We start from the raw sequence: 55610 nt of genomic DNA on the forward strand, positions 1-55610 counted from the left end.
AATGGTGCCGCCGAGTTCCATCTCCCAGGGATGCAGCACGGATTGCTGTCGCCCGTCGCCCAGCACCGATTCGGCGGCGGCGAGCTCGAACAGGTCGATGCCGTCCAGCGTCCAGCCATGCGACCCGGCGACCTCCGCCAGCTCGTCCGCCGTTTCGGAAAGGGTGATGTACAGGCAACGCTCACCCTGCCTGACGCCTTCCCTGAGATATTGCAGGGCCAGCGTGGTCTTGCCCGACCCGGGCTGTCCTTCGAGCAGGTAGAGCCTGTTGAGGGGCAGGCCCCCCTTCAGGATCACGTCCAGGCCGGGGATGCCGGTCCTGCTGCGCGACGGTGGCGCCATGACCGGTGCCTTCGTCTGTACGGCGGGCTGCCGCCCGAGTGGCGTGAATGGATTCAAGGCGCGCTCGTTTTGCGGGCAGCGGTTCGCCGCCTCAGGGAAAGACGGCGGCAACGCCGACGGCTAGCGGGCAACGATACGGACGCCGGATGAAGCAGATGTGGAGGCCGGGCTTCAGAGCCGGAAGAGCGGCTGCAGCGTGCGTGCGACCCAGCCGGAGAACCGCAGGGGCGCATCCGTCGCCGCCACGCAGACGCACGGCACACCCGGTGCGGTGACCGGCTGATGCTCCACGTCGCTGTCGAGATCCGCCACGTCGCCCGGCGCGAAATGCCCGAGCGAATCGTCGTAGGCGCCGCGCAGGACCATGGTCAGCTCGCTGCCGCCGTGGGTGTGCATCGGAAGGCATCGCCCGGGGGCGACCCGCAACAGCATCAGGTGATCTTCGTCGACCCCGGCGCCGCGGATGTAGTGCACGCCGGGCCCCAGCCAACGCCAGCGCAGGGCGCGGTAGGACGGGCCGAAATGCGGCCAGAGCGCCGGCGGCAGCACGTCGGGATCGTGACGCGACGGCGGCTGCACGGGCGTGGTGTCGCGTTCCGCCTCGGGAAGGCGGGCGAGCATCCGCGCGAGCGAGGTGTCGTCGAGCGGCACGCCAGCCTGCAGCCGCATCAGGTGCCCGCCGATGTCCTCGGCCTGCGCCAGCGTCTCGCGACACGCGTCGCAGACCGCGAGATGCGCGGCGACGACCACGGCGAACGCTTCGGAAAGCGCGCCCGCGGCGTAACTGACCAGCGTGGCCTCGTCGATATGGTGGTGCGGCTTCATCGGGAACCTCCCATCGCCGCCTTGAGCTTCGCGAACGAGCGCCGGATCGAGGATTTGACCGAGCCGAGTGGCATCGACAGTTCCTCCGCGATCTGCGCATGGGTCTTGGCCTCGAAGTACGCCATGCGCAGCATCCGGGCTTGTGGCGGCGGCAGCGCCTGGAGCGCGCGCTCGAGGCGTGCGACGTCGAGCAACTGCTCCGCGCCGTCCACCTCGTCGTCGGCCTCGATGAGATCCAGCGCGTCCTGCCGCGCCTGCGCATGGCGCTGGCCGCGCACCCGGTCGAGGTACAGATTGCGTGCGATGCGGAACAACCAGGTCGTGACGCTTGCGCGCGCCGGGTCGAACAGCTCGGCCCGCCGCCACAGCTTCAGCATCGTATCCTGCACCAGTTCGTCGGCCTGTGCGTCGTCGGCGTTCAGGCCGATCAGATAGCGCTTCAGGCGGGGCCCGAAATGCGAGAACACCAGGATGAACGCGTCCACGTCGTGAGCCGCCGCCACCGCGCGCACCTTCCCCGACCAGTAGGCCGGATCGTCGGTAGCCTGGTTTGGGGACTGCGGCATGCGGCGAGCCATCAGGGGAATGACGTGGGTTGGCCGAGCATCCAGGCGCATGATGCCCACCTTACCTGCCCGAGCGCTCGGGCCAGGCCTGCGGCACCTTGCGAAGGCGGCTCAGATCGTAGCCCATGTCCGCCACCCGCGCGGTGAGCGCAGCGTAGTCCTTGTCGTCGATCGTCGGGGTCCGCGCCATGATCCAGACGTAATCGCGCTTGTCGCGAGCGACGACCACACGCTGGTACGACGGATCGAGCCACGAGATCACGTACTGCGCCTTGACCGGCCAGATGAACTGCATGCCCCACACCGCGTTGTTCGTATCCGGACGAACGAATCCGACGGCGTGGATCTCCTTCACCTTCGCCGATACGTCGCCGTCGCGATACCGGAAATGCGTCTTGATCGACCCATCGGGGGCCAGCGTATAGGTCTCCACCGCGTTGACGGCGTTGCGTTCGAGTCGCGTCGGGATCACGGCGATCACGTACCAGGGGCCCATGAACCGCGCTACTTCCACATGGGCGGCGCGCGGCACGGGGGGTTGCGTGCTGCATCCGGCGATGGGTGCGAGCAGCAGGAAAGCGTTTCGGACATGAGCGAGCCATCGGGTCATCGCACGTTACTCCCGGGTACGTGGGGTGAGGGCGTAGTGGGCGACCACCCACTCCTGGCCCTGCGCGTAGCCGAAGAGCTCGGCGCAGGCCATCCAGAACATCCTCCAGCGGTGGAACCACAGCTGCGCCTGGTCGCGCGACCCATAGGCCTGCTCGAGGATGCGCATCACCGCGTCGCGATCGCGATCCTGGTTGGCCAGCCAGGCGTTGGCCGTGCGCTCGTAGTGGGTACCGTCCATCAGCCAACGGTCGGTCAGGCGCATGTCGTCCTGCATCCAGAGCAGCGTGTCGGCGCTGGGCATCATGCCGCCGGTGAAGAAATGCCGGCCCATCCAGTTGGCCTGTCCTTCGGTCTCGAAGAGGTACGCGGTGGTGCGGTGGGCGAAGATATGCACGAACAGGCGACCGTCCGCACGCAACCAGCCTGCGATGCGACGGAGCAGCATCGTGTGGTTCCGCACGTGCTCGAACATCTCCACCGAGACGCAGCGATCGAACTGGTGGGCGGGCAGGGCCAGCACGTTCACGTCGCAGGTCACAACCTTGATGTTGCCGAGCCCCATGCGGCGGGCCTCGGCATCGATGTGGGCACGCTGCGAATGGGAGTTCGACACGGCGGTGATCCGCGCGTTGGGATAGCGCTGCGCCATCCACAACGTGAGCGAGCCCCAGCCGCATCCGAGCTCCAGGATGTCCTGGCCGTCGGCCAGCTGCGCGCGCTGCGCATAGAGCGCGAGCATCGCTTCCTCGGCCTCGTCGAGCGTCGTCGAGGCATGCTCGAAGTAACACGACGAGTACTTCAGGCGCTTGCCGAGGCAATGCTGGAAGAACGCGGTAGGCACTTCGTAGTGCTGGCTGTTGGCCTTGTCGCCATGGATCGCCACCGGTGCCGCGTGCAGGGCACGGATCAGTTCCCGGTGCCGCTTCTCGCCGTCTTCCATCGAGGCCCCGCGTGTCTCGACGAGCCGCTCCCGGCAGAGGCGGCGGATGCCGAAACGGACCAGCGCATCGGGCAACACGCCGCGTTCGGCGAGGCCGAGCAGCCCGTCCGCCGCGCGCTCGATCGCGGGTGCGCGCATTTCACTTTCAGTCGTGCTCATGAGCCACCTCGTCCGTGTGCTTCGGAAACCATGGAAAGAACATGTTGGTCGTGCGCTGGTAGCGACGGTAATCGTCGCCCCGGCTGCGGAGTGCCTGCGCCTCGGTGAAGGGAACACCGCTGAGGTAGCGCAGGAAGAGATACATCAGTACCGGACCGGTCCAGGCGAGCCACGCATTCGCGGCACCGCCGGCGAGCACGACGTACGCGAACCAGTGCACCCATTCAAAGAAGTAGTTGGGATGCCGGCTGAAACGCCACAGACCGCCGCGGAAGGTCGTGTGCGTCGACGTGCCGCCCGAGGCGCGATGCCGGCGCAGCTGGCGATCCGCGATCGCTTCGCCACCCACGCTGACCAGCCAGATCGCGATGGCGAGGCATCGCGTCGCGGGCGTGGTGGCCGGGTTGCTCGCCGCGCCGTAGAAGGGGAGCGCGAAGAGAAGCACCACGACGGCCTGGCCCATGAAGAAGGCGAAGAACTTCGCCTGGTTGCCCTGCCAGTGCTCGCGCAGATACCGGTAACGGCCGTCCTCTTTCTCGCCGACACGGCCCGCGAGGTGCGTCGCGAGCCTCACGGCCCAGAGCACGCCCAGGGTCGCCGTAAGGGCGCGGGCCCACGTATCCCCGTCGGCCACCCATGCCATCGTGGCCGCCGCGAAACCGACGCCCGCCGCCCAGATCGCGTCGACGATGTTCGCGTTCGCCTTCGCGCGCTGCCACCACCAGCCGAGCGCCATGGCGATCGCCATCACGGCGAAGACGAAGGCGAGCGCGGTGCTCATGCGGCGACTCCGGTGGCGCGCACCCATTGCCCGCTTTCGGGCCGGGCATCCGGCCGCGCGAACAGCAGGTGCGACACGCCGATCGAGCGTTCGAGGAATCCGCCTTCGCAATAGGCCAGGTAGAACTGCCAGAGGCGGATGAACGACGCATCGAAGCCCATCGCCTGCACGGCGTCGCGCTCGTGCATGAAGCGCTCCGCCCAGGCGTGCAGCGTGCGCGCGTACGAGATCCCGAAGTCCTGCTGGTAGACCAGGGCCAGGTCGCTCGCGCGGGTCTTCGCTTCCAGCATCGCCTGGAGCGACGGAATGAAGCTGCCGGGGAAAACGTGGCGCTTGATGAAGTCCACGGAAGCGAGCGCCTGCGCGTACCGGTGATCCTCGATGGTGATGGCCTGAACGAGCGCCATGCCATCCGGTCGGAGCAGGTCGCCGATCTTGCGGAAATAGGTTTCCATCTGCGCCGCGCCGATGGCCTCGATCATCTCGATGGAAACGAGGCGATCGAACTGGCCCGAGAGATCGCGGTAGTCGGAGGCGAGGACCTCGATCTGGCCGGACAGGCCGGCGGCGCGCACCTTCTCGACCGCGAGCGCATGTTGCTCGGCGGAGATGGTTGTGGTCGTGACGTGGCAGCCATAGTGGCGCGCCGCATGGAGCGCGAAGCCGCCCCAACCGGTACCGATCTCCACCACGCGCAGGCCCGGCCGCAGGCCCAGCGCCTCGCAGACGCGATCGAGTTTCCTGGTCGACGCCTCTTCGAGGGTGGTCGTGTCCGTGTCCCACCACGCCGACGAATACATCATGTCGGTCGAGAGGAAGCGCTCGAAGAAGGCGTTGCCCAGGTCGTAATGGGCGGCGATGTTCTTCCGGCTGCCGTCCCGCGTGTTCGGGCGCAGTGCGTGCCAGGCGCGCATGGCGACGCGGCCCAGGACGGCCATGCCGCCCTCCATCGCGTCGAGCCGGTCGCGGTTGCGGACGAGCAGTCGCACGAGCTCCACGAGCTCGGCGCACTCCCATGCGCCGTCGATCCAGGCCTCGGCGGCCCCGACGCTGCCTCGCAGCGCGAGCGCCCGATAGAACCGCACATCCTTCACGCGACAGGTCACGACCGGCAGGGCGGATTTCGCCTCGCTGGCCTCGTTGCCGAGGAGGTGTTCGCCCCAGGGGTCGATCAGGTGCACGCGTCCGCCCTTGAGCGCCGCCATCTGCGCGAGGAAGCGGCGGCGCACGGCACGGTCGAAGACGCTCAGTGGCGCAACGGCGTAGCCGGCAAGGGAAACGTCGAGAGGAGCGGTCATGGGCGATCTCCGTCGCTCGCTGGGTGGGTGTAGACGGGCACGCGCTTCAGCCACAGGCGCAGTGCTTCGAGATGGATGGCCGCGATGACCTTCGCGGTCATCAACGGGTAGCGCCACAGCACGCGCGCCAGATTGCGCGGCGTGATCGGCCGCCGGCGCAGCTGCAGGGTCGCGTCGAACTCGTGATGCGACGGGCCGTCGACGCGCATGTGGACGCGCAGCAGGTCGCCCGGCACGCCCATCGTCCAGCGGTAGTGCCGGTCGAGCGGCATGAAGGGGGACACGTGGAAGGTCTTCGCGAAATCCCAGCACATGCCGCCCGCCCGCGGCTGGCTGGCATCCACTGCCAGCGCGTACGCGTGGCGCTCGCGCCACGGCGTATTGGTGATCTCCGCCACCACCGCGAGCAGCGTCGTGCCGTCCGCCGCGAAGCAGTAATAAAACGTCACGGGATTGAAGACGTAGCCGAAGTAGCGCAGGTGGGCGAGCATCCGCACCGGTCCGGTGACCGTCACGCCGGTCTGCTTCAGCACCAGGACCCGGACCGCGTCCGCCAGCGACGGAACGTCCGGGGCCATGAAGTCCCGGCGTCGCCACTGGGCGATGTTCGCGCGGTCGATCGACCATAGCCAGCGGCCGGCGAACACGGTCGGCAGTTCGTCGAGGTCGAGGTAGAGCTGCGCCATGCGATAGGCGAAGCGATGGCGCCGCGGCGCGTGCCGGCAGTGCACGACCGTGCCTTCGTAGATCGCACTCGCCAGCGCGGTCACGCGGGTTCTCCCACGCCGCCACGCGCGGCCGCCTGGAACCGGGGCGCGCCGAGCGAGCGGGCGACCTCTACGGCGCTGCGCATCCCGTCCTCGTGAAAGCCCCAGCCCCAGTACGCGCCGGCATACCACGTGCGCCGCTGGCCCTGGATCTCGGCCTTGCGCCCACGCGCCGTCACCGACGCGATGTCGTAGACCGGGTGCGCGTAGACCATGCGGCGAAGCACTTTCGCCGGGTCGATGGCGGCGTCCTGATTGAGACTGACCAGCAACGGCTCCGGCGACGACAGCCCCTGCAGGAGATTCATGCAGTAGGTCACGTTGCACGCGTGCGACGCGGTCGGCCCGACCCGGACGTTCCACGCGGCCCATGCCTTCGGATGCCGCGGCATCAACGAGGCGTCGGTGTGCAGGGTCGTGACGTTGTTCTCGAACCGTATGGCGCCGAGGATGTCGGTCTCGCGGTCCGACGGGTCGCTCAACAGGCGCAGGGCCTGATCCGCATGGCATGCGAGCACGACCTGGTCGAATGCGGCGTCGCGGCCATCCGAGGTGACCGTCACGCGATCGGCCTCGCGCTTCACCGCGGTCACGGCCGAGCCGATGCGCTCCGCGACCCGCCAGTCGCGACGCATGGCCTGCACGTACGTATTCGATCCGCCGCGCACGACGTACCATTGCGGACGGCCGGCGGTCTGCAGCATCTGATGATTGGCGAGGAAGTACACGAGGTACTGCATGGGAAACGAGAGGATCGTTGCCGGGGGTGCCGACCACAGCGCGGACGCCATCGGCACCAGGTGCTCGTCGCGAAACGCGTCGCCGTAACCGTGTTGCGCGAGGTAGTCGCCGAGCGTGGGGCCCGGCGCCGGCAGATCCATCACGGCGGGCGCCTCCCGATAGAAGCGCAGCAGGTCCCGCACCATCCGCAGGAATCGCGGCGAGACAAGGTTGCGCCGCTGGCAGAACAGGCTATCGAGCGTCGTCGCGTTGTACTCGAGACCACTGGCGGGGTTGTGCACCGAAAAGCTCATGGTCGTCGGCTGCGAGGCGACGCCGAGCTCGTCGAACAGGCGGTGAAGCAGCGGATAGTGCACGGGGTTGTGCACGATGAATCCCGTATCCACCCGATACGACGATCCGCCGATGTCGATCTCGTGGGTATGCGTGTGTCCGCCGAGGTAGTCGGCCGACTCGAAGATCGTCACGTCATGCGACTTCTGCAGATACCACGCGGTCGCCAGTCCGGCGATGCCCGATCCCACCACGGCGATGCGCATGGCTCAGGCCCTCGCCTTGGTCATGACCCACGCGGGCACCGTCTTCAGGTCCCAGATGAGGCCCACGGACTGCATGAGCTTCAGGCCGTACCAGGTGAGGTCGACCTCCCACCAGCGGAACCCCTGCCGGGCGGAGCCCGGGAAGAAATGGTGGTTGTTGTGCCACCCTTCGCCGAATGTCAGCAAGGCGAGCCAGCCATTGTTCCGGCTGTCGTCGCGGGTGTCGAAGCGCCGGCGTCCGAAGCGGTGGGCAAGGGAGTTGATGCTCACCGTGACGTGAAACAACACGATCGTCGACACGAAGAAGCCCCAGACGAGCATCTGGGAGCCGCTGGTATGCGCCTGCGGAACCCACCGCTCCAGCGCGGCGCCGAGGGCGTAGAGAAAGCCGGCCAACGCCACCGGTACCGCGAGGTCGAAGCGATCGAGCCAGCGCAGCTCGGGGAAACGGCACAGATCGGGCACGCGTTCGCTGCGGGTGGCGAAGGCCCCGTCGGTGAGGAACCAGCCGGCGTGGCTCCACCAGAAGCCATGCACGCGCGGCGAGTGGAGGTCGGCCGCGGTGTCGGCATGACGGTGATGGTCGCGATGATGCGCCGCCCACCACAGGGGACCGCGCTGCACGCACGCCGCACCGATCACGGCGAAGACGAACTGCACCACGCGCCCCGTACGAAAGGCGCGATGCGAGAAGTAACGATGGTAGAAGCCCGTGATCGCGAACATGCGGACGGCATACAGGCCGATGGCCACGCCCACCGCCACGGGCGACACGCCGACCCAGAGAACGGCGAAGCAGGCCAGGTGCATGGCGAGGAAGGGAAGCGCCCGTACCCAGTCGATCGCGTCGCCCGCGCCACGCCCCGCGACGGCGCTACTGTCGAACCAACGTCCGAGGCTGGCGCGCAGCGCGCCCACGTCGGGACGGCGTGTACGCGTTCGCGGGGGTGGGGCAGTCATGGCGTGATCCTTGGCCGGTGTCTTCCATGCATACGGCGCAGGGCACGGTTTGGATGCATCCCCTGCCCACCTTCGGGCTAGGCCGTCCGACCAGCTGGCGGCGCCGGGCTCGCATGCGATTCACTGCACTCAGGGCGGCAGTCTGGGCTGCGCTCGGGAGAACATGATGCAGACCACCGGATCCGGCAGGGTACCGGCCATCGTGATGGGCCGGGGGCCGACCGCACTCGGCATCCTGCGCAGCCTCGCGCAGGCCGACATTCCGGCGTACGTCGCCTGTCCCGGCGACGACCTCGTGACCCGTTCGCGCTGGTACCGGCCGGTGCCCGGCCTGCCGTGGGATGGCCGCCCCGGCGACCAGGCGATGCAGGCGTTGCGGACCATGCCGATCGACCGCGCGGTGATCGTTGCCGGCGCGGACGATGCCGCCATGTGGCTGGCGGACCTGCCGGCGACCGACGTCGGGCGGCGTTTCGCGGTATCGACCTCCAGTCGCGCCACGCAGGAACTCCTGCAGGACAAGGCGGCCTTCGCGCGTCACGTCGCCACCGCCGGCATACCGCATCCACGAACTTTTCCTCTGGCGTCCCTGGCCGATGTGGAGGCGGTGCCAATCGGCGAGCTGGACCGCGTCTTCGTGAAACCCGTCAACTCGCAGAAGTTCAGCGACGTGGTGGGTGCCAAGGGCGTGTGGATCGACTCCGCTGCGGGGCTCGCGGAAGCGTGGGCCCGGTTCCACGCGCAGGGATTCGCGGTCATGGCGCAGGAGTACGTGCCCGGCGGCGCGCGCGATCATTTCTTCGTCGAAGGGTTCCGCGACGCCCGTGGCGGGTACCCGGGACTGTTCGCCCGCCGTCGGATGCGCATGTCGCCACCCGACTTCGGCAACAGCTCGTGTTCGACATCCATACCGCTCGCCGACGTCGCGGCGGCCGTGGGTCATGTGCGCCGCCTGCTCGACGGCCTGCACTATCGCGGGATCTTCAGCGCCGAATTCAAGCGCGACCCGCGCGACGGACAGTTCCGCATCCTCGAAGTGAACACGCGCGCGTGGACGTATGTCGAGTTCGCCGCGAGGCAGGGCATCAACGTGTGCGACATGGCGTGGCGCGACGCGCTGGGCGCCTACATTCCACGCGCGACGGAAAATTATCCCACGGGTCGTCTGTGCATCGACCTCCATCACGACCTCGCCTGCGTGCGCCGCGGTCGCGACGATCGCAGCGAATCGATGGTGTCCATCGTCTCCCAGTGGATGCACGCCGACCTGCACGTGTTCCGGGCGGACGATCCGTCGCCGGCCTTGCATGGTCTTGGCGGCCTGCTGCGAAAACGGCTCGGTATGCTGTCGCGCATGGGACCGCTGAAGCGACGGGCGCGGGTCTGATGCCGCGCGCGTGATGACACGCATGCGACGGCTCGCTTTCAGTCGGCATCTTCGCCTGATGCCGCCGGTCCTCGCGTGCCCACCGCCAGGAGCAGGGGCAGTGCGATGGCCCAGCACGTCGCCCACCACGCGATCATCCCGGCGAGCCCCGGCGATGCCTGCGGAAACACGATGACGTCGAAGGTTCGGGCGGCGCCGGCATAGGCGAGCGGACCGCCGATCGCGCCGAGTAGGGCCGCGATCCACCAGTGACGTCTTACCAGATGCTCCCACGCATCGAGCGTCACCGCGAACGCGGCCCAGATGGCGAGCAGCCAGACGGGCGCACCGCCAACCGGAACCGCCAGCTCGGGACTCGCGTATGCGCACCAGCTCAGGAAGGCGGGCACGCCTTCGATGACGATACCCAATAGCACCGCCGCGATCGCACGCGCGGCGCGCTGGCGGCGACGCCGGGTCGCGACGAGGCGTGCCACGACCAACACCGCCGCACCGACCAGCGGTATCGCGGTGTGTCCACGCGACGCGCCGATGACCAGCGCGAACCAGAGCGCCTGGTAGAGCAAACCGATGAGCAGGGCGTTCATGGGCGGCGCGTGCCGCCATCGCATGACGACGCCAACGGCAGGGACCGCACCCGGGCGATCTCGTCGCGGAAGTCCGCCGGCAGGCGATTGGGTGCCTCGAACCGGATCCGCACCTTCTGCGACCGTCCGCGCTCGTCGCGAATGTCGCTGATGCCCGCGAATTCGCTCAGACGTCGGTCGGCCACCGTGTAGGACAGCTCGATCGCCGGTGCCACGAGGCCGAGCCAGCCATCCAGCCGGAGACGAAAGTGCCGCACGCGGTCGCCGGGGCTGGCGGGGCCGGACGGCTTCACCGAGACGTCGAAGGCCTTTTGCCTGTCCGCCATGACGAAGCGCACCCGTACGCCCTCGGCCCGGTTCACCGCGTCCCAGTGCTCGCGGATGTAATCGTCGAAACCCGCGTCGACGACGGTGTCGGGTGTCGCATCGAGCAGCACGGTGCGATCTTCCTCTACGGAGCCGCGGCGCACGGCGACGCGCAGGCGCGTGCCCGTCATGCTCACGCTATGCCGATAACCGTCGCGCGCGTCCTCGAAGGCGAGGCCCGGGGCCCACGGTGCGCCGTCGAAGCGCAGTTCCTTCCGTGCGAACGGCGCGCCGCCCGGGCAACGATAGAGCACCAGCCGGCGGCGGACGGCCCCTTCGTCGAACAGCCAGTGTTCCTCGCGGTAGCTCACCCGGTCGCCTTCGGCCTCGTAAGCCACGCCGATGTCATGCGATGGCACGACTGCGCTCGCGGGCGCAGAAAACGCGAAAAGGGCGGCGGCAAGCCGCCCTCTCTGGACCAGTGGGCGGCTTCGCTCGCGCGGCGACATGGGCATGACGTTACGTCCCTCCGTTGATGTCCGACCAGCCACCGGGCCACGCGTGTGGTCTTCAGTGCCTGGTATACGCACGGCGGGGAGGTATGGATGCAGGCCCGGTTACGTGTATCCGTGCTCGAGCGCGGAGGCCGAGGGTACGAAGAACAGGTTGCCGGTCACCGCCACGCTGAAGTCGAGCAGGCGGTCGTAGTTGCCGGGTGGGTTCCCGATGAACATGTTCGCCAGCATGCGCTCGATGCGTGACGGGTGCCGGGCATAGCCGATGAAATACGTGCCGAATTCGCCCTTGCCGACCTCGCCGAAGGGCATGTTGTCGCGAACGATCTTCAGTTCCACCCCATCGTCGTCGATGGTCGTCAGCGCGTTGTGCGCGTACGACGGCTTGACGCCATCCTCCAGTTCCACGTCCGAGAGCTTGCGCCGTCCGATGATGGACTCCTGCCGTTCGACCGGCAGCGCGTTCCAGGCGGCCATGTCGTGCAGGTACTTCTGCACGATCACGTAGCTGCCGCCGGCGAATGCCGCGTCCTCGTCGCCGACCACGGTCGCGGCGATGGCTTCGTCGCCGAGCGGGTTCTCGGTGCCATCGACGAAGCCGAGAAGGTCGCGCTCGTCGAAGTACTTGAAGCCGTGCACCTCGTCGGCCGTCGTGACGTGCTTTCCGATGCGCTCCATGATCTGTGCCGCCATCTCGAAGCAGAGGTCCATGTGGGTGGCGCGGATATGAAAGAGAACGTCGCCCGGCGTCGACGGCGCGACGTGCGCGCCCTTCAAGGCACGGAAGGGATGCAGCCCGGCCGGCCTCGCGCCACCGAATAAACGGTCCCAGGCGGCCGAGCCCACGCCGACCACGCACGACAGCCGCCGCTCCGGCTGCCGGAAACCGATGGCGCGGACGAGGCCCGCGACGTCGCCGCACAGGGAGCGGACGGCGACGGCCGCGTCGTCGCCGTCGTTCATGACGACCACGAGGAAAAGGGCGGCCTGGGTCAGCCGGGCGGTCACCGCCTGACTCTTCACGGGATTGATCATCGGTCCGTCCGCGTCACGGCTGCCAGTCGACCATCCAGGCTTCGAAGAGAGCGATCCTGTCGTCGCTCCACGTCGCGCCACCCGGCGGCATGCGAGGCATCTCGGTGCCCTTCAGGCGTCCGAGCACATGGCGCGCGTTGGCGTGATCGGCATACGTGGCGTCGCCGGCGGGGTCGCCCATGTAGGCGAACTCGCGCAGCATGACGCCCATGCCGCCCATGCAGCGCGCGTCGCCATCGGTGAACAACGGTGCGATATCTTTCTCGAACGATCGGGGCATGACGTTTGCTGGCCTCTGTATGTCAGGGAGGGAAATGGGGCGGGTGACGGTCAGTGCGCGCGGCGGTTGACGGTGTAGGTCGCCGGCACGAAGACGTACCCCTTGCCGTCGGCGGCACGGGCCACGTGTCCGAGCCCGGGGAACGGAAGATGCGCGCCGCCCACGAGGTAACCTTTCCGCGCCGCGTCGGCGAACACGTTTTCGCGCGCGCCCTGCGCGCCGCTACCGTCGCTGTCCCAGGCGATGAACACCTTCGGATTCGCGAACTGCACCGCCGCGGCGTGTACCACGTCGCCCCAGACGAGCAGCTTCTCGCCCTTGCTCTCCACCGCGTAGTACGTGTGGCCCGCGGTGTGGCCCGGCGCGGGCAGGGCACGGACGCCCGGGACGATCTCCGTTTCGCCTTCGAACGGTTTCAGCCTGCCGGACGCGGCATAGGGAGCGAGTGCCTTCCGGGCCACGTCGAAGCTCACGCGCACACCTTCCGGCGCTTTCGGTTCGTTGGTGGGATCCATCCAGAAACCGACGTCGGCTTTCGCGATGCGCAACACCGCGTTGGGGAACACGGCCTTTCCATCGTGCACGAGGCCACCGGTATGGTCCGCGTGCATGTGCGTGATGACCACTTCGTCGACCTGCTCGGGCGTGTATCCCGCCGCGCGAAGGTTCGCCACGGTATGGCCGAGCGTCGGACCGAAGAACGTCCCTGCACCCGCATCGACGAGCACCAGCCTGCTGCCGGTGTTGACCAGGAACTGGTTCATCGACGACTCGGCCGGGAGCTTCTGGAACGCGGCGGCGAAGGCCGCGCGGATCGTCGCAGGCGATTCGCCAAGGAGCAACGTATCCATCGGAAAATCGATCGTGCCGTCACTGAGCGCGGTCACCTCGATGTCGCCGACCATGATGCGGTAGTAGCCGGGCGCCTGGGCTCCAGCCAGTGGTGCGCTCGCGCCGACGGGCTGGTTGAACGACATCAGGGCGCCGAAGGCGATCGTGGCAAGCATTCGTGTGCGCATGACTACTTCCTCCGTGTGCGCAACGACTGCGCCACTTGCCTCGAAAAGGCTAAGCATTACGAAGGGTGGTCGGTAGCCGTGACCGCAGCATCACGGTGATGCGCGCGTTTCACCAATGGCGGGCGATCGTTGCAAGCACTGGTCGCTTGCTTCAAGGCGTATCGGTGGATGCCTTGCAGGCGTCACGACGTCGTCGGCGCAGGAGGATCGGCGCGACGGAGTACTTCATCGTCGTGGCATCGCCGGATGCGACGCTGGCGTGCGTCCGGCGATGTGTCGGTGTCAGTGATGCATGCCTTGCGCCGGCGGCTGTTGCTGCGGGTGCTGTTGCTGCGACGCGACCTGCTGTCGGGGCTGCTCGGCCTGCTGGCTTGCGGCATGGTACGCGGCGCTGCTCTGGTCCAGCGGCGTCGTCACCGCTTGCCGGACGTCCACGTCGGCCACCTGTTTGAAAGGCGAGTTCAGCTCGCCCTGTACGGCGTACGCGCGCGCCCGGTCGTCGGCCATCACGACATGGTCGATGCGATCGAGGCCCTGGGCCCTCGCGGCGGCGGTCAGCGAGCCGGCGAAGTTGTCGGTCATGTGATCCGGCGTGCGGCCATACTGCGCGTCGATCGCACGCACGCCCTCCAGTGCCTGCCGGTACATCGCGTTGCCGGGGCTGGCGGCGTCGGTCAGGCTCGGGTGGGCAGGTGTGGTGGCCGGTGCCGCGACGGCAGGCTGCGCGGCCTTGTTCAGCGCGTCGAGGGTCTTCGGGCCGACGATGCCGTCTTCCTTCATCCCGTGGTCGTGCTGGAACTTCTCCACGGCCGCTTTCGTGCCGGCACCGAAATGCGAATCCGGCGTCAGCGGACGATCGTGGCCGTCGGTATAGCCGAGCTTGATGAGCTTTTCCTGGATGGCGGTGACGCTGGCACCGTGCGCACCTTCGCGCAGCGTGCCGCCGTGCCGCGCATGCGAGGCGCCGCCCTGACCGATGGCCTTGAGAGCGTCCTTGATGTCGGCGTCGTTGGCCGACTGCTTCGGATTGAAGTCGGGACTGCCGACCTTGTCGTGCGCGCGGTCGAGCGCGGCGGCCTTCGCGGGATCCTTGTAGGCGTCCTTGTACCGCTCCGCGATCTCGGCGGCCTTCGGGCCGTCGTAATACGGGTAGGTGCGCTTGATCTGCTCGGCTTTCGCCAGCACGTCGTCGTAGTTGCCGCCGTCCTTCAGCACCTTCTCGAACTTGGCGACCTGCGAGGGAATCTGGTTTTCGGTCTTCGCGAGGATCGCGATGGTCTCGAGGCGACGGTCTTCGGGAATGTTCTTGCCGAATTTGTCGACCGTGTCCATCGCCGACTGCGTCGCGTTGCGGATTTGCGGGTAGTCGATGTTCTTGTGGATCCACTTCTGTCCTTCTTCCGAACCCGCCCACGCGTTGATGCCGTCGCGGGTGTCCTTGTCGATGAAGGAGAGGGTGGTGCGGCCGTCCTTGCCGTTGCCGTGCGAGAGGAGGTCCTTGCGCAGCTGCGCGGTGTCGCCGGTGAACTTCAGGTCGTGGTCTTTCGCGTATTTCGCCGCCTGATCGATGACGCCGTCGACGTAGGTGGTCTCGCCCGGCTTCAGTGCCGCGCCATCCGTCGCGCCGAGCGCCCACGTGCCGCGCTTGCCGAGGTCGACCTGGATGGTGCCGAGCGTGTAACCGCTGTCCGCCACGATCCTGCCCGGGGTGCCCCAGTGGGGATCGGACGTGCCGACCGTCACGCCCGTAATGGAGAGGTGATAGGAGGACGGACCGCCCTCGGTGCCGCGGCCCACCACGAAATACGTGGCACCGGCCGCGGAATCGATGTCGTGCGTATCGGGACCAGCCATGTCGGTTACTCCATGTAAACGGGATCAGAGGTCGTTGGCGACCGTGAGGTACTTGTCGAGCGCGTTCGCGCGCTCGCAGAGGCGGAACACTTCGCTCTGCGCGACCTGCAGATCGGCGATGGTCTCATCGGGATAGAGCGACGCCTCGAAGGTGTTGCTGGCCTGCTGCAGCGCGAGCCACGAACGCTCGGCGGCTACCAGGTTATCCCTGGCCTTGCCGCTGAGCTTGCTCGTGAGAGCCTTGTAGGTCGTGTTGAGCCGACCGTCCTGGCGCGCCTTCTCCGCGTTGATGCAGTTGCCGAGCGCGCCCTGGTCAGAACCGGCCTTGTCGACGCAGGCGTAGAAGCTCTGCGTGATGCCCTGCGGCGCCTGGCTCCGGATCACCTGACTGGTGCTCTCCGCGGCGGAGGCGGTGGCGGCGAAGCCGACCAGCGCGAAGGAAAGGGCGAGCGTCTTGACCATGTGCATCCGTGACTCCTGGGGTGGTGACCGCTAAACCTACCAAAGGTAGCGGTCCGATTTCCAGCGAAATGTGGCGGGGTCGATGGTTTGGCGGGCCGGCCGCCCACCGGCTCACTTCGGCGTGAGTCGGTACAGACCGCCGGACATGGCGTCCTCGACCAGCCACAGCGAGCCATCCGGCGCTTCTTCGATGTCGCGCACGCGCTTGCCGATGTTCCATCGCTGGGTGGCCGTGGCACCGCCCTTGCCATCGAAGGTGACGCGGGTGATCCCGAGGCCGATGAGGTTGCTGATGAGTGCGCTGCCTTTCCACGTCGGGAACAGGTTGCCTTTGTAGAACATGATGTTGCCGGGTGCGATCACGGGCACCCAATAGATCGTGGGTTTGACCAGATCGGGACGCGTGTCGGGGCTGGGAATGGCGACACCGTTGTAATTCTTGCCGTAGGAAACCAGCGGCCAGCCGTAGTTCTTTCCACGCTCGATCAGATTGAGTTCGTCGCCGCCGCGCGGACCGTGCTCGAGCTCCCAGAGCCGGCCGTCCGGACCGAAGGCGAGGCCGTATGGCGTGCGATGCCCCGTACTCCACGTCTCGGCCGGCGTGAGGTTCTTGCCGGGGAACGTGTACGTGCTGACGACGGGCGCCGTCTTTGCCGCTTCGGTATCGGCCGCCGGATCGATCAGCGGAATGGAGCGGGCACCTTCCTTGCCCGCCCACGGGTTGCCCGGCGCGGGCTTGCCGTCCAGCGTGAGGCGGAGGATCTTGCCGACGGGCTGGTCGGGATCCTGGGCCGGCGTGAAGCGCTGGCGATCGCCGACGGTAAGAAAGAGGTACTTGCCGTCCGGCGAAAACGCGATCTGCGCGCCCGCCTGGCCGCCCTTGCCGGTAGGCATCTGGCGCCACAGCACCTCGAAGACGTCGAGCCGGGCCTGATTGCCGTCGAGCACCAGCTTTCCGCGGCCCATGGCCAGCCCGCCGCCGTAGTCGCCCGGTGCGACGTAGGTGAGGTACACGTCATGGTCGCTCGCGTAATGCGGCGAGAGAAACACGCCCAGCATGCCGTTCTGGCCTTCGAACTGGCTTGCCGGCACGCCCTGGACTTCCGTCTTGGCACCCTGAGGTGTCACGAGCTGCAGCCGCCCGACCTTCTCGGTCACGAGCATGCGGCCATCGGGAAGGAACGCGATGCGCCACGGCAGATCGAGGCTCGCGACCCTGGTCATGGTGAAGGGAAGGTCGGTCTCGGCCTTCTGATCACCGGCGTTGGTCTGAGCGAAGGCGGCGCTGGTGGAAAGCGTCGCGAGGAGGATGGCGGCGGACAGCTTCGTCATGTTCAGGATGGCCCGTTTTCCAGAGACGGGGCACATCCTAACGTCAGACGAGTGGATTCGGTGCGATGAACCCGCACGATCGACGGCGAGCGACGCCCGGGCGCCGTGGTCCGGGCGCCGCGCGCCATCGTCACGCGGCCGCGAGCATCTCGTCCAGCTGCGCGAACTGTTCGGGCAGGCCCTCCGCCGAGCCGGTCATGGCTTCTTCGAGGGCTTCCTTCGTGGGATACCGTTCGCTGTAGACCACCTGCGTCCGGCCGTCCTTCTCTTGGAACGTCACCGTGGTGATCGCGCCCTGTTCGCTTTCCTCGTTCGTCCAGACGAGGCGCGTGTTCGGCGTGACTTCCGTATACGTGCCGAAGAAGGCCATGGTCTGGGGGAAGTCCGGGTGACTGAACACGAGACGGTACTTGCCGCCCGTCCTGATATCCATCTCGCACGATTCCAGCGTGATGGGCGCCGACTTCGGAATCCACCAGCTCCGGAACAGCTCGGGCTTGCTCCACGCGTCGAACACGATGTGCACGGGTGCATCGAACGTCCGCGTCACGACGAGCTCGAGGTCGGACTTCCGTTCCACGTGGGTACGGTGCGTCGTGGAAACGCTACCTTCGTTTTCTCTTGCCATCTGTCTTCTCCTTGCTCTTCAGTTGTTCGACAAGCGCGTCCAGCGCATCGAAACGTGCATCCCATAATCGCCGGTACTGCTCGATCCAGGCGGCCTCTTCATCCAGCCGACGCGGACCGAGCCTGCAGGTCCGGACGCGACCGACTTTCTCCGTGGTGACCAGCCCCGCTTCCTCCAGAACGCTGACGTGCTTCTTCATGCCCGTCAGGGTCATGTGGAACCGTTCGGCGAGATCGCTGATGGAGGCGTGCGAATCCCCGAGCTGCTGAAGCACGCCGCGTCGGGTGACGTCGGCGAGCGCAGCGAACGTGGCATCGAGCCGGATCTGATACTGAACCATGTGGTTCACTGTATACCCGCGAAGCCGCGCGTTGCAAGCGCCACCTCGCGAGGAAATCACATGCTATGCGGCGCGACGGCAGTCCCGTCGGAATACGTGTTCGTGGCGACGAGGAACACGGAGATGGGCGGAAGCGTGGTGGTCTCGGTCTCGTGACCGGGCATCAGGTACCAGTAGTTGCCCCCGATGACGGGGGAGCCCGGAAGGTTCGCGCCCCAGCTCGTGTCGTCCCTCGTGGGCACGTAGAACATCACGTGCGCCATGTTGTGCTCGCCCTGCGCGGAGAGATAGGCGTTCTTCGACATCATGTAGCACATGGCGCCCGCGCCGAGCGGCGCGATCTCCTTGCTGCGCAGCGCCGCCTTGATCCGGTCCATCACCTCGGCATCGGTCCTGCCGGCGAGGGTCATCGCCGTGCGCAGTTTCAGGATGGCCGTCATGGTCGGCACGGCCGGCGGGTTGTCGCATGCGGCGGCGCGGATCTTCGGATCCCAGCGCTCGGGCCAGTCGGGCGCGCCGCTGAATCCGCGGCCCACGTAGCAGACGAAGCCGTTCGTACCCTTCACGGCCGTCTCGTAGCCTTTCCGGGTCAGCACGAGCACGGTGGCGTCCTTCGCGATCGATGCCGGGGCGGCGCTCTTCGCCAGTTCGATTTCCGCCTCGCGATCCATCAGGTAGCTGTCGACAGGCGCCATGCGGGTCGCGTCGGCGGCGTGGGCGGGCGGGGTGAAGGCGACGGGCAGGAGGCTTGTCGCGAACGCCGCGGCCAGGGCGAGGATGGTCGTGCGGTGGGTGGGCTTCATCGTCGTTCCTCCAGAGGGGCGGGTATCGCCCTATGTGGTCGTCGAACGAGGGTGTCGCATTTCGACATGAGGCGTGTCGAGAGCCGGGGCATACACCCTTCGACCAATCGCATCGCGGACCCGGCGGCGCCAGAATAGGCCGCCTTCCACCTGGGTGCGACCATGCGCACGGTCCTGATGTGCCACTCCGACGACGCGTTCGACCGCCAGGGCCTCGCGGCCTGGCTTTCGTCGTTCTCGGAGCTGGCCGGCCTCGTCCTGATCGAGGAGACCGGCGAACAGAAGCGCGCCCGCGTGCGACGCGAGCTGAAGCGTGTGGGCCCGTGGCGCTTTCTGGACGTGCTGGCGATGCGGTTCTACTACCGCGTCCGGCTGGCCGCCGCCGACCACGCATGGATGGACGCGAGTCTCGCAGGGCTTCGGGCGCGATTCGGTATCGTGGCTGGCGTGCCGGAACTGCGCGTCGCCAGCGCCAACGCACCGGAGGTGGCCGCGTTCCTCGCCGCCTGCCAGCCCGACGTGATGATCGCCCGCAGCAAGCAGCTGCTATCCAAGAAGATCTTCCGCATTCCCACGCAGGGCTGCCTCGTGATGCATCCCGGCATCTGCCCGGAATACCGGAACGCCCACGGTTGTTTCTGGGCGCTGGCCGAGCGCGACCTCGATCGCGTCGGGCTCACGCTGCTGCGCATCGATGCCGGCGTCGATACCGGGCCGGTCTATGGGCATTTCACTTACGCCTTCGACGAGGCGAACGAATCGCATGTGCGCGTGCAGTACCGCATGGTGCTCGAAAACCTGGATGCGCTCGCCCAGCGCATTCGCGACATCGCCGCTGGCGACGCCCGGCCCGTGGATGTGACGGGCCGGCAAAGCGGCACGTGGGGTCAGCCATTGTTGAGCCGCTACCTGCGCTGGAAACGCGCCGCGCTCGACAGGCAAACCGCCACGGCGACGGCCGAATGACCCTCGCCACGCTCATGTACCACGACGTGGTGTCCGCCGGCCGCTGGGACGACAGCGGGTTCGCGGGGAGCGCCGCCGCGCACTACAAGCTCGAGACCGCGAACTTCATCGCCCATCTGGACGCCATGCGCGCGGCCGGCACCACGTTCGCCGATCCGGATACCGTGGCGGGTGGACAATACGATGGCTGCCTGCTGACCTACGACGACGGCGGCGCGAGCGCGTCCGTCGCCGGTGAGCTCATGAAGGCGCGGGGTATCCGGGGCTGCTTCTTCATCACGACCGGCCGCATCGGCTCGGCCGGATTCGTCGACGCGCCTGCCTTGCGCGCGCTACGCCAGCAGGGCCATCTCATCGGCAGCCATTCGCATACGCACCCGGCGAACATATCGGCGCTCGATGCGTATGCGCTGCACGACGAATGGCGTCGCAGTGTGGACACCCTGGAGCAGATACTCGGCGAGCGTGTGCATACCGCATCGGTACCGGGCGGTTTCATGTCTGCGTCCGTGCTGCGTGCCGCGGACGCCGCGGGCATCCGCACGTTGTTCACCTCCGAGCCCACCACACGCGAATGGCACAGCGGTTCGTGCGCGGTGCTGGGGCGCTACGCCCTGCTGCGCAGCGATGCGCCTGCCACGGCGGTGGCCCTCGCAGTCGGGGAGGGCAGCGCCCGACTCAGACAATGGGCGGCGTGGAACGTGAAGAAGCCACTCAAGCGCTGGGCCGGGCCGGTATACCGGTTCGCCCGCGCGCGCCTCCTGCATGGGCGCGTGCAGACATGATGTCCGGTCGCGCCTGCCTCGCGCAGGCGCGACCCGCTCACTCACCGCTTGCCGATGCCGTTGGCCATGCGGGCCACCCAGCGGTACATGACGAACACCACCAGCGCGAAAGCGATGCCGCCGAGCCATTGGGCGGTCTCGCCGAAGCCCGCGCCGACCAGTGCCAGCGGCGCCTGCAGGTTGCTGAAGCCCAGCTTGTCGGCGAAGGCCACGATCGCGGCGATCACCACACCGATGATGCTCTCGCCGACGATGAGGCCCGACGCGAGCAGCACGCCGAGCTGCTTCGTGCTTTCCGGTCGCGCCGCGCGATCGGCGCGGCGATCGAAGTACCAGCCTACGATCGAGCCGACCACCACCATCAACGTGCTCACGGTCGGCAGGTAGATGCCCAGGCCGACGGCCAGCGGCGGGATGCGCGCGTTTCGGGTGGTGCGCGCCAGGAGCTCGTCGATGGCGATGATCACGATACCGATGCCGACACCGATCTCGATCAGGCTCCAGTCGATGTTGCCGGTGATCACGCCCTCGGCAAGCGCCGAGATCAGGCCGGCCTGCGGCGCCGGCAGGGCGTGCGGCCCCGCGCCCGCCACGCCGACGAAACCATAGGCCTTGTTGATCAGATCCAGCACCGGAGGAATCACCGCCGCGCCCGCGATCACACCGACGACGAGTGCCACCTGCTGTCGCCACGGCGTGGCATCCACCAGCTGGCCGGTCTTCAGATCCTGCAGGTTGTTGTTGGCGATCGCGGCGACGGTGAAGACGACCGAGGTGATGAACAGCGCGAAGGCCACCAGCGCCTTGCCTTCATCGGGGCCGACGTACGGCTTGACGAAGGCCACCAGCAGCAGCGCGGCGCAGATCACCACCAGAATGCCCACGCCCGACAGGGGACTGTTGGAGGAGCCGATGAGGCCGGCCATGTAGCCGCACACCGTCGATACGAAAAAGCCCATCAGCACCACGAAGGCCACGCCACCGATGGCCAGCACGCCGACGTGTGCGCCCAGTCCGGCCGTGTTGCTGAAATAGCCCAGCAGCCAGGCGATGGGAATGAAGCATCCGAGCGTGACGAGGCCGACGATGCCGATAGGGATGTCGCGCTCGGTGCGCGGCAGGGTGTCGGCGTTGCCGGCCTTGCGCACCCTGCCGGCGGCCATGGCGGAACTCAGTCCGGTGATGACGGGCTTCACCAGCTTGGCCAGCGTCCAGATGGCGGAAACGCCGATCGCGCCCGCGCCGACGTAACGCACCTTCTGGCTCCAGGTCGCATTCGCGAGATCGGACAGCGGCTGCGACAGGTCGCCGAGCGCGGAGAAGTGCGGCACGCCCCAGCCCCAGCCGATGATCGCGCCGACCAGCATGGCGATGCCGACCGAAATGCCGACCAGATGCCCGATGGCGAACAGCGCGAACGACAGGCCGAAGTCGAAGCCGCTGACGCCACCTCTGTCGTTGACGCGGAAGTAGCGCACGAAGTCGCTGGCGAAGACCTGCGTGGCCACGATCACGGCGAACACGGCCGATACGATGGAACCCCACAGCACGGCGAGCAGGCCGGCCCGGCCTTCTTCCACACTGTCGGCGTTCGCGTCGTCGCCGCTGCCCACCTTCAGTACTTCGGCGCAGGCGATGCCTTCGGGGTAGGGCAGGTCGGAATTGGTGACCAGCGCGCGGCGCAGCGGGATGGAATACATCACGCCGAGGATGCCGCCCAGCGCGCACACGGCGAACGATGTCCAGAAAGGGAAGTCCGCCCACCAGCCGATCATGATCATGCCCGGCAGCACGAAGATGATGGAAGACAGGGTGCCCGCCGCCGAGGCGATGGTCTGCACCACGTTGTTTTCCTGGATGGTGGAATCCTTGAACCCGCGCAACAGGGCCATGGAAATCACGGCCGCCGGAATCGAGGTGGCGAACGTCAGGCCTGCCTTCAGGCCGAAGAACACGTTGGCGGCGGTGAACACCACCGTGATGATCACGCCGAGGACGAGGCCGCGAACGGTCAGCTCCTTGCGATGGTCCGATGGGGGAAGGTTTCCGCTCAAAGTCGTCCGTCCTGTGATGGTCCCTGGTGTCCGCATCGAGGCGTGCGGAGGCGTCGAGCCTGCCACTCGTGCGGCAGGTCAGGCCGTAGGGTTGCCCGATTCGGTAGGAATCGCAATGGGGCGGCGCGACCCATGGACATATTCGACAAGACCCGGCGAGCCAAGGCGGCGCCGAATGGCGAAGGTCCGCAACCGGCGGGCCGCCAGCCAGGAGAAGGGTCATGAACGGTCCGTTTCTCGCGCGCGCTCTGCCGCGGGTCTTCACGTGGTCGGTGCTGGCGTGTGCCTTCGCCGCAGGTCACGCGCTGGCGGCCAACGACGAGACCTCCGTCAGTCCCGTCGTGAAGATCAACGAGGCGGCGAAGACGACGCCGATCACGGCGACGCCGTTGCGTGGCTCGCTCACCATGCTGTCCGGCTCCGGCGGCAACATCACCGTACTCGACAGCCCCGAAGGCAAGTTGATGGTCGACGCCGGTATCGCCGTGTCGCAGCCGCGCGTCGAGCAGGCGCTCGACGCCATCAGCCACCGACCAATCAGGTACCTCATCGACACCCACTACCACTGGGACCACACCGACGGGAACCGCTGGGTGTCGAAGGCGGGCGCGACGATCGTCGCCACGGCTGGCACCGTCAAGCGCGTGTCCACCAGCACGCGCGTCGACTTCTGGAAAGCGACCTTCCCGCCGCTTCCCGCGGGGGCCATCCCGTCGGAGGTGCTCACGTCCAACCGCACGTACCATTTCGGCGGACAGACCGTGGAGGTCCGCCTGCTCGTACCGTCCCACACGGACACCGACCTCTACGTGTTCTTCAGGGAGGCGAATGTCGCGTCGCTCGGCGACCTGTTCTGGAACGGGGTGTACCCGTTCATCGACAACCAGAATGGCGGCGGCATCGACGGCATGATCAAGGGCGACGACGCCATCCTTGCGCAACTCGACGACGATGTGATCCTGGTGCCCGGTCATGGCGAGGTCGGCACGAAGAAACAATTGCAGGCCTTTCGGGACATGCTCGTCGGCATCCGCGCGAACGTCGCCGCCCTGAAAGCCCAGGGCAAATCCGAGGACGAGGTGGTCGCGGCCAGGCCGACCGCGAAGTGGGACGACGTTTACGGCCACTTCGTGATCAACCCGGAGTTCTTTACCCGCATCGTTTACGAGGGGCTGAAGTAGTGGGTGCGCGCGGTGCGGCCACCGCGCGTCATCGGAGGTGGAGGGGTGGTTACGTGGCCCTGAGGTAATCGGTATACCCACGTGCGCCGCCCTGGTAGTACGTTTCAGGATCCCCCGAAGACATAAGGATACCCTGCTGGAAACGTTCCACGAGGTCCGGGTTCGCGACATAAGGCGCGCCGAACGACACGAGGTCGACGTCGCCTCCAGCGAGCGCGGCTCGTGCGGATGCCTCGGTGAAGTAATCGCAGCCCGTCGACTGGCTGGCGGCGAGGTTGATGGCTTCGATCTCGAGCTGGGACAGCGTTCCGCTCTTGAGAATGGCGGAGGCGCGAAGGAGATGCTCGAGCACGGCGGGCGCATTGGTCCCGACGGTGGCGTACGCGTTCGGGATGCCGCCGTACGTCGATTTCACCTTGGCGAAGACAGCAGCGCTATCGCCGGCGGCCGACGCGGCGGTGGTCGTCTTCAGTCGATTCATGGGAGAGTCCCGCGAGATGGCAGTCGATGTGTAGCGTAGGAAGAAGGCCAGCCGAAGGATTGCCGAATGCGCGTCTTTTGTTGAAATCCGAGACACGTGCGCTTCGAACGAGCGTCGTCAATCCGCGTTGGCAATCGTACGGACAGGTCGCTGGATTCGAGGACACTCTGGTGACGCGCCCGTACTTTTCCCCAATCGTCAATCTGAACCGCCCGGAAGCGTGACCGTCCCCGCGCTCTCGTGCTCGTCGGCGTCGTGCGGCAAACTCAGCCACCCGCGTGGCTTGAATAGTGCGTGTTCCAGCGCGGCAGCGAAAAAGGCCGGAATCTCCGCGCCGTCCAACATGGCATCGAGCCGGCGTGCCGTCACCGATCGCCCCAGATACACGGCCTGCGACTCTCTGGTGCTGTAGCCGTTGCGTGCCAGATCGTCCAACACCCGGCGCAGGTTAGTTCGACGAATGGATTGGGTCGGCATTACCACTCCTCGGCCATGAATGTCGTTTCGGTGTACGGGGCCTCGCACATCGCGGATGCCTCCCGCGGACAAATTTGCCGAATCGGCATGCTTTTCCATCGTCTAGACGATCGGTGCGCGCACGGGTGCGCTTGACCTCCATCAAGGGGACTGGGGCCAGGCCATGTCTAATGGACCGGCCTGAATCGGGGCTTGCTTCACGGAGGGCCGTGTGATGCGCAAACTAACGTTACGCCTGACCGCCTGCCTTATTTTCAGCTTACCTTTGGCCGCGATCGCAGGCGGCGGTCCGCTCGGCATCGACCACCGGGTGAGCTACGACAATCACGGAATCTGGAAGCGCACCTATCAGGAACGCCTGCTGTACGGAAGCGTATTGGCCGTTGGGGCGGGCGCACTCGTCTTCGGCGCTGACGATGATGTCGGCGACACGTTCTGGAGGTCGACCGACGCGATGGTCATCACGGCGGCTGCGACCACGACCATGAAGTACGCCTTTCGTCGCGAACGGCCGTCGGATACCGACAGTCCGGATCGTTGGTTCCGGTCCGGTAGCGCACGGAGCTTTCCCAGCGGAGAAGTGGCTGCACTATCCGCGGCCGTGGTGCCTTTCATCGTCAAATACAGCGACGACTATCCCGTCGTCTACGCGCTCGCTCTGTTGCCCGCATACGATGCGGTCGCCCGAGTCAAAGTGAGGGCTCACTGGCAGAGCGATGTCCTCGCGGGTGCTGCAATCGGCGTGAGCGTAGGGATATGGGCAACCCGGAGGAGTGAGTCGCCCATTATCCTGGGGTGGCTGCCGGGAGGATTTCGCGTCGGGTTCGTGCACCGTTTTCGCTGAGGGGGTCCGGCCCTGGTGCCGGTATCACTGCCTGGCCTCGAGAGCTTTCAATCGAGACCTTGCGTGCTCATTGGTGCTGTCGAGAGCGACCGCTGCGGTGTAGCTGGCGATAGCGAGGTCAAACGCGTGCTTCGCTTCATAGCCTTCGCCGAGACTATCGTGAGCGTTGGAACTACCGGGCGTCAGCGACACGTTCAGGCTGAACACGGCGATCGCCTGATCGACGTGCCCCGCATTCAGCAAGACACCGCCCCAGGCGTTGAGCTCCGACTCCGATATGGCGAACGTGGCGTCTTTCTGCTCGAGCCTCCGATACGCGGCAAGAGGTTCCTTGAAGTCGCTCTCCATCAAGGCGAGCCGAAGACGTTTCACCGGCATCGGAAGGCCCCCGCCATTGACCTCAAGGAGGTCAGGAAGGAACTGGCCGGCAATTTCGTCGACGAACTCTTCCGGATTCGCCCCCGCCAGGTTCGTCAGGACTATCACAGCGAGGTCATCGTGGGGATAGACGAAGAAGGCCGTCCGGCGACCGCCAATACCCGCTGCCACGAGGTGACCACCGTGGTCGGACAGCGGCCACCCCATTCCCCAGGGAGTAGGGTGGCCATTGTTGAAATGCCCTGGGGACCACATCGTCTCGACAGCGGTGGGCGAAAGCAGCGTTCCGTTCTGCAGTGCGATGAGCCAGCGCGCAAGGTCCTCAGCCGAGGCATTCAGTCCGCCCGCGGTGCGAACGAAAGGCGAGAATTCATCGAAGGCGTGCTCCAACGGGCGTGTTCCTTCAGGACCGTCCACCGACCCGCCGACATACCGGTATAGCCGCGAGCGGCCGGGCATGATGGTCCGGGAATCTCCGAAAGCGGTAGAGCGCATGGCGGCCGGCGTGAATTGACGGGTTCGCATGAACTCGTCGAAGGGAACGCCTGAAACACGCTGGATGATTTTCCCCAGGATGACGTAGTTTGTCTGGTTGTAGCGGTACGACTGTCCCGCTGGAGCCTCGATCGGACGCGCTGTGACCGTCTTCCAGGCGGAGTCTTCCGTTCCGTCTCCGACGAGCGAGCCCGTCCCCTGTCCTTTGGGCTGTTCGATGACATCGGGCAGTCCCGAAACGTGCGTCAGCAGTTGGGCAATGGTGACGTTCCGCCACGCCGCGGGAAGCCCTTCCAGATAGCGGGACGCCGGTGCGGAGAGCGATAGCTTGCCTCGCTCCACGAGCTGCATGATGGCCACCCCTGTGAACGCCTTCGTAGACGAGTTCAACGTAAAGATGGTTGTCGGTACGACCGGGCGGTTCGATTCCAGATCGGCGACACCGAACGCACGGTCGTACACCACGCGCCCATGCCTGATAACGACGGCCTGAAGCCCGGGAATCGCACGTTTCTTCATCTCGCTCTTCACGACGACGTCGATGCGCGCCGCTTGATCCATGGACGATCGAGCGATGGGGGGAGCGCCGCCGATCGCCGGCGAAACGCAGGTGATGCCAGCGACGCAAATAAGCGCCCGCACGACAAGCTTCATCGTTCAACCCCTTTGACTACACGTGTAGTCACGTATAGCCGTCGAGTTTGCCGAAGTCAACATGACGTCCGGGCTGGCCCGCTTCAGATGACGAGCAGCGCGATCGGCGCCGTGGATACCAGGCCGTCAAGGCGAGCGTCCCGTCTGGACGGCTACCAGCCGGGGCCCGACGGCTCTTCATCCAGCGTTTTCACAAGTGTCGGGACAATGGCCTTTCGTCCCAGGAGACCGCTGCATGAGTGACCCGACCGGGCGGGTGCCGACCCGCATCGAATACGAGGGAATGGACCATCCGGGAAGTGACATCTTCTTCGCGGCCGTCTCGACGACGCGCATGCCGATGATCGTCACCGACCCAAGAAAGCCGGACAACCCCATCATTTTTGCGAATCCCGCCTTTCTGCGAATGACGGGGTACTCGACCGACGAGCTCATCGGCCGGAACTGTCGGCTGCTGCAGGGCCCGGGAACCGACCGCGTGACCATCGCGGCCATCCGCGATGCGGTCGCCGCCAAGCAGGAGATCGCCACCGAGATCCTTAACTACCGGCGCGATGGGTCGACGTTCTGGAACGCGCTTTTCGTTTCGCCTGTGTACGATGCCAAGGGCGAGGTGGTGTATTTCTTTGCATCGCAGCTCGATGTCAGCCGCCGACGCGATGCGGAAGATGCGCTGCGGCAGGCGCAGAAGATGGAAGCGCTCGGCCAGCTGACGGGCGGTATCGCGCACGACTTCAACAACCTTCTTCAGCTGATGATCGGCTACGTCGAATCCGTCGAGGTGGGTCTCACCCGGCCGGACATCGAGCGGGACAAGCTGCTGCGCTTCATCGCCGGCGCCAGGTCCGGCATCCAGCGCGCCTCGACGCTCACTTCCCAGCTCCTTGCTTTCTCGCGAAAGCAGACGCTGCAGGGCCGTATCGTCAATCCGAACCAGATTGTCGCGGACATGCAAGACATGCTCGCACGCTCCATTGGTGCCGACATCGAACTCGAACTCGATCTCGCTCAGGATACGCAGAACGCAAGGCTCGATCCGACGCAATTCGAAGTCGCGTTGATCAACGTGTCCATCAATGCGCGGGACGCGATGGAAGGCCGCGCCGGAAAGCGCCTGACGCTGCGCACCCGCAACGCGACGCCGCTCGAGATAAACAATCAAGGGGAGCTGGCCACGCGGGGCGGGGCGTTCGTGGCCATCGACGTCATCGACAACGGGGCGGGCATGACTCCGGAGGTTGCCGCCCGCGTGATGGATCCTTTCTTCACGACCAAGCCCGAAGGGAAGGGGACAGGTCTCGGCCTGTCGATGGTCTATGGCTTCGCGAAGCAATCGGGTGGCGCTGTCGCCATTTCTTCGGAAGAGGGCCGGGGAACGACGCTGACGATGTACTTCCCCGTTGCGGTGGAGCTCGATGACGGCCGCGGTCCGCAGCCGGTCCGCCGGATCGACCGGGCTTCCGACCGGGAAGGGCACGAGCGCGTCCTGGTCGTCGACGACAGGGAGGATCTTGCCGAGCTTGCAAGGATGATTCTCGAATCCCACGGATATCGGGTCGAGGCCTTTACGGACCCGCAAGCAGCGCTGCAACGCATCGCGGAGGATGCCCCGTTCGATATCCTCTTCACCGACATCGTCATGCCAGGCGACCTCAACGGCGTGTCGCTGGCCCGCAGGGCAAGGGCCATTCGCCCGGGGATGAAGGTGCTGCTGACGACCGGCTATGCATCGCAGTCACTTCAGCGCACCGATGCAGGGGGCATCGCGTTCGATGTGCTGAGCAAGCCGTATTCCCGCACGGATCTTTTGCGGAAGATCCGCTTCGTACTCGATGGGCCGACCGGTGTCAGCTGAGCGTAGCCAGGTAACGGGCGCTCCTTCGAGACTACCGAGTTCATGACGACGGCCCGTGACGGTGGCGCGAAACCAAGCGACCGGCCTGGCGAGTCGCTAGCCATCGGCATCACTGAAATGTCTATAGACTCGTCCCATGGTGCAGGTAAATCAGACCGCTTACGCAACAAGATTATAGATTTTGCTGACGCCGCCGAGACAGAGTAGGGGCAGACAGGGGAGGCAGCATGGGGCATCAGGTCACCTGCGGGGCATGTCGGAATGGTTCCGGGTTCGAACAGGCCATCGCCATGGCGTTTCAGCCCATCGTCGACGTGGCAACGCAGACCGTGTTCGCACATGAAGCGTTGGTCCGAGGCGCCGATGGCTCCTCCGCGCAAGACATTCTTGCCGCGGTAGATCCCGGCAATCAGTATGCGTTCGACCAGGCCTGTCGCGTCCGGGCGCTCGAGTGCGCGGTCGAAGCGTCCTTGCCAGCGTCCGTGTCGATCAATTTTCTGCCTAACGCGGTTTACAACCCGGACCATTGCTTACGCGCGACACTCATCGCCGCGGAGCGCGTCCACTGGCCGCTGACCAAAATTATCTTCGAGGTTACCGAGCACGAGGTCATCACTGACCACGTCCACCTCCTGAGCATCTTGCGGACGTATCGAGAACGGGGGTTCCAGACCGCCATCGACGATTTCGGCGCGGGATACGCCGGCCTCAACCTGCTGGCGGACTTCCAGCCCGACTTGCTGAAGCTGGATATCGGCCTCATCCGCCGCGTCGATACCGACCGCGTCCGGCAGCGCATCCTTCTTCATACCGTCCGCATGTGTGAGGACTTGAATATCCGGGTCATTGGCGAAGGGGTCGAGACGATGGACGAGAGTCGAGTGCTATGCGACATGGGCGTGATCTTGCAGCAGGGATATCTGTTCGCCCGTCCTGCGTTCGCGCCGTTGCCGCCAGTTTCCTATCCTGTAGATCATTGTTTGGATACTGGATCGGTATCGTTAGGCCGTGGCACGGGCTCGTAGTCTGCACGCAGCCTGACCATCACGCCGAATCAAGGTGTCTTGCGCGGGCCGTCGTCGACAGAGCCAATGTGGAGCAGGGCGGTCACGCATGGCTTCGAGTTTGGGGAGCATGGGCGATCCGGGTCCTGGTCGATGCGCACACCGCAACTGGCAGCGCATGAGCATGCGGTTCGATCGAGTCGGTACAAACCTATGTGACGGACGGCGAACGCATCCGACACATTCACGTGCAACGAAACCCGGTCAAGTTAGGGCGCATCGTGTCTCCGGATACGGTGGCCTATCCTTGGCGGGATTCGGTCTGACAAGAGGTGCGTGGCGGCGGAGACGCAGCTGCGCCGCAGGGCGGCGTGCGGGGATGAGCCCGATCACGGCCCTTTTTTCACCCACCAAGGAAGACGACATGCGGCTTGATTCGAAGCGTTGCGGATCAAGCAATCGTGAGATCAGTTGAGCGCTCGGTGAAGCCTGCTTCGATCGTTGATACGATTAGGAATCCGCTCAAGGTTACTGATGTCAAGTATGGCGCTGCAGGGCGACCGAGCATCAAAGCGATTGGAGCAAAAGCAACCGTGACTATCAACCCGGATACCGGAAAAATCGTCACAGTGAATCCTACAAGGTCCAAGTTGGCCAATAGACTTATCCGAGAGAAGGGCGCGTCGGAATGAAGGTTTTTATTTCGACCGAACAGCTTCATTTACTTGAAATGGCCGATGAAACAAAGCCCTTCTTGCCGCAGCTACTCGTCCGTCACCCAGAACTAGCCATACAGGGCGACGATGACTTGATTAACGATTTCAGTTCCGCTTGTGAGGACTTGCTAAATCGAATCGGGTTCGACGAAAGCTACAATCCGAACGCCGATGGCCGACTCCTCGAGAAGCTAATTGATGACCTCTTCGAGTGACGAGTCGCAACCTTCAGCCAGGCAGAAACAATCCATATAGCCAACACGAGGCGTACTAGCCTGACGAGAACGTGCCCGCCGACGCCATGATGGGCGGCTTGAGGGTAGCTCAGAGCCCGCAGTTCAGAATGCTTTTAGATCCCGCGACCAAGCGCTCAGGCGAAAGCGCGGGGATTAGGGATGGTTATCGGGGGTATGCACGCGCCCGCCGCCTCCATTGAACAGCGGGGGAGCGCCGCCCTTGGCGGGTTTCGCGTGGATCGTCTTGTGCTCTTCGTCGATGGTTTCAATGACCCAGGTCCGACCTCCGAACAGGATGCGTTGACCAAGCGTCATCATTTGCGAGACAGGTATCGTTCCCAATGTTTTGCCGCCGGAAACGATGCGGAACTCTTCGTCGCTGGAGAACGCCGCATAGAACGAATAATGGTTGACGATCTTGTCGCCTATGCGACCGTGAAGCAGCAGACCGGAGTGATCCTGTGTCAAGATCTCTTCTTGTCCCAGGGTGCGAAGTAGTTCGGCAAAGGCGTCTTTAAACACCCGCTCGAATGGACCGGGCGGGGCGCATAGAAGGCGGAACGCTCGAGCCGCCTGAAGACCACCATATTGCGCGATGGAAGAGAGGAGCTGCTGCACTAGTGTGGAGTAGTGCGCCCCATGGGCGGCAGGTGGCTCGAACCAGTTTTCCAGCAAAAGCGAGATAACGGCCGCCGTCTGCACCGTGTCGAGTCGAAGTCGCGTTTCCAAGTCAGCCTTCTCATCCAGGGCGTCTTCAATCATATAGCCGCGGAGGATTGCAGGTTCGCCTTCGCGTCGGCCGGAGCGCCCCAGCCGTTGGCGGAGGCTTGCACGGACGGCGGTGTGCCTATGTGCACTATGCTTTTAACCGCACCAATATCGATGCCCAGCTCCAACGTACTCGTGCAAACGGCAGTTGCCGCGCGGTCACGTTGCTTCAGTGCAGCCTCGGTTTCGTAGCGGATTTCCTTCGAGAGATTACCGTGGTGCGGCCAGAACTCTTTGTCGACTCGGGTCGCCGTGCCGTCGCGACACCGTTAATGTGGGCCCTAGCCAGAGACGGTGTCGTCTAAAATTGTGCACCGATCAATCCAGCCTCGGGAGCAAAATCAACCACCGAGCTCGGAGTCGATGTGGGTCGACTTTCTCGAGGAGAGGCCAGTCACATAACGTCGTTCGACCCCCGATGGCTGCGTTGGAAGAAGAATCCGTGAAGCCTGATATGAGACACATTGAAGAACTACATGCCCAGCTGTCTGCGTTGCTGGATAAAGACACTTCGACTAAAGAGAGCCTACGCGAGTGGTATATCGAGGCGCGCCATGTCCAAGATTCGCTGACCTCCGTTGGCGAACTGGGACCGCTTGTGCCCGAGATGATTTGGCACTACTTGGCGGACGCGGATATAAGGTCCAAGGACTCGAATTATCGGACGCAGCAGGAGGCGTTCATCCGTGCTTTCGTGAGGCTTCTGGAGACGGGGGAGATTCCGGACGAGGCGGACGTCCGAACTCTTGCTGCTGACCCATAACCAATGAGCAGCGGCCTTCCAAGTCGCGCCACCAATGGTGGGGGCGCTTGCCATTGACGCGATCGGGCCATTGGCAAAGGTCAGCGCAGCCTCGGCGATCAGCATGCTAGCGCGTGTGTTGCCGACGCGGCAGTCTAAGGGCGTTGATGTGGATGCCGTCTCGGATCGAGCGGCCCGGTGGTGCGAGGTACTGCTGCACGATCCGCCAGCCTCGCCATCGATCCGTCTGTATGGACTGGTTGCCGCCCCAAGCGGCCCGGAACCAATCCTCGATATCGTTCAGGGGAATGCGCCGACCCGTGGGCTGGATCAGCGCGCAGTCCTCAAGCTGCCATTGCCGGGGCGGCATGCGCCGTCTCGGCATGAAAGCCTCCATTTGAGCGGGCGCGTAGGGTGCGCCGGGTGCGCCGGAGGGCCTTCAATGCTGCGAAGGCGTTTCGTCCAAGTAGACATAATATACATTATGCGTAGTGCTAGCAGCTCCGTAGGCGTCACGCTGCCCTTCGGCCTATCGCTTGTCACTCAATGATGTCCACCGTGACGTCAATAGTGTCCAAACCTCTTACTACACCCTCACGGCCGCTACCGGGATTCCGCCGAGGCACAAGCGACGCCAGGCGTCGCGATCGTCAGAGCCCGCACGGACGCGACGAACCCAATCGCGATGAGCGCGACCCGGAACGTGTCCCAGGCCACCCAGCGGGACGTCAGGTCGACTGCCTCGGCGACGGTGGCGGTCGTCTTGCCGGTCGCAATGGCGTATTGCGCGTTGATCATCGGCCAGAAGATGGTGGGCGTGATGGCCCAGATCAGCACGAAGGCGAACGTACCGAGCAGCAACCAGCGGCGCAGAGCGGCAGGTTGCCGCCATGCTGCGATGAGTGCGCTCAGGATCGCTACGGCCATGAGGGCCGACAACGGCTGGAAGAACGCACCGGGTGTCACCGGATACTTCGGTCCGTAGGGTAACAGGGCGAACGAGCTGGGCGGCGCCGCGCCCCAAGCGCCTGCGACCACGAGAAGATCGAAGAGCTTCGCACCGAGGCCGATCCCCCATGCCAGCGTGGATGCCCAGAGGAAGGCCTGCAAGACCCGGATTCGCAACATCGTTTGCACTCCCGCTCAGAGCCACGCCGGCGCTGCACAAGTCGATACGCTCGTCGACCGACAGCTCACGGCTGCCGCGTAGGTCGAGTATGGCAAAAGACTGCGCGGTCGTATCGCCCCGTATGCCGGCGAGCCCATCTGTCACAGAAAGCGGAAAGTGTTTCGTCGTGGTCCTGGTGTTTCTGCCGGCATCGTGCGTCCACAGTGGTGGTCGTGCCAAGGAGCCTCGCATGTCCCGTCTGAAACGCATCGTTCGAATCGACCTTTCCTTCGTACCACGAGCCCCTGGCGTTTCGTGCCTCCGAAACGCCTTGCGGATGCGTATTCGAGAAGCAAGGCACTCCTGGCGATAACCAGCCCACCCTTCAGTGTTCACGTCTGAAAACGTCACACCGCCCTTCCCTCCACCGGAGCTCCACGATGAAAACGCTGCTGCTTTCCAGCCTCATTGCCCTTTCCTTCGGCGCGGTTGCCGGCGACGGCCCCAGGCCCGTCGTCGAATCCGTGGCCACGTTCAACGGCGCAATGCCGACGGGTGTCACCGTCGCGCCCAACGGGCGGATCTTCGTCAACTATCCGCAGTGGGGCGACAACGCGCCTTTCAACGTCGGCGAATTGAAGAACGGTAAGGTCACCGCGTACCCATCGCAGGCCTTCAACACGGCGGACCCCGCCCACGCCGCCCAGACGCTCATCAGCGTGCAGAGTGTCGTGGCCGACGGCGCCAACCGCCTCTGGATCCTCGACACCGGCGCCCCGGGTTTCGTCGCGCCGATCGCCGGTGGCGCCAAGCTCGTCGCAGTCGACCTCGCCACCGATAAGGTGACCCGGACGATCGTTTTCGATAGCTCGGTCGTCCTGCCGACCACCTACGTCAACGACGTGCGCTTCGATCTGCGCGTCGGCAAGGCCGGTGTGGCGTACATCACCGACAGCTCGATCAAGGGTCCCGGTGGCCTCATCGTCGTCGACCTCGACACCGGGCACGCCATCCGCCGTCTTTCCGGCCATCCGAGCACGATGCCTGACAAGGGCTTCGTGCCGGTCATCGAAGGCAATCCGCTGATGAGCCGACCGGCCAAGGGCGAGGCGTCGCCGTGGCTCGTCGCCAGCGACGGGATTGCCATCTCCGCCGACGGCAAGACGCTGTATTACTGCGCACTGTCGAGCCGCCACCTCTTCGCCGTGCCCACGGCCCTGCTGCGCGACGCATCGGTATCCGAGGCCGACCTTGAGAAAGCCGTGCGCGACCTCGGCATGAAGGGCGCTTCGGACGGACTCGCCGAGGACGACAAGGGCCGCGTGTACGGCGGCGATTACGAACACAACGGCATCCGCCGCTACGCCGACGGCCATTGGGAAACACTCGTGACCGATCCGCGGATCCTCTGGCCCGACACGTTCTCGGTAGGGACGGACGGGTATCTGTACTTCACCGCTAATCAGCTCTATCGCCAGCCGGGTTTCCACGGGGGCAAGGACGAGCGCAAGCAGCCCTACGAACTGCTTCGCGTGAAGATCGACGCCGGTCCGGTGTTGCTCAAGTAAGTCGATCCGCGCCAGGAATGGTGACACCAGACCGCGCCCCGCCTGTGAGGGCCGGGCGCGGAACGTGTGGATCAGTCGGCTGACGGAAAGTCTGTTCTCGCAGCCGTGTCCTTTTGGGCCTCGACGGCGGCGAGCCGGTCGACGAGAGCTTTCTGGATCATGGCGTAAGCATCGGTGCCGAGCACGAGACGCTTGGGCGCGGGGGTCTGGCCGACGCTTTCGATCATCGCCGCGACCATGCGAGCCGGGTCGCCGTTCGGAACGCGGGCAGGATCGTTGAGCACCTGGCGAATCATCCCGACCGGGGTGTCCTTGTAGGCATCGATCTCCATGCCCATACGTGCACCGGCCGTTGCACGGAACGCAGTGCGCGCCCCGCCCGGCTCGACAATGGTCACATCGATACCGAAGGAGGCCACCTCGCCATGGAGCGAGTCGAAGAACCCTTCAAGACCCCACTTGCTCGCGTGGTAGAGCGATGCGCCAGGATGCGTCGCCTGCCCGCCATAGCTCGACACGGCCATGATGCGGCCGCCACCCTGGGCGCGCAGGTGAGGCAGTGCGGCTCGAGTGACGGTGATCGGGGCGACGAGGTTGGTATCTATCTGATGGGCGACCTCTGTATCGGTGAGGCCCTCCGCGGCACCGAAGAGACCGTATCCCGCGTTGTTCACGATGACGTCGATGCGACCGAGCTTCTGGAACGCCATGTCGACGACACGATGTATGGCCTGCGTATCGCTCATCTCGAGCGCCTCGACGTCGAAGCCAGCGTCGTATCGCGCCTTCAGTTCGGCCACGCGGGTCGTGTCACGGACGGTGCCGAACACGCGGTCGCCTCGCGCGAGGACTTGTGCGGCCATCTCGCGGCCGAGGCCGCTGCTGACGCCGGTGATGAACCAGTTGCGATGTGTCACGGCCAACTCCAGGAAAGAAGTAACTAACTAAATGGTTAGCCAAGATAGGGGTCAACTAACCGGTTAGTCAAGTGCTAGGATGGCACCCATCTTTTCAGGAGTCTGGGTATGAGAAACGCGGAGGCGTCGAAGGAACGCATCCTGGAGGCCGCCATGGAGGAGTTCTCGGCCCATGGGATCGCCGGCGCGCGCGTCGATCGCATCGCGACGGCCGCCGGGTGTAACAAGAACCTCATCTATATCTATTTCGAGAGCAAGGAGAAGCTCTTCACGACGGTCCTCTCGCATTACCTCGTGCCGGCGTACGAGCACCTTAAGTTCACGCCGGAAGATCTTTCGGGGTATGCCGGACGGGTCTTCGACTTCTCCGTCGCAAACCCGGCGCTCATGCGCCTGCTCGTCTGGTTCACCCTCGAGCAGAAGGCCGACGAGCCAACGGAGCGCGATAACGCGCATACCGAGAAGGTCCGTGCACTGGCGTCCGCCCGCAAGGCAGGCCTTATTGGTGACGGCTTTTCTCCGGATTTTCTTCTTTCCATGGTAATGACGCTTGCGACCATGGGCACGGCAGCGAGCCCGTTGGGCCCCGCGCCCGTGTCGGGAAAGAAGCGGGACGCGTTGCGCAAGGAGGTCATGGCTGCCGTCTCCACCCTTGCGCACGCCACCCTCGCCTCGGCTCGTCGATAGCATCCGTCGCTTGCCGATACCCGACGTGCCGTAAGACGGGGCGCCGCATCACGCAGCGCCTCGTCGTTCAGCGCATCTTGATACCGTCGAGAAACAGATCGATCAGGTGCGTCACCCGCGACTTCACCGGGCCGCCCTGCTCCACCGCAAGCGATGCGGCCGTGATCACGTAGAGCAGGTCGTCGAACGACACGTTCTTCGCGACGGCCCTGGCTTTCTGCGCGCGCTGCAGCAATCGCCTCCCCTCCTCGGCCCCTGCGTAGCATCCCGTGGTGTGACTCTTGAGCATGGTGCCGAACAGCACGGCCAGTCCCTGATAGTGACTCGCGTGCGTCGCGAGTTCGACCATGAATGCACGAAGCGACATGCCGGGATCCAGGACGTCGTCGCGCTTTCGGCTGTTGGCGGCGAGCGCGAGCAGCCGTTCGTCGCAGAGCGCGCCGAGCAGCGCATCGCGCGTGGGGAATCGGCGGTAGAGGGTACCGATACCGACCTTCGCGCGTTTCGCGACGTCTTCGAGCGACGCGTCCGCGCCGCGTTCCAGGAATACCTCGTCTGCCGCCGCCAGAATGCGCTCGCGGTTACGCAGCGCGTCGGCGCGCAGCGGTGTCTCGTCGATCGGCGGGGAGGATTCGGTCATCGAAGGTCTCGGTTGCAAAGCGGATGATGCCTCCATATAGTAAATGGAGCAAACCTCCACTTATACGAAGGGCAGTCATGAACAAGCGTTTCGAAGGCAAGATCGTCGCCATCACCGGCGGTAGCGAAGGCATCGGCTTCGCCACGGCGAAGGCATTCATCGCGGAAGGCGCTCGCGTGTACATCACCGGCCGGCGGCAGGATCGGCTGGATGCCGCGGTCGCGGAACTCGGCCCCGCCGCCGTTGGCGTTCCGGGCGATGTGGCGAACACCGGCGACCTCGATCGCCTTTACGCCCGCATTCGTGAGGATCACGGCAAGCTGGATGTCCTCTTCGCGAACGCGGGCGTCGCGGACTCCGACGCGCTTCCTCTCGGCGATATCACCGAGCAGGACTTCGACCGGATCTTCGGCGTGAACGTCCGCGGCCTGCTCTTCACCGTGAACAAGGCCCTGCCCTTGTTGTCGGCGGGCGGCGCGGTGGTACTGAACGGTTCCGTCGCTGGCAGCAAGGGGTTTCCGGGGCAGTCGCTCTACAACGCGACCAAGGCGGCCGTGCGCTCGTTCGCCCGTAGCTGGACGGCCGACCTGAAAGACCGTGGCATCCGCGTCAACGTCGTCGCACCCGGTGGCACGGATACGCAGCTGATGCGCGGCTACCTCGAGATCCGGCCGGGCGCCGACGAGATGCTCAACCAGATGGTGCCGCTAGGCCGCCTGGGCCGCACGGAAGAAGTCGCGGACGCCGTGCTCTTCCTCGCGTCGGATCAGAGCAGCTACATCGCGGGCGCCGAGCTCGTCGTCGACGGCGGCCTCGCCGCCATCTGAACCCGCAGCACCATGCTGCCCGTCACGGGCGGCATGCGCACAGGTGGGAATTCACCCCCCGACGATCTCGCCATCTTCCTTGGTGAAGGGCCCGGGCAACGGCGGAATGATCTCGAGTACCCGCTCCGAAGGCCGGCAAAGGCGCGTGCCGCGCTCGGTGACGACGAAGGGTCGGTTGATCAGGATCGGATGCGTCAGCATGGCGTCGACGATCGCCGCGTCGTCGACGGATGGATCGTCCAGACCGAGCTCCTGATACGGCGTGCCCTTCTGTCGGACGGCCTGTCGCGGCGTCAGGCCCGCGTCGGCTAGCAGGCGCAGAAGCGTGGCGCGATCGGGCGGTGTCTTGAGGTACTCGACGACGGTGGGCTCGATGCCCGCGTGACGCAGGATCGCCAGCGTGTTGCGCGACGTGCCGCAGTCGGGGTTGTGGTAGATCGTGGCGTGCATGGCCGGAACCTCTGGGTGCAGGTGAAGGAGACGACTATGGTGAGCGCGCGACTGTTGGCTCGACCACCGCCGCCGCCTCGGCCAACGCGCGCGCTTCGGCAGCGCCCTTGCGTTCGCTGTACCGGTCGACCAGGTAATCGCTCCGCCCGCGCACCAGCAGCGTGAACTTCATGAGCTCTTCCATCACGTCCACCACGCGGTCGTAGAACGGCGACGGCTTCATGCGGCCATCGTCGTCGAATTCGTTCCGCGCCCGGGCGACGGAGGACTGGTTGGGGATCGTCACCATGCGCATCCAGCGACCCAGCACCCGCAGCGCATTGACGACGTTGAACGACTGCGAGCCACCGCAAACCTGCATCACCGCAAGTGTGCGGCCTTGCGTCGGACGAACGCCGCCGTCTTCCAGAGGCAGCCAGTCGATCTGGTTCTTGAACACGCCCGTCATCGTGCCATGTCGCTCGGGGCTCACCCAGACCTGCCCTTCCGACCAGAGCGAGAGCGTCCGCAGTTCCTGCACCTTCGGATGATCGCCTGGCACGCTGTCGAGCGGCGGCAAGCCCGCCGGGTCGAACACGCGTGTTTCAGCGCCCAGATGACGGAGGATGCGCTCGGCTTCGAAGGCGAGCTTGCGGCTGTAGGACTGCGGACGCAACGAGCCGTACAGGATAAGGATGCGCGGCGGATGACCGCCGTCGCCGTCATCGGTGAGGCGATCCCACGCGGGATGCGGAAGGTCGCCGGTCAGGTGGGGAAGATCGACAGGGGACACGGTGTCTCCGCGGGTTGCTTGTCTGCAACGATTCTATCATTCTAGAAATATGGAAACAAAGGCCGTCCCCTCGTCATTGTCGGGCTATCGAAGGCTCTCATGATCGTCGCGCTCGCACTTTTCGTCATCACGCTCATCCTCGTCATCTGGCAGCCTCGCGGACTGGGCATCGGCTGGAGCGCCATGGCCGGTGCGGTCGCGGCCCTGTGCCTGGGCGTGATCCACCTCGACGACATTCCCGTGGTGTGGCACATCGTCTGGAACGCGACGGCCACCTTCATCGCGGTGATCGTCATCAGCCTGTTGCTGGACGAGGCCGGTTTCTTCGAATGGGCGGCGCTCCACGTCGCCCGATGGGGAGGCGGTCGTGGTCGCCACCTCTTCGCGCTCATCGTGCAGCTGGGTGCCGCGGTCGCTGCGCTTTTCGCCAACGATGGTGCCGCCCTGATCCTCACGCCGATCGTCATGGCCATGTTGCTCGCGCTGGGTTTCGGGCCAGCGACCACGCTGGCGTTCGTCATGGCCGCGGGCTTCATCGCCGACATGTCGAGCCTGCCGCTCGTGGTGTCCAACCTAGTCAATATCGTCTCCGCCGACTTCTTCGGCATCGGCTTCGGCGCGTACGCCGCCATCATGGTTCCCGTCACGCTGATCGCCGTTGCCGCGACGCTGGGCGCGCTGCTGATGTATTTCCGGCGCGATATTCCGCGCGCCTATGACATCGCCTTGCTGAAATCGCCTGCCACGGCCATTCGGGATCGGGCCACCTTCAACGTCGGTTGGGCCGTGCTGGCCTTTCTGCTGCTCGGCTTCTTCGGCCTCGATCGTCTCGGGGTGCCCGTCAGCGCGGTCGCGGCGGCAGGCGCCGTCGTGCTGATCCTCGTTGCCGCTCGCGGACATCGCATCGATACACGCAAGGTATTGAGGGACGCTCCCTGGCAGATCGTGCTGTTTTCGCTCGGCATGTACCTGGTCGTGTACGGCCTGCGCAATGCGGGGCTGACGCATCACCTCTCCGCACTGCTCGACCGATTCGCCGCATACGGCGTCTGGGGCGCCGCCCTGGGCACCGGCTTCCTGAGCGCCATCCTGTCGTCGATCATGAACAACATGCCGACCGTGCTCGTTGGCGCACTCTCGATCGACGGCACCACGGCGACCGGCGCCGTCAAGGAAGCGATGGTTTACGCCAATGTCATCGGCTGCGACCTGGGTCCAAAGATCACCCCCATCGGTTCGCTGGCGACGCTGCTGTGGCTGCACGTGCTCGGGCGCAAAGGCATGACGATCACCTGGGGCTATTACTTCAGGGTGGGAATCACCCTCACCCTCCCGATCCTCGCGATCACGCTCGCCGCTCTCGCGCTGCGCCTTTCCATTCACTGAAGGTCGGTTTGTTACACTGGCATCCAGCCCGCTGTAACCGCATCCATGAAGACTGGCGACGCCATCAAGGTCCTTTCGGCCCTCGCGCAGGAATCTCGCCTGGCGATCTTCCGGCTTCTCATCGAGCAGGGACCGGAAGGATTGCCCGTGGGCGTCATCGGTGAACGGTTGGGCCTCGCCAGCGCCACGCTGTCGTTTCATCTGAAGGAACTGCTGCACGCGGGCCTGGTTACCAGCCGCCAGAGCGGACGGTTCATCTATTACGCGCCGGTCATCGCCGCAGTGAACGGGCTGGTCGACTACCTCACCGAAAACTGCTGCGCCGCCAGCGGCGGCAGCTGCGCGCCGGTGGTGGCGGCCAGACGCACGGATGCCAGGCGGGGGCAGGCGACGAAACCGACACGCGCAAAAGCCTCCTGACCGCGGCGAGGCTTGATCGACGTCAACATGGCGCGGCATCGGTGGTGAAGCATGGCTTCGGAAGCCCTGCGGACATGGCCATGCTTGACCTTCTTGTCGACGTACGCGCTGGCGAACACGATACCGCCCACCTGCGGTTCGCGTTCGCATTGGCGTCGCGCTTCCGTGCCCATCTCACCGGCATGCAGGTCATCGCGCTGGATGCCAGTGTCATCGCGTTGCCCGAGCCACTCATCGTTCTGGAAAACGAGGAAACGTTCGCGCATGAACGCCATGGCTGGTGGGACGCATTGTGCCGGCGGTCGGCGATCGAGGGCACCTGGGAGGTACGGCGTGGCGTGCACCGGCGGGTGCTGGCTCAGCGGGCCAGCCTGGCCGACGTGCTGATCGGCCGGAACCCGAGATCGAATGCCGGCATCGCCGTGGGCACGGCACTGCTTGCCCGCGTCCTGATGTCGCGCGTCGCTCCCGTCGTCCTCGTGCCGGATGATTCGGCGCCCTCGTCGATGCGGCGCCTCCTCGTCGGCTGGAACGGTTCCGCCGTGTCGACACGAGCCATCCGTGCAGCCCTCCCGTTCCTCGCGCGGGCCAGGAAGGTGACGATCCTCGCCGGGGACAAAGGCCGCCGCACCCGCCATGGCGATGCCGATGCCTCGCTACGCGCCTGGCTCGGCCGTCATTCGGTGATTTACGACTGGGTCGAGCTGGCGCCGTCCGAACAGCCTGCGGAAGCGATGCTGGGTTGTGCCGAGCAGACGCGCTGCGATGCCGTGGTCATGGGTGCCTGGGGCCGATCACGGCTCCGCGAGATGGCACTGGGTGGAACCACGCGCACCATGCTGGCACATGCCCGTCTCCCCCTTTTTCTTTCGGCCTGAGTCATTCCCCATGCGTGCGATCGACATAGGACGGACACACGTGATCACGGCTTCTCCCCAGACGCCGGTAGGCGACATCGCGCAGATCATGCTGACCCACCAGGTTTCGTGCATCACCGTCGTGGATGCGCACGACCTGCCCCTGGGCGTCATCTGCGAACACGACCTGATCAGCCACTCCCTGCTCGGCGATGCCCATGCGCGGCGTCTCACGGCCATCGACATCATGTCGAAACCAGCCGTCGTCTGTCATGTGGATGCCTCGCTCGCCGAGATCGTGCAGGCGATGGAGAATGGCTCCATCGCGCACCTGCCGCTGGTGGACGAAAACCATCGCCTGGCCGGCATCGTCTCCGCCACCGACGTCACGGCCGCGATGGCGGAGCTCCTTGCCCGTCTGGCACGTGCACTGGCGCCGGACGCGCTGAGCGACCGTCCTTACGCATGAGCGATGCCCGGTAGCGCGTGATCACGGCGACGGCCAGGAGTGCGACGGCCGCGCCTGCCGATGCCATCAGCATGTCTTTCTGCGCATCCCACGGATCGCCCTGCGTGCCGAGGTACGCCTGACCGAGGTTTCCCCCGAAGATGCTCGCCGCTGCCCCTTCCACCAGCTCGTAAATCACCGAGTGCCCCATCACGAAGGTCAGCGGAAAGAGGAAACGCCAGATGCCGGCCGCAGGAGCACGCCTGGCGAACAGCTCGAGCGTCGCAGGCATGACCAGCACGCCATAGGCGAAGTGCACCCACCGGTCGTAGCCATTGCGTGAGACTCGCAGTTCCGTATGAGAAAACCCCAACTGCCCGAGCCATTCCGCATAGGGCACCATGGAATAGGTGAAATGGGCACCCACCTCGTGCAGGCAAAGCAGCGCGAACAACGCGAGATAGCTTCCGTTCGAAAAGCGAAGGGATCGGTAACCAAGGACCAGGAGCGGCAGCGCCACCGCGACGAGTGCGTTCTCGAGTAACCAGTCCTCGCGGTCGTGCGGTGCCACGCCCGACCAGGCGATCACCCCGAGCGACAGGACCAGTAGCAGGTGTGTCGATCGCATGCCAAGCCTGCCTGAGCGAAAGCTTCTTCTCGCATGGCGGCGTCAATGCGAGCTTGACCTGAATCAAGGGGCGGCACGACACACGGGGTCACATTGGGCGCCACGGCGGTAGCGACCGCCGGTTACCGAATGGAGGTCCCATGACAGCCGCCCAGGTCCAGGAGCACGGAGCCATGCTGGCATCGTCGTCGGCGTTCCGCGATATCGCGGTCATCGTGACCGGCAGCGCGAGCGATCGCGCACTTGCCCTCGCCGCCGCGAACCTTGCCCGGATCTCCGCTGCCCGTCTCCATATCCTGCGGCCTTTGCTGCTGCCCATGCCCGCGATCCACCCATGGGCGCTCATGACGGACCCGACGTGCGCCGCACGTTGTGCCCGCCTGCGGGAGGCAGCCGCCGTGCATAACGCGACGATCGAAGCCGCGATCGTCGACGAACGTGTAGAAGCGTCTGCGGCGGTACTGGAAACCATGTACGAATCACCCGGCAGGCTGCTCGCTGGTGCCTGCCAGGCCATGGACATCGCCGTCCTGATGCGACCGGACAACATGCCAGTGGCGGAGGCCGCGGTGCGCGGCTACTTCGCCGATCTGCTGCTGGGGTCGGGGCGGCCCGTCATCGTGCTGCCACCGGCCGCGGCGGCGGACTGCCTCCTGCCCGGTCGAGTCGTCGTGGCGTGGTCGGGTAGCGCCGAATGCGCGCGGGCCGTGCACGAGGCGATGCCGCTGCTTCACTGCGCCCGCGTCGTCGAAATCCTCAGCGCCGTGCCGGCTGTGCCGGCCCACATGCCGTTCGTCATCCCGGCCGAAACGCTGGCGAGCCACCTTGCCCACCACGATATCGATGCCACCGTCGTGCACGAGACGATTCACGACAGGCCGCCTGCGCATCACATCCTTGCCCATGCGGCAAGCACGCGGGCGACGATGATCGTCGCTGGCGGCTATGGGCATAGCCGGTTGAAGGAATGGATCATGGGCGGCACCACGCGCTCGCTTTTCCATGACGCGCCCGTCCCTGTCCTGTTCTCGCACTGACGCGGCCTCGCCATGGATGCCGACGGCCGATCGGGCCAGATGGGTCTGAGTCAGGAAGAAGCGCAGGCCCGCTTGCGGCGCGATGGGCCGAACAGTCTTCCGGGCCACGGGCCTGCGCCGCTATGGCGCATAGCCCGCGGCGTGCTCGTCGAGCCCATGTTCCTCATGCTCCTGGTCGCCAGTGCTCTGTACCTGGCGCTGGGCGATACCGCCGAGGCGTCGTTCCTGACGGTATCGGTCGCGGTGATCATCGCCATCACGGTGCTGCAGGAACGGAAAACGGAACGTGCCCTGGAAGCCTTGCGCGATCTCTCCGCGCCATCCGCGCACGTGATACGCGATGGCGCGGAACGCTGCGTGCCATCCGCCGAGGTGGTCGTCGGCGACCTGCTCTCGCTGCGCGAAGGCGATCGCGTCTCGGCAGACGCCCTGCTCGTCAGCGGCAGTGTGGAGGCCGACGAATCCATGTTGACCGGCGAATCCGTACCCGTGCCCAAACCATCGGACGACGGTGGCGCCGTGCTTTACGCCGATACCGTGCTGACGCGCGGCCGGGCGATGGCGACCGTGACGGCCGTGGGGACCGCCACCGCCGCCGGCCAGATAGGGCGCGATCTGGCCGTGGCCGTGCAGGCCGTATCCGGTCTGCAACTCGCCTCGCGCCGGCTCGTGCGTGCCTTCGCGCTCGCGGGCTTCGCCAGTGCGGTGGCGCTGTGGCTCGTCAGCTGGCTGTGGGACGGCCACTCGTTGCTCGATAGCTTCCTGGCCGGCATCGCGCTCGCCATGGCCATGCTACCGGAAGAGTTCCCCGTGGTGCTCACCGTCTTCCTGGCCCTGGGGGCGTGGCGTATCGCTCGCCGTAACGTCCTTGCGCGCCGCATCTCGGCCGTGGAGGCGCTGGGCGCGATCACGGTGCTCGCCGTGGACAAGACGGGCACGCTCACCCGCAATCGCATGCAGGTCGCGGAATGCTTCGCCGATGGTCGCAGCGCGGATGCCAGGGTGGCCATGCCGTCAGAGATGAAGAATCTTCTGAGTCTCGCCGTACGCGCGTCGCCCGTCGATTCGAACGATCCCATGGAGCACGCGATACACGCGCTCGGACGGGAGCAGCTCACTGCCCCCGAATACGCGGCGATCACGCGGGCACCGGCCCATGAATACCTGCTGGAACCCGGGCTGCTGAGCATGCCCCGGGCGTTCGCCCAGGCGGACGGCACCTTCCTCGTGGGCGCGAAAGGGGCGCCGGAGGCCATCATGTCGTTATGCGCGACCGGCGAAGCGGCACGCGACGACCTCTCGCGACAGGTCGACGCCATGGCGCGGCGCGGACTGCGTGTCCTTGGCGTCGCATGCGCGACGTGGTCGGGTGAACACTGGCCCGACACGCAGCATGGTCTCGCTTACCGTTTCGCCGGGCTGATCGGGCTGGAGGATCCACCGCGACCGGACGCCGCGGCCGCGATGGATGAGTGCCGAACCGCGGGCATCCGGGTCGTCATGATGACCGGCGACCACAAGCTCACCGCGGAGGCGATCGCGCGCGCGGTTCGGCTCAGCCAGCAGCCCATCGTGCTCACCGGCGATGAACTCGACTCACTCGATGACGGGAGCCTGCGACGCCGTTTGTCCTCGACCGACATATTCGCCCGTGTGCGGCCCGCCCAGAAGCTGCGGCTGGTGGAAGTCTTGCAAAGCGACGGGAACGTGGTTGGCATGACGGGCGATGGCGTCAACGATGCGCCGGCGCTGAAGGCGGCCGACGTGGGTGTGGCCATGGGAAGGCATGGCACCGATGTCGCGCGCGGTGCCGCGGCGCTCATCCTCCTCGACGATCGCTTCGCCAGCCTGGTAGCGGCGATACGCGAGGGTCGGCGGATCTACGACAACATCGTCAAGGCCTTCCGGTTCATCGTGGCCGTGCACGTGCCTGTCGTCGCCTTCGCATTGATTCCGCCCCTTCTGCACTGGCCGGTGGTCATCATGCCGGTTCAGATCGTGCTGCTCGAGCTCGTCATCGACCCCGCGTGTTCCGTGGTGTTCGAGGCGACGAAGGCATCGACCACCGTCATGCGACGGCCCCCGCGGCGTCCCGGCGATTCACCCTTTCGGGCCACGAACCTCGTCGAGGGCGCCATCCAGGGCGCCGGCGCCGCCCTCATGCTCCTGGCCGCCTACGGCGTGGCGCTCGCGTTACCCGGCGGCGTGACGCAGGCGCGGACCATGGCCTTTCTGGGCCTGCTCCTCGCGGTCGTCATGCTGACTCTGGCGAACCACGACCCGGCACGGTCACTGGTTCACGCGTTCCGTACGAATCATCGGCTGCTGGTTCTGGTGAGCGCCGTCATGGGTCTGACCGCCGCCGTACTCGCGATCCCCCCGTTGCGCCGGATGGTCGGCATCGCCCTTCCCGAGCCGCCCGCGCTGGTGCTCGTCGCCGCGACGCTACTGGCTTGCGTGGCGTGGCTCGAAGCGACGCGCCGGTTGGCCCGGCGTGTCCGCACCGCGAGGTCCTCATCGCACCACGAGCACCGGGATGCGTGAGTGGGCGAGGACCTTCAGCACCACCGAGCCAAGCATCAGGCTGCCGAGCGCGCCGTGGCCGCGGGATCCCATCACGATCAGCTGCGCGCGGCGCTTGTGTGCCGCGCGAACGATCTCCTCGCCGGGCTCGCCGACCACGATCATCTCCTCGGGGTTGCGACCTGCCGCTGCCATGAGCCGTCGCGCCGTGCGCAACGCCCGCGTGGCGTTGGTCGCATGAAACTTCGCCAAGGCCATGGCATCGAGGTAGCCCTCGACGTGCGCGCTCAGAGGCATGTCGACGTTGATGAGCGTGATCTCGGGGTCGCCTGCTCTCATCGGCCAGCGTTGCAGCACGAATCGAACCGCCCGCGTGCTGATGACGCTTCCATCGACGGCAATCAGGATTCTCATCGCCTGCTCCTTCGCCTATCGGCGCATGACTACGTGCGACTAGCAGGACACGCCTTGCGAGTGCAGGGTTTGATGCAGGTCAAGGCGCGCGGCGGCGCGTGGAGCATCGTGGCTTCCATCCCCTCAGCAGGAGAACGCCATGAACGAGCGTGACGGAGCGGCTCGTATCGAAGTCCTGGCCGCGGAGCAGCGCTTTCCCGCGTTTCATCGGGTACTGATCGCGACCGATGGCACGGAGGCCGCCCCGGCCGTCATCGCGTCCGGCGTGCGCGTCGCCCAGTCGCTCAGGATTCCGGTCAGCGTCGTCCATTCGATGCGCGCCTGGCATGGCGGCCCGTTCATTCGTTCGGTCATGCATGCCGCGGACGTCATCGCCGATGAGCGCCTCCTTGCGCGGGCGGAATCCTGTCTGGACCAGGCGCGTTCGGCGGCGCTCGCGGCGGGCGTCCGTTTCGAGACGCACCTCTCCTTCGATACCAACGCGCCCCGCGCCATCCTCGCCATGGCGCGCGAGACCGATTGCGACCTGATCGTGCTGGGGGCCGATGCCGCGCATGGATGGCGACAGGGCAACGTCGCGCGCCGCGTGGTCGACAACTCACCGGTGCCGGTGCTCGTCATTCCGCCTCACGCGCCCGTGTCCTGAGTCGCTGGCACGTACAGCGTCTGCCGGTCGGGCACCGCGATGCTGCCGTGCGACAGGCCCATGACCACCAGGTCGCAGCCAAGGTTCCTCGCCACCGCAAACGCGAGGCCTGCGCCATCCCGCGCAAAACCGTAGCGAACGTGGAAATCGATGCCGCTGGCCTCCTCGCACAGCGCCGCGCGTAGCCGCTCTGCGCGCCCCAATGTGGTCAGCGACGACCGAGGGTGCGACTGCGGCGATGTCACGATCGTGAGCAGCATCGTCATGCGTGCGCGCTCCGCACGCGCAAGTTCCATCACACGGGCGAATCGCCCGGGCGCGGCACCCTCGAGGTCGGTGGCGACCAGCACGTGGCGGAACATACGCGGCTCCCGTCTACCGATCGAGCGTGCTCCGTCGCGCATCCGCGATCTTGAGACAGGTCAAATGCCCTCACCCCGGCTCGAGCGTCCCCGCGAACATATAGCCCTGGCCCCGCACCGACCGTACCAGCACGGGGTGCGCGGGATCACGCTCCAGCTTGCGTCGCAGGCGGGCCACCTGCACGTCGATGGCGCGGTCGTAGGGGCCAGCCGTGCGACCGTGCAATCGGGTGAGCAATTCGTCGCGCGACACGACGCGGCGGGCACGCTCGACCAGCGCGCAAAGGAGCTGGAACTCGCCGCTTGTCAGAGGCACTTCGGCGCCCTGCTCATCCGTGAGCATGCGGGCATCCATATCGAGCCGGAAGCCTTCGAAGCGCCACTGACGGACCTCGCCCACCGGGCGCGCGCGTGCGCTCCGTCGCAACACACTGCGTACGCGGGCCAGCAACTCGCGCAGGTCGAACGGCTTGGCGACGTAATCGTCCGCGCCCAGTTCAAGGCCGACGACGCGATCGATCGCTTCACCCTTGCCGGTGACGATGATGACGGGACCGCCCCAATGCTCGTGCAGGTATCGGGTGGCGGCGAAACCATCTTCGTCGGGCAGGCCCAGGTCGAGCAGCACCAGATCGGCTGGCGAGCGCGTCAGCGCCTGACGCATCGCGTGACCATCCGGAGCGACGGTGACGACGAATCCCTGGCTGGAGAAATATCGGTCGAGCAGGGACGCCACGTCCGGGTCGTCTTCGACGACGAGCAGGCGCGTTCGATCGGTCACCGCTTCAGCCATGATGGGTTCGCCGTGTCGTCAGCAGGGCCGCGAGTCGCGCTCCGAGCTCGTCGAGCTGGTAGGGTTTCGCCAGCCAGTCGAAGCCACCCGCCGCGCTGCCCTGCCCCTGATCGTATCCGGACGTCAGCAGGATCGGCAGCGATGGCCGGACCTTGCGAATGCGTTGCGCCAGATCGACGCCGGATTGCCCGCCGGCGAGCACCACGTCGCTGAACACGGCCATGATGTCGGGCCGGTCTGCGATCACCGCCAGCGCCGTCGTGGCGTCGGCGGCCTGAAGGGTGGCGAAGCCCTGCGTACCCAGGTAGCGGCACGCGATCTGGCGCAGCTCCGCTTCGTCCTCGACGACCAGCACGGTGCCACCACCGCTGTCCCGGGAGGCGCGTGGCGCAGGCGCAGCCGGCGTTTCGCGCCGCGCGGCGGGCAATGCGAGCTGTACCTGCGTGCCCTGCCCCGGCACGCTCTCGATCTGCAGTCGACCGTGGGATTGCCGTGCGAATCCATAGACCATGCTCAGTCCGAGTCCGCTCCCCTTGTCGGCCGATTTCGTCGTGAAAAAAGGCTCCATCGCGCGTGCCAGTATGTCGGGCGGCATGCCGGCGCCCGTGTCGGCCACCGTGAACACGACGTTCGCCATGCGTGGCGTCCCGACGCTTTCCAGATGGACGCCAAGGGTAAGGTTGCCCCCGGAAGGCATCGCATCGCGCGCGTTCAGTGCGAGATTGAGCAGGGCCGCCTCGAGCTCCCCGGCATCCGCATAGACCGACGGAAGTCCCTCCGGGCAGTCGGCGCGCACCTCGATCGCTTCGCCCAGTGTCCGCACGAGCATGTCGACCAGGTCGGCCAGCAATACTTCGGGGCGAATCGCGCGAGGACGCAAAGGCTGCCGCCGCGAAAAACCCAGCAGCTTCCGGGTGAGCGCCGCACCGCGTTCCACCGCACGGGCGGCACTGGCGACCGCCTCGCGCATGCTGGTGGCGTCCATGTCCTCCAGCGAAAGCAGCTGCAGGTTTCCCGACACGATGGTGAGCAGATTGTTGAAGTCGTGTGCGATGCCGCCGGTGAGCTGCCCCAGCGCATCCAGGCGCTGTGCATGGGAAAGGCGTTCTTCACTCTGCGCGCGCCGGATCGCGGCGGACGCCAGATGGCCGGCCGAGCGCAAGAAATGCGCCTGATCCGAATCGGGCTGTCCCTGCCCCGGCAACAACGCGACAAGGTATCCCAGGGTGTCCGCGTCGCCGCCGAGAGCCACGCACATCAACGTCTCGTTGCCGAATTCGTGCATATGCGCCGGCTCGCCGGCGGCCAGCGCGCTGCGGGCGGCCGTGGGCAGCCGCTCCAGCCAGACAGCATTCTTCGCGTCGGCAAGCGCGTCCGGTAACACGCCCGCCACGCTGGCCATCCGGAAACCCTTGCCGCCGCGCACCTGCAAAAGGATGCCGGCCGCCGACGCACCGAGCGCATCGCGCACGTTCCGCGCCACGTCGCCGAGTGCCATGTCGGGGCCGGCGGCCGCGACGAGTAAACGGCCCATGTCGGCCAGCGCAACGTCATAGCGAACGCGAGCCAGCGCGCGCCGGGCACGCTGGGTCTCGGAGATGTCGCGGACCGATGCCGCGAACAACGGCGCCTCCTGGCTCGCCACGGGGCTCAGCCCGATTTCCACGGGAAACGCCGATCCGTCGGCGCGAATGGCGGTCAGTTCGCGGCCGGCACCCATGGGCCTCAGCCGGGGCGCGCGCGCGTACCCAGCTCGCAGGGATTCGTGCACCTCGCGCTGGGCGACGGGAAGCAGCGCCTCCACGCAGAGCCCTTCGAGCACACCGCGGGCGTACCCGAACAAGCGATGCGCCTGCTCGTTGGCGAGCACGATGCGCCCGTCCGGGCGCACCACGACCATCGCGTCGGGTGCGGCCTCGAACAGGCTGCGGAACAGCACCGGGTCATCGGGATGCATGAGAAGCCTTCTTCCGTCGAAAGGCGCCCGCCATTAGACGCCCAGCGTGGCGCCATCGCAATCCAGCCACCCGGCCTAGTCGAGCACGACCCGCTCGCCCGCCGCCGGCATGTGGCAACGGCGGCCGGTGGCCGCGACGATGGCGGCCAGCGCACGCATCCCGCGCTCCTTCTCGCCGTGCACCAGGAAGACGCGCCGGCGTGGCCTCGCGCCCAGCCAGCGCAGCAGGGCGGGCTTGTCGGCGTGGGCGGAAAAGCCGTTGATCGTCCATACCTGCGCGCGTACGGGGACCTCCTGGCCGAACAACGTGACGTTGCGCGCGCCGTCGATGATGCGGCGCGCGAGCGTGCCCGCCGCGGCGAAACCCACGAACACCACGCTGCTTCGGGCCGACCATAAATTGTGCGCAAGGTGGTGGCGCACACGTCCCCCGTTGCACATGCCCGCGCCTGCCAGGATGACCGCGCCCGCATGGATCGTGTTCAACGCCATGGATTCGGCGGTCGATCGGGTAAGGTGCAGCCCGGGCATCTGGAACGGATCGTGTTCGGGCGCCGTGCTTACCGGCTCGCGCAGGCACTCGGGGTGCCGACGGAAGACCTCTGTGGCGGAAATGGCCATTGGCGAGTCGAGAAACACCGGCGCGGGCATCACGCGGCCGGAGCGCATGCCCTTGGCCACGCTGTGCAGCACTTCCTGCGCACGTTCCAGCGCGAACGTGGGAATCACCACGTTGCCGCGGCGGCGCAACGTATCGTCCAGTGCCCCATGGAGTTCATCCACCGACGCGGCGAACGATCGGTGTTCCCGGTCGCCATAGGTACTTTCCATCACCACGTAATCGGCCTCCGGCGCCGGCACGGGATCGCGAAGCAAGGGGCGGCCCGGATTGCCGATGTCGCCCGAAAAGACGATGGTGCGTGCGATCGCACCATCGACCAGTTCGAGCGCGATGCTCGCCGAACCCAGGATGTGACCGGCGTCCGCGAAGCGCGCGGTCATGCCGGTCGCGACGGAAACCGCGCTGCCATAGTCGATCGCATGGAAGAAGTCGAAGGTATGCAGGGCGTCATCCACGTCGTAGAGCGGCCTTGCGGTGGCCTCGCCGCGCATGCGGTCCCGCGCCGCCTCCTCGGCCTGCAGCGTCGCGGCGTCGAGCAGGACGATGCGCGCCAGTTCGATCGTCGCGGCCGTCGCGAATATCTTGCCGTTGAACCCGTTCCGCACGAGTAGCGGTAAGCGTCCGCAATGGTCCAGGTGCGCATGCGTGAGAAGCACGGCGTCGATGCGGCCGGGGTCGAAGACGAATCCGGCCGCATTGCGCGCCTCCGATCCTCTGTCGCCCTGGAAGAGCCCGCAGTCGATGAGCACCTGGTGTTCGCCGCATGCCACGAGGTGGCATGAACCCGTGACCTCGCCAGCGGCACCATGACAGGTGAGGCTCATGGCCATGTGCAAGCCTCCTCGTCGCGGGGCGGCACGAGCACGGCGGCCCCCTGAAAGACTCCGTGGCGGAGATCCGCAAGCGCATCGTTGGCGGCGGATAGCGGGTAGGACCGCGTGCGAGTGTGCACCGCGCGCGTCGCCGGCGTCGCGAAGAAGCTCCGCGCATCGTCGCGGGTAAGGTTGGCGACGGAAAGCAGTTCGCGCTCGCCCCATAGCAACCGATACGGGAAGGATGGGATGTCGCTCATGTGGATGCCGGCGCAGACGACCTTGCCCCCTTTGCGTACGGCACGCAGTGCCAACGGTACGAGCGCGCCATCGGGTGCGAACAGGATCGCCGCATCCAGCGGCGCGGGCGGTGGTTCGTTCGATCCTCCCGCCCAGCATGCGCCAAGAGCCCGCGCGAACGACTGGGTGGCGATGTCGCCCGGGCGGGTGAAGGCGTAGACGTCGCGCTGCTGCGCCCTGGCGATCTGCGCCACGATATGCGCCGACGCGCCGAAGCCGTAGAGGCCCAGGCGCCGCGCGTGTCCCGTTCTTGTCAGCGCGCGCCACCCGATAAGGCCAGCGCAGAGCAGCGGGGCGAGGGCCACCGGGTCCGCATCCTCCGGCAAGGAGACGCAGTACGCTGCCCGCGCGACGATGTGCGTGGCGAAACCGCCGGGACGCGTGTAGCCCGTGAACGTCGCTTGCCCGCAAAGATTCTCGGCGCCGGCCAGGCAGTCATCGCAACGCTGGCACGTTCCCGCCAGCCACGGCACGCCCATGCGCTCGTCCACGTGTACGCCGTCGACGCCGGGTCCCACCGCCACCACCCTGCCCACGCATTCGTGGCCAGGAATCACCGGCAGCCTGACCTCGGGCAAGTCGCCATCCACCACGTGCAGGTCGGTGCGGCACACCCCGCACGCTTCGACGCGCAGGAGCACCTCACCCTCCGACGGTGCCGGCATGGTCAGGCGGCGCGGTACCAGCGACTCGCCGACACGCTCCAGCACCATCGCGAGCAGCGCGGTTCCTGCGACGTCGCCGCATTCCGTCGCCGTGCGGCCGCATCCGGGCCCACGCGGCCGTGCAGCGGGTATCTCGCCCTCGACGGGTGATCCCCGAAAGATCCTTAGCGATGGCGTGGCTTCGATACGGACCATTGTCGTTCCTCCGGCCGCGCACGGCGTCGCCTGAGCTTGCGTGTCGCGGCATCGCCGGGGTTGAGACAGATCAATTCACCGCCATGGCCGCAAGGAACGCCAGCGACATGAGCGTCAACCCCGCGCCGACACGCATGCCGTAGCGCGCCCCGCCTCTGCTGGCCGCGATGGCGGTCTTGAACAACGCCGAGGCCGCCTGGGCCGCGAGCAACGCCGCCGCTCCCGCGGTCAGGCCCGTCCGGCCCGACGCCACCAGCTGCGCGACGGCCGCCGCGGCCGCGTGCACATCGACGAGGCCCGAGAGCGCGGCCATCCATGGAACGCTCTCGCGACCCAGCTGATCCTGGACGATGGCGGCCACCAGGATGACGACAGCGATGAGTCCTACCAGGCGGATGGCAGCCCAAGGTTCGAACGGCCGGCTCCCTGCGAGCCGAACGGCATCCACCCGCTCGCTTCGCCGTGCGAGCCCGAACAGGACGGCAAGTACGAGACCGACCGCGGCGGCGCTGGCGAGTGGCCACGCCACGCGTGCCAGCAGCGCGGGCGAGAGGACGCCGACGATGACGGCGAGCTCGGCGGTCGATGCCACGCTGGCGAGCATCACCACGCAGGCCGCAGCCGTCGCCGAGCCACTGCCACCGCGGACACGCTCGCCCATGGCGGCGACGGTGGCGGTGCTGGAAACGACGCCACCCGCCAGGCCGGCGACGATCAGGCCCACGCCGCCCCGGAACATGCGCAGCGATACGTAACCCAGCGACGACACAGCCATGATGGCGACCACGAGAAACCAGAGTCGCCGCAGATGCAGGGCGCCCCACGGGTCGAGCGGTGCATCCGGCAGCAGCGGAAGCACCACGAACGCGGCGGCGGCCAGCAGCAGGAGGTCGTGCAGTTCGGTCGATGTCAGGGTGTGCCGGCTGAACGCGTGCAGCCGTGTCTTGTTGGCCACGACCAGCGACACCACCACGCCGAGCGCGGCGGCAAGCATCGGCCAGCGAACGGCGATCACGCCCAGCAGGAACGTGACAAGCAGCGACGCCTCGGCGACCGGGCTCGTCTGATCGGACCCCGTCCGCAAACGTGTCGCCAGTACCGCCAGGAACAGCCCTCCCACCGCGACGCCCACGGTGCCGATGACCCCGGCGGCGGCGCCGGCAAGAGCCACGAGCGTATGCGTGCGTACGCCGCCGCGGTCGGCCGAACGCGGCACGCTGGCGCGCTCGCGAACGACGCCGATCAGCAGGCCAATGCCAAGCGCCGCCACGAAGCCTACCAGCGCGAACTCCGCCGGCCATGTCGCCGCGTCCATGTCGATCAGTGCGAGAACAGCACCGGAATGCGCGCATGCATCAGCAACTCGCGGGTCACCCCGCCAATGGCCCACTCACGCAGCCGGCTGTGCCCGTAACCGCCCGCCACGATGATGTGCGCGTGTGATGTCGCGGCGTGCTCAAGGATGCGCGACGCCGTGCTCTCATCACCCGAGAGCTTCAGCAGCGACGGTTCGGCCTTGACGCCATGGTGCTTCAACAGCGCGACGACTTCGGCGGGTTCCGATGCATGGCTATCGTTCACCGAGGCCACCGACACCCATTCGCAGCCTTTCAGCAGAGGTAATGCGTCGTGGATGGCGCGCACGCATTCGCGGGTGTCGGCCCAGGCCACCACGGCACGGCGCGGCGGAACGACCGGCTCGGCGCCATGCGGGATGACCAGCACCGGCAACCCGGTCTCGAAGAGAAGGCTGGCGAAGTACCGCCGGAGCGACGCCGCATCGCCATCGTGCGCGCCCGGTCCGGGGATCATCACCAGATCGCGGCAACGCGCCGCCTGTGCCGCCAGCGATGACGGTTCGA

58 protein-coding genes and 1 pseudogene (2 of these 59 cut by a window edge) are annotated in these 55610 nt (G+C 66.2%); 19 read left to right on the forward strand and 40 right to left on the reverse strand.

Annotated elements, in window-relative coordinates:
- From BMX32_RS14835 to BMX32_RS14880, 10 genes are all read right to left on the reverse strand, one after another.
- Nucleotides 1-342, reverse strand: partial view of an ATPase domain-containing protein gene (locus BMX32_RS14835; RefSeq protein WP_089979887.1) — the beginning only. 1155 nt of this gene lie to the left of the window's left edge; 342 of the gene's 1497 nt are visible here — the first part of the coding sequence; the start codon lies at nt 340-342; the stop codon falls past the left edge of the window.
- 171 nt (nt 343-513) lie between these two features.
- The gene (locus BMX32_RS14840; protein WP_089979889.1) at nt 514-1167 is read right to left on the reverse strand and encodes a ChrR family anti-sigma-E factor; all 654 of its coding nucleotides are present in this window, start codon (nt 1165-1167) and stop codon (nt 514-516) included.
- Complete coding sequence (locus tag BMX32_RS14845; protein ID WP_244511542.1) at nt 1164-1784, reverse strand: sigma-70 family RNA polymerase sigma factor; 621 nt, start codon at nt 1782-1784, stop codon at nt 1164-1166. Before BMX32_RS14845 ends, BMX32_RS14840 begins: the two co-directional genes overlap by 4 nt.
- A 10-nt stretch (nt 1785-1794) precedes the next feature.
- Nucleotides 1795-2343 (reverse strand): lipocalin family protein, encoded by a 549-nt coding sequence (locus tag BMX32_RS14850; protein WP_089979891.1) that lies wholly within the window; start codon nt 2341-2343, stop codon nt 1795-1797.
- Between the two features lie 6 nt (nt 2344-2349).
- Nucleotides 2350-3423 carry an SAM-dependent methyltransferase gene (locus BMX32_RS14855; RefSeq protein ID WP_089979892.1) on the reverse strand — a complete coding sequence of 358 codons (1074 nt, stop codon included), beginning with the start codon at nt 3421-3423 and terminating at the stop codon, nt 2350-2352.
- A gap of 7 nt (nt 3424-3430) precedes the next feature.
- On the reverse strand, nt 3431-4225 hold the full coding sequence (locus tag BMX32_RS14860) for a DUF1295 domain-containing protein (protein ID WP_170843680.1): 795 nt from the start codon (nt 4223-4225) through the stop codon (nt 3431-3433).
- Complete coding sequence (locus tag BMX32_RS14865; protein WP_089979894.1) at nt 4222-5523, reverse strand: SAM-dependent methyltransferase; 1302 nt, start codon at nt 5521-5523, stop codon at nt 4222-4224. The genes BMX32_RS14860 and BMX32_RS14865 overlap by 4 nt, the downstream gene beginning before the upstream one ends.
- Nucleotides 5520-6284 (reverse strand): DUF1365 domain-containing protein, encoded by a 765-nt coding sequence (locus tag BMX32_RS14870; protein ID WP_089980385.1) that lies wholly within the window; start codon nt 6282-6284, stop codon nt 5520-5522. Before BMX32_RS14870 ends, BMX32_RS14865 begins: the two co-directional genes overlap by 4 nt.
- Nucleotides 6285-6289: 5 nt before the next feature.
- Nucleotides 6290-7570, reverse strand: coding sequence for an NAD(P)/FAD-dependent oxidoreductase (locus tag BMX32_RS14875; protein ID WP_089979896.1), 1281 nt, complete (start codon nt 7568-7570; stop codon nt 6290-6292).
- A gap of 3 nt (nt 7571-7573) precedes the next feature.
- Nucleotides 7574-8413 carry an acyl-CoA desaturase gene (locus BMX32_RS14880; protein WP_343123862.1) on the reverse strand — a complete coding sequence of 280 codons (840 nt, stop codon included), beginning with the start codon at nt 8411-8413 and terminating at the stop codon, nt 7574-7576.
- Nucleotides 8414-8693: 280 nt separating this feature from the next.
- Here BMX32_RS14880 and BMX32_RS14885 point away from each other — a divergent pair, with 280 nt between their 5' ends.
- Nucleotides 8694-9917, forward strand: a complete 1224-nt coding sequence (locus BMX32_RS14885) for a carboxylate--amine ligase (protein ID WP_139206747.1) — start codon at nt 8694-8696, stop codon at nt 9915-9917.
- Between the two features lie 38 nt (nt 9918-9955).
- On the opposite strand, the gene BMX32_RS14890 is transcribed toward BMX32_RS14885, so the two are convergent.
- The 11 genes from BMX32_RS14890 to BMX32_RS14940 all read right to left on the reverse strand — a co-directional run bounded on the left by BMX32_RS14890 (nt 9956) and on the right by BMX32_RS14940 (nt 19078).
- Nucleotides 9956-10504 carry a DUF2878 family protein gene (locus tag BMX32_RS14890; RefSeq protein ID WP_170843681.1) on the reverse strand — a complete coding sequence of 183 codons (549 nt, stop codon included), beginning with the start codon at nt 10502-10504 and terminating at the stop codon, nt 9956-9958.
- Nucleotides 10501-11229 carry a hypothetical protein gene (locus BMX32_RS14895; RefSeq protein WP_089979902.1) on the reverse strand — a complete coding sequence of 243 codons (729 nt, stop codon included), beginning with the start codon at nt 11227-11229 and terminating at the stop codon, nt 10501-10503. Before BMX32_RS14895 ends, BMX32_RS14890 begins: the two co-directional genes overlap by 4 nt.
- A 198-nt stretch (nt 11230-11427) precedes the next feature.
- Nucleotides 11428-12360, reverse strand: coding sequence for a Dyp-type peroxidase (locus tag BMX32_RS14900; RefSeq protein ID WP_089979903.1), 933 nt, complete (start codon nt 12358-12360; stop codon nt 11428-11430).
- Nucleotides 12361-12373: 13 nt separating this feature from the next.
- On the reverse strand, nt 12374-12640 hold the full coding sequence (locus tag BMX32_RS14905; protein WP_029213566.1) for a hypothetical protein: 267 nt from the start codon (nt 12638-12640) through the stop codon (nt 12374-12376).
- Nucleotides 12641-12690: 50 nt separating this feature from the next.
- A complete protein-coding gene (locus tag BMX32_RS14910) occupies nt 12691-13659 on the reverse strand; it encodes an MBL fold metallo-hydrolase (protein WP_089979905.1) in 969 nt (322 codons plus the stop codon).
- A gap of 282 nt (nt 13660-13941) precedes the next feature.
- Nucleotides 13942-15513, reverse strand: coding sequence for a peptidoglycan-binding domain-containing protein (locus tag BMX32_RS14915; RefSeq protein ID WP_089979906.1), 1572 nt, complete (start codon nt 15511-15513; stop codon nt 13942-13944).
- A 24-nt stretch (nt 15514-15537) separates the two neighbouring features.
- Complete coding sequence (locus BMX32_RS14920; protein ID WP_089979908.1) at nt 15538-15981, reverse strand: lysozyme inhibitor LprI family protein; 444 nt, start codon at nt 15979-15981, stop codon at nt 15538-15540.
- 105 nt (nt 15982-16086) lie between these two features.
- Entirely contained in the window at nt 16087-17307 is a 1221-nt protein-coding gene (locus BMX32_RS14925) for a PQQ-dependent sugar dehydrogenase (RefSeq protein ID WP_089979909.1), read from the reverse strand.
- A 130-nt stretch (nt 17308-17437) separates the two neighbouring features.
- Nucleotides 17438-17935 (reverse strand): SRPBCC family protein, encoded by a 498-nt coding sequence (locus BMX32_RS14930; protein WP_089979911.1) that lies wholly within the window; start codon nt 17933-17935, stop codon nt 17438-17440.
- The gene (locus tag BMX32_RS14935) at nt 17913-18275 is read right to left on the reverse strand and encodes an ArsR/SmtB family transcription factor (protein ID WP_089979913.1); all 363 of its coding nucleotides are present in this window, start codon (nt 18273-18275) and stop codon (nt 17913-17915) included. The genes BMX32_RS14930 and BMX32_RS14935 overlap by 23 nt, the downstream gene beginning before the upstream one ends.
- 56 nt (nt 18276-18331) lie before the next feature.
- Entirely contained in the window at nt 18332-19078 is a 747-nt protein-coding gene (locus tag BMX32_RS14940; protein WP_089979914.1) for a hypothetical protein, read from the reverse strand.
- Nucleotides 19079-19240: 162 nt separating this feature from the next.
- Between BMX32_RS14940 and BMX32_RS14945 the strand changes: the two genes are divergently transcribed.
- Both BMX32_RS14945 and BMX32_RS14950 read left to right on the forward strand, forming a co-directional pair.
- On the forward strand, nt 19241-20044 hold the full coding sequence (locus BMX32_RS14945; protein WP_089979916.1) for a formyltransferase family protein: 804 nt from the start codon (nt 19241-19243) through the stop codon (nt 20042-20044).
- Nucleotides 20041-20829, forward strand: coding sequence for a polysaccharide deacetylase family protein (locus BMX32_RS14950; RefSeq protein WP_089979917.1), 789 nt, complete (start codon nt 20041-20043; stop codon nt 20827-20829). Before BMX32_RS14945 ends, BMX32_RS14950 begins: the two co-directional genes overlap by 4 nt.
- 41 nt (nt 20830-20870) lie before the next feature.
- On the opposite strand, the gene BMX32_RS14955 is transcribed toward BMX32_RS14950, so the two are convergent.
- A complete protein-coding gene (locus BMX32_RS14955; RefSeq protein ID WP_244511543.1) occupies nt 20871-22883 on the reverse strand; it encodes an OPT family oligopeptide transporter in 2013 nt (670 codons plus the stop codon).
- Nucleotides 22884-23104: 221 nt separating this feature from the next.
- On the opposite strand from BMX32_RS14955, the gene BMX32_RS14960 reads away from it, so the two are divergent.
- Nucleotides 23105-24064 carry an MBL fold metallo-hydrolase gene (locus BMX32_RS14960; protein ID WP_211664233.1) on the forward strand — a complete coding sequence of 320 codons (960 nt, stop codon included), beginning with the start codon at nt 23105-23107 and terminating at the stop codon, nt 24062-24064.
- A gap of 49 nt (nt 24065-24113) precedes the next feature.
- On the opposite strand, the gene BMX32_RS14965 is transcribed toward BMX32_RS14960, so the two are convergent.
- Both BMX32_RS14965 and BMX32_RS14970 read right to left on the reverse strand, forming a co-directional pair.
- Nucleotides 24114-24545 (reverse strand): carboxymuconolactone decarboxylase family protein, encoded by a 432-nt coding sequence (locus BMX32_RS14965; protein ID WP_089979921.1) that lies wholly within the window; start codon nt 24543-24545, stop codon nt 24114-24116.
- Between the two features lie 198 nt (nt 24546-24743).
- The gene (locus BMX32_RS14970) at nt 24744-25022 is read right to left on the reverse strand and encodes a hypothetical protein (RefSeq protein ID WP_089979922.1); all 279 of its coding nucleotides are present in this window, start codon (nt 25020-25022) and stop codon (nt 24744-24746) included.
- 214 nt (nt 25023-25236) lie between these two features.
- On the opposite strand from BMX32_RS14970, the gene BMX32_RS14975 reads away from it, so the two are divergent.
- Nucleotides 25237-25866 (forward strand): phosphatase PAP2 family protein, encoded by a 630-nt coding sequence (locus BMX32_RS14975; protein WP_089979924.1) that lies wholly within the window; start codon nt 25237-25239, stop codon nt 25864-25866.
- 24 nt (nt 25867-25890) lie between these two features.
- Here BMX32_RS14975 and BMX32_RS14980 read toward each other — a convergent pair whose 3' ends face one another.
- On the reverse strand, nt 25891-27393 hold the full coding sequence (locus tag BMX32_RS14980) for a serine hydrolase domain-containing protein (RefSeq protein ID WP_089979926.1): 1503 nt from the start codon (nt 27391-27393) through the stop codon (nt 25891-25893).
- Nucleotides 27394-27676: 283 nt separating this feature from the next.
- Here BMX32_RS14980 and BMX32_RS14985 point away from each other — a divergent pair, with 283 nt between their 5' ends.
- The 3 genes from BMX32_RS14985 to BMX32_RS14995 all read left to right on the forward strand — a co-directional run bounded on the left by BMX32_RS14985 (nt 27677) and on the right by BMX32_RS14995 (nt 31183).
- On the forward strand, nt 27677-29248 hold the full coding sequence (locus tag BMX32_RS14985; protein WP_049808663.1) for a histidine kinase famiy protein: 1572 nt from the start codon (nt 27677-27679) through the stop codon (nt 29246-29248).
- A 227-nt stretch (nt 29249-29475) separates the two neighbouring features.
- A complete protein-coding gene (locus tag BMX32_RS14990; RefSeq protein ID WP_089979929.1) occupies nt 29476-30273 on the forward strand; it encodes an EAL domain-containing protein in 798 nt (265 codons plus the stop codon).
- 667 nt (nt 30274-30940) lie between these two features.
- Nucleotides 30941-31183 (forward strand): hypothetical protein, encoded by a 243-nt coding sequence (locus BMX32_RS14995; protein WP_089979931.1) that lies wholly within the window; start codon nt 30941-30943, stop codon nt 31181-31183.
- A 192-nt stretch (nt 31184-31375) separates the two neighbouring features.
- Here BMX32_RS14995 and BMX32_RS15000 read toward each other — a convergent pair.
- Nucleotides 31376-32307 (reverse strand): annotated as a pseudogene (locus tag BMX32_RS15000) (helicase-related protein); the annotation flags it as partial.
- 107 nt (nt 32308-32414) lie between these two features.
- Here BMX32_RS15000 and BMX32_RS15005 point away from each other — a divergent pair.
- Nucleotides 32415-32735, forward strand: coding sequence for a hypothetical protein (locus BMX32_RS15005; protein WP_139206748.1), 321 nt, complete (start codon nt 32415-32417; stop codon nt 32733-32735).
- Nucleotides 32736-33317: 582 nt separating this feature from the next.
- Here BMX32_RS15005 and BMX32_RS15015 read toward each other — a convergent pair.
- Entirely contained in the window at nt 33318-33842 is a 525-nt protein-coding gene (locus BMX32_RS15015; RefSeq protein WP_089979935.1) for an anthrone oxygenase family protein, read from the reverse strand.
- A gap of 420 nt (nt 33843-34262) precedes the next feature.
- On the opposite strand from BMX32_RS15015, the gene BMX32_RS15020 reads away from it, so the two are divergent.
- Nucleotides 34263-35390, forward strand: coding sequence for an L-dopachrome tautomerase-related protein (locus BMX32_RS15020; protein ID WP_089979937.1), 1128 nt, complete (start codon nt 34263-34265; stop codon nt 35388-35390).
- 71 nt (nt 35391-35461) lie between these two features.
- Here BMX32_RS15020 and BMX32_RS15025 read toward each other — a convergent pair whose 3' ends face one another.
- A complete protein-coding gene (locus BMX32_RS15025; RefSeq protein WP_089979939.1) occupies nt 35462-36307 on the reverse strand; it encodes an SDR family oxidoreductase in 846 nt (281 codons plus the stop codon).
- Nucleotides 36308-36415: 108 nt separating this feature from the next.
- Between BMX32_RS15025 and BMX32_RS15030 the strand changes: the two genes are divergently transcribed.
- Nucleotides 36416-36994: a TetR/AcrR family transcriptional regulator gene (locus BMX32_RS15030; RefSeq protein WP_089979941.1), complete on the forward strand. Its 579-nt coding sequence runs from the start codon at nt 36416-36418 to the stop codon at nt 36992-36994.
- A gap of 67 nt (nt 36995-37061) precedes the next feature.
- Here BMX32_RS15030 and BMX32_RS15035 read toward each other — a convergent pair whose 3' ends face one another.
- Nucleotides 37062-37634 (reverse strand): TetR/AcrR family transcriptional regulator, encoded by a 573-nt coding sequence (locus BMX32_RS15035; RefSeq protein WP_089979942.1) that lies wholly within the window; start codon nt 37632-37634, stop codon nt 37062-37064.
- 77 nt (nt 37635-37711) lie between these two features.
- On the opposite strand from BMX32_RS15035, the gene BMX32_RS15040 reads away from it, so the two are divergent.
- Nucleotides 37712-38461: an SDR family NAD(P)-dependent oxidoreductase gene (locus BMX32_RS15040; RefSeq protein WP_089979944.1), complete on the forward strand. Its 750-nt coding sequence runs from the start codon at nt 37712-37714 to the stop codon at nt 38459-38461.
- 51 nt (nt 38462-38512) lie between these two features.
- Here BMX32_RS15040 and arsC read toward each other — a convergent pair whose 3' ends face one another.
- Nucleotides 38513-38911, reverse strand: a complete 399-nt coding sequence (gene arsC / locus BMX32_RS15045) for an arsenate reductase (glutaredoxin) (protein ID WP_029213584.1) — start codon at nt 38909-38911, stop codon at nt 38513-38515.
- A 34-nt stretch (nt 38912-38945) separates the two neighbouring features.
- Nucleotides 38946-39659 (reverse strand): arsenical resistance protein ArsH, encoded by a 714-nt coding sequence (gene arsH, locus BMX32_RS15050; RefSeq protein WP_280140858.1) that lies wholly within the window; start codon nt 39657-39659, stop codon nt 38946-38948.
- Between the two features lie 123 nt (nt 39660-39782).
- Here arsH and BMX32_RS15055 point away from each other — a divergent pair, with 123 nt between their 5' ends.
- The 4 genes from BMX32_RS15055 to BMX32_RS15070 all read left to right on the forward strand — a co-directional run bounded on the left by BMX32_RS15055 (nt 39783) and on the right by BMX32_RS15070 (nt 42815).
- The gene (locus tag BMX32_RS15055; protein WP_089979947.1) at nt 39783-41069 is read left to right on the forward strand and encodes an arsenic transporter; all 1287 of its coding nucleotides are present in this window, start codon (nt 39783-39785) and stop codon (nt 41067-41069) included.
- A gap of 45 nt (nt 41070-41114) precedes the next feature.
- Nucleotides 41115-41489: an ArsR/SmtB family transcription factor gene (locus BMX32_RS15060; protein ID WP_089979949.1), complete on the forward strand. Its 375-nt coding sequence runs from the start codon at nt 41115-41117 to the stop codon at nt 41487-41489.
- Nucleotides 41490-41638: 149 nt separating this feature from the next.
- Nucleotides 41639-42367, forward strand: a complete 729-nt coding sequence (locus BMX32_RS15065) for a universal stress protein (RefSeq protein ID WP_170843682.1) — start codon at nt 41639-41641, stop codon at nt 42365-42367.
- Between the two features lie 10 nt (nt 42368-42377).
- Entirely contained in the window at nt 42378-42815 is a 438-nt protein-coding gene (locus BMX32_RS15070; protein ID WP_280140849.1) for a CBS domain-containing protein, read from the forward strand.
- Here the strand turns inward: BMX32_RS15070 and BMX32_RS15075 are convergent.
- Nucleotides 42733-43422, reverse strand: coding sequence for a DUF2238 domain-containing protein (locus BMX32_RS15075; protein ID WP_089979954.1), 690 nt, complete (start codon nt 43420-43422; stop codon nt 42733-42735). The two genes, BMX32_RS15070 and BMX32_RS15075, sit on opposite strands and share 83 nt — an antisense overlap.
- A gap of 140 nt (nt 43423-43562) precedes the next feature.
- On the opposite strand from BMX32_RS15075, the gene BMX32_RS15080 reads away from it, so the two are divergent.
- Nucleotides 43563-44459, forward strand: a complete 897-nt coding sequence (locus BMX32_RS15080; protein ID WP_089979956.1) for a universal stress protein — start codon at nt 43563-43565, stop codon at nt 44457-44459.
- Between the two features lie 39 nt (nt 44460-44498).
- Nucleotides 44499-47003: a cation-translocating P-type ATPase gene (locus BMX32_RS15085; protein ID WP_244511572.1), complete on the forward strand. Its 2505-nt coding sequence runs from the start codon at nt 44499-44501 to the stop codon at nt 47001-47003.
- Here BMX32_RS15085 and BMX32_RS15090 read toward each other — a convergent pair.
- Nucleotides 46974-47396, reverse strand: coding sequence for a universal stress protein (locus BMX32_RS15090; protein WP_089979959.1), 423 nt, complete (start codon nt 47394-47396; stop codon nt 46974-46976). The two genes, BMX32_RS15085 and BMX32_RS15090, sit on opposite strands and share 30 nt — an antisense overlap.
- 139 nt (nt 47397-47535) lie before the next feature.
- Here BMX32_RS15090 and BMX32_RS15095 point away from each other — a divergent pair, with 139 nt between their 5' ends.
- Nucleotides 47536-48042 carry a universal stress protein gene (locus BMX32_RS15095; protein WP_089979961.1) on the forward strand — a complete coding sequence of 169 codons (507 nt, stop codon included), beginning with the start codon at nt 47536-47538 and terminating at the stop codon, nt 48040-48042.
- On the opposite strand, the gene BMX32_RS15100 is transcribed toward BMX32_RS15095, so the two are convergent.
- The 7 genes from BMX32_RS15100 to BMX32_RS19060 all read right to left on the reverse strand — a co-directional run.
- Nucleotides 48024-48404, reverse strand: coding sequence for a universal stress protein (locus BMX32_RS15100; protein ID WP_170843684.1), 381 nt, complete (start codon nt 48402-48404; stop codon nt 48024-48026). The genes BMX32_RS15095 and BMX32_RS15100 overlap by 19 nt on opposite strands.
- A 70-nt stretch (nt 48405-48474) precedes the next feature.
- Nucleotides 48475-49185 carry a response regulator gene (locus BMX32_RS15105; RefSeq protein ID WP_089980390.1) on the reverse strand — a complete coding sequence of 237 codons (711 nt, stop codon included), beginning with the start codon at nt 49183-49185 and terminating at the stop codon, nt 48475-48477.
- Between the two features lie 4 nt (nt 49186-49189).
- A complete protein-coding gene (locus BMX32_RS15110) occupies nt 49190-51154 on the reverse strand; it encodes a PAS domain S-box protein (RefSeq protein WP_089979964.1) in 1965 nt (654 codons plus the stop codon).
- Between the two features lie 75 nt (nt 51155-51229).
- Nucleotides 51230-52600, reverse strand: coding sequence for an MBL fold metallo-hydrolase RNA specificity domain-containing protein (locus BMX32_RS15115; protein ID WP_089980393.1), 1371 nt, complete (start codon nt 52598-52600; stop codon nt 51230-51232).
- Nucleotides 52597-53601 (reverse strand): zinc-dependent alcohol dehydrogenase family protein, encoded by a 1005-nt coding sequence (locus BMX32_RS15120; protein WP_280140859.1) that lies wholly within the window; start codon nt 53599-53601, stop codon nt 52597-52599. Before BMX32_RS15120 ends, BMX32_RS15115 begins: the two co-directional genes overlap by 4 nt.
- Before the next feature lie 217 nt (nt 53602-53818).
- Entirely contained in the window at nt 53819-55063 is a 1245-nt protein-coding gene (locus BMX32_RS15125; protein WP_089979965.1) for an MgtC/SapB family protein, read from the reverse strand.
- Between the two features lie 5 nt (nt 55064-55068).
- A protein-coding gene (locus BMX32_RS19060) for a GNAT family N-acetyltransferase (RefSeq protein ID WP_089979967.1) crosses the window boundary here: on the reverse strand, nt 55069-55610 show its final stretch. Its footprint extends 931 nt past the window's final position; only the last 542 of its 1473 coding nucleotides appear in the window; its start codon lies beyond the right edge, outside the window; it ends in the stop codon at nt 55069-55071.

Source organism: Luteibacter sp. UNCMF331Sha3.1 (assembly GCF_900109915.1).
GTDB lineage: Bacteria > Pseudomonadota > Gammaproteobacteria > Xanthomonadales > Rhodanobacteraceae > Luteibacter.

Excerpts from the sequence above, each read along its gene's own strand:
- BMX32_RS14840 (WP_089979889.1), bottom strand. The coding sequence starts at position 1,167 with ATGAAGCCGCACCACCATATCGACGAGGCCACGCTGGTCAGTTACGCC.
- BMX32_RS14845 (WP_244511542.1), bottom strand. The coding sequence starts at position 1,784 with ATGCGCCTGGATGCTCGGCCAACCCACGTCATTCCCCTGATGGCTCGC.
- BMX32_RS14850 (WP_089979891.1), bottom strand. The coding sequence starts at position 2,343 with ATGACCCGATGGCTCGCTCATGTCCGAAACGCTTTCCTGCTGCTCGCA.
- BMX32_RS14855 (WP_089979892.1), bottom strand. The coding sequence starts at position 3,423 with ATGCGCGCACCCGCGATCGAGCGCGCGGCGGACGGGCTGCTCGGCCTC.
- BMX32_RS14860 (WP_170843680.1), bottom strand. The coding sequence starts at position 4,225 with ATGAGCACCGCGCTCGCCTTCGTCTTCGCCGTGATGGCGATCGCCATG.
- BMX32_RS14865 (WP_089979894.1), bottom strand. The coding sequence starts at position 5,523 with ATGACCGCTCCTCTCGACGTTTCCCTTGCCGGCTACGCCGTTGCGCCA.
- BMX32_RS14875 (WP_089979896.1), bottom strand. The coding sequence starts at position 7,570 with ATGCGCATCGCCGTGGTGGGATCGGGCATCGCCGGACTGGCGACCGCG.
- BMX32_RS14885 (WP_139206747.1), top strand. The coding sequence starts at position 8,694 with ATGATGCAGACCACCGGATCCGGCAGGGTACCGGCCATCGTGATGGGC.
- BMX32_RS14890 (WP_170843681.1), bottom strand. The coding sequence starts at position 10,504 with ATGAACGCCCTGCTCATCGGTTTGCTCTACCAGGCGCTCTGGTTCGCG.
- BMX32_RS14900 (WP_089979903.1), bottom strand. The coding sequence starts at position 12,360 with ATGATCAATCCCGTGAAGAGTCAGGCGGTGACCGCCCGGCTGACCCAG.
- BMX32_RS14905 (WP_029213566.1), bottom strand. The coding sequence starts at position 12,640 with ATGCCCCGATCGTTCGAGAAAGATATCGCACCGTTGTTCACCGATGGC.
- BMX32_RS14910 (WP_089979905.1), bottom strand. The coding sequence starts at position 13,659 with ATGCGCACACGAATGCTTGCCACGATCGCCTTCGGCGCCCTGATGTCG.
- BMX32_RS14915 (WP_089979906.1), bottom strand. The coding sequence starts at position 15,513 with ATGGCTGGTCCCGATACGCACGACATCGATTCCGCGGCCGGTGCCACG.
- BMX32_RS14920 (WP_089979908.1), bottom strand. The coding sequence starts at position 15,981 with ATGCACATGGTCAAGACGCTCGCCCTTTCCTTCGCGCTGGTCGGCTTC.
- BMX32_RS14925 (WP_089979909.1), bottom strand. The coding sequence starts at position 17,307 with ATGACGAAGCTGTCCGCCGCCATCCTCCTCGCGACGCTTTCCACCAGC.
- BMX32_RS14930 (WP_089979911.1), bottom strand. The coding sequence starts at position 17,935 with ATGGCAAGAGAAAACGAAGGTAGCGTTTCCACGACGCACCGTACCCAC.
- BMX32_RS14935 (WP_089979913.1), bottom strand. The coding sequence starts at position 18,275 with ATGGTTCAGTATCAGATCCGGCTCGATGCCACGTTCGCTGCGCTCGCC.
- BMX32_RS14940 (WP_089979914.1), bottom strand. The coding sequence starts at position 19,078 with ATGAAGCCCACCCACCGCACGACCATCCTCGCCCTGGCCGCGGCGTTC.
- BMX32_RS14945 (WP_089979916.1), top strand. The coding sequence starts at position 19,241 with ATGCGCACGGTCCTGATGTGCCACTCCGACGACGCGTTCGACCGCCAG.
- BMX32_RS14950 (WP_089979917.1), top strand. The coding sequence starts at position 20,041 with ATGACCCTCGCCACGCTCATGTACCACGACGTGGTGTCCGCCGGCCGC.
- BMX32_RS14960 (WP_211664233.1), top strand. The coding sequence starts at position 23,105 with ATGAACGGTCCGTTTCTCGCGCGCGCTCTGCCGCGGGTCTTCACGTGG.
- BMX32_RS14965 (WP_089979921.1), bottom strand. The coding sequence starts at position 24,545 with ATGAATCGACTGAAGACGACCACCGCCGCGTCGGCCGCCGGCGATAGC.
- BMX32_RS14970 (WP_089979922.1), bottom strand. The coding sequence starts at position 25,022 with ATGCCGACCCAATCCATTCGTCGAACTAACCTGCGCCGGGTGTTGGAC.
- BMX32_RS14975 (WP_089979924.1), top strand. The coding sequence starts at position 25,237 with ATGCGCAAACTAACGTTACGCCTGACCGCCTGCCTTATTTTCAGCTTA.
- BMX32_RS14980 (WP_089979926.1), bottom strand. The coding sequence starts at position 27,393 with ATGAAGCTTGTCGTGCGGGCGCTTATTTGCGTCGCTGGCATCACCTGC.
- BMX32_RS14985 (WP_049808663.1), top strand. The coding sequence starts at position 27,677 with ATGGACCATCCGGGAAGTGACATCTTCTTCGCGGCCGTCTCGACGACG.
- BMX32_RS14990 (WP_089979929.1), top strand. The coding sequence starts at position 29,476 with ATGGGGCATCAGGTCACCTGCGGGGCATGTCGGAATGGTTCCGGGTTC.
- BMX32_RS14995 (WP_089979931.1), top strand. The coding sequence starts at position 30,941 with ATGAAGGTTTTTATTTCGACCGAACAGCTTCATTTACTTGAAATGGCC.
- BMX32_RS15015 (WP_089979935.1), bottom strand. The coding sequence starts at position 33,842 with ATGTTGCGAATCCGGGTCTTGCAGGCCTTCCTCTGGGCATCCACGCTG.
- BMX32_RS15020 (WP_089979937.1), top strand. The coding sequence starts at position 34,263 with ATGAAAACGCTGCTGCTTTCCAGCCTCATTGCCCTTTCCTTCGGCGCG.
- BMX32_RS15030 (WP_089979941.1), top strand. The coding sequence starts at position 36,416 with ATGAGAAACGCGGAGGCGTCGAAGGAACGCATCCTGGAGGCCGCCATG.
- BMX32_RS15035 (WP_089979942.1), bottom strand. The coding sequence starts at position 37,634 with ATGACCGAATCCTCCCCGCCGATCGACGAGACACCGCTGCGCGCCGAC.
- BMX32_RS15040 (WP_089979944.1), top strand. The coding sequence starts at position 37,712 with ATGAACAAGCGTTTCGAAGGCAAGATCGTCGCCATCACCGGCGGTAGC.
- arsC (WP_029213584.1), bottom strand. The coding sequence starts at position 38,911 with ATGCACGCCACGATCTACCACAACCCCGACTGCGGCACGTCGCGCAAC.
- BMX32_RS15055 (WP_089979947.1), top strand. The coding sequence starts at position 39,783 with ATGATCGTCGCGCTCGCACTTTTCGTCATCACGCTCATCCTCGTCATC.
- BMX32_RS15060 (WP_089979949.1), top strand. The coding sequence starts at position 41,115 with ATGAAGACTGGCGACGCCATCAAGGTCCTTTCGGCCCTCGCGCAGGAA.
- BMX32_RS15070 (WP_280140849.1), top strand. The coding sequence starts at position 42,378 with ATGCGTGCGATCGACATAGGACGGACACACGTGATCACGGCTTCTCCC.
- BMX32_RS15075 (WP_089979954.1), bottom strand. The coding sequence starts at position 43,422 with ATGCGATCGACACACCTGCTACTGGTCCTGTCGCTCGGGGTGATCGCC.
- BMX32_RS15080 (WP_089979956.1), top strand. The coding sequence starts at position 43,563 with ATGACAGCCGCCCAGGTCCAGGAGCACGGAGCCATGCTGGCATCGTCG.
- BMX32_RS15085 (WP_244511572.1), top strand. The coding sequence starts at position 44,499 with ATGGGTCTGAGTCAGGAAGAAGCGCAGGCCCGCTTGCGGCGCGATGGG.
- BMX32_RS15090 (WP_089979959.1), bottom strand. The coding sequence starts at position 47,396 with ATGAGAATCCTGATTGCCGTCGATGGAAGCGTCATCAGCACGCGGGCG.
- BMX32_RS15095 (WP_089979961.1), top strand. The coding sequence starts at position 47,536 with ATGAACGAGCGTGACGGAGCGGCTCGTATCGAAGTCCTGGCCGCGGAG.
- BMX32_RS15100 (WP_170843684.1), bottom strand. The coding sequence starts at position 48,404 with ATGTTCCGCCACGTGCTGGTCGCCACCGACCTCGAGGGTGCCGCGCCC.
- BMX32_RS15110 (WP_089979964.1), bottom strand. The coding sequence starts at position 51,154 with ATGCATCCCGATGACCCGGTGCTGTTCCGCAGCCTGTTCGAGGCCGCA.
- BMX32_RS15115 (WP_089980393.1), bottom strand. The coding sequence starts at position 52,600 with ATGAGCCTCACCTGTCATGGTGCCGCTGGCGAGGTCACGGGTTCATGC.
- BMX32_RS15120 (WP_280140859.1), bottom strand. The coding sequence starts at position 53,601 with ATGGTGCTGGAGCGTGTCGGCGAGTCGCTGGTACCGCGCCGCCTGACC.
- BMX32_RS15125 (WP_089979965.1), bottom strand. The coding sequence starts at position 55,063 with ATGGACGCGGCGACATGGCCGGCGGAGTTCGCGCTGGTAGGCTTCGTG.